Raw genomic sequence first — 54,509 nt, 5'->3', positions numbered from 1 at the left:
GCCGGCTACTACCAGCTCGCGACCGACCTCCCGGTGATGGCGCTGGGCGGATTCGGTTCGGCCGATCCCGCACCGACGCTCGGGCAGTTCCAGGCCTACGTCGCCGAGGGCCGGGTGCATTACTACGTCGAGTCAACAGGTTTGGGACTGCCCGCGATGCCGGGCCAACCCGGGCTCCCGCCGATCAAGCCGCCCGGCATGAACGGCGACTCCGAGGCCGAGCACATCAAAGACTGGGTGAAACAGCACTTCAGCAGCACAAAGGTCGACGGCGTGACGATCTACGACCTGACCGCTCCGCTCAAGTGAGGCCCGCGCTCCTCACATAGATTTGAGCCCGGCACAGCAGAGGCTGTGCCGGGCTCAGATCGTTCTCGATCAGCAGGGCGTGAACGGCAGGCAGGGGCCACGTCCCGGAGGCGGCGGCAGACCCGGGCCCGGACCGAACCCCGGACCACCCGGAGGCGGCGGCAATCCCGGACCACCCGGGCCAAACCCCGGTCCACCCGGACCACCCGGCCCGAACCCCGGACCACCCGGAGGCGGCGGCAATCCCGGACCACCCGGGCCAAACCCGGGTCCACCCGGACCACCTGGCCCAAATCCCGGTCCACCCGGACCACCTGGCCCGCAGGGCGCTCCGGGCGGACAAGGTGGAGGCGGTGCTGCCGCAGCCACCGCAGACCCGATGGTCGCTCCGCCGAACAGCGACAGTGCTAACAGGGCCGAACCGGCAGCGGCCCGACGCTTCATCGTTCGCACAATTCACTTCCTCTCATCGTCGATACGCATACACGCCGCCGAGGCGATACGTTGGGCGGCAGAGTAATCGTCACGAGATGGACTATGCGGCTGCTTGGTCTTTCCTATCCGTGAGCTGTGAATCCAGCAACGTCGGGCCGGCACCGCTCCTCCGGCACCTTCATAGCTGTGCCACAGAATCACCACAGTCGGCGCATAACGCGACTTACGAGAATCTGCCGGTGCCCAGTTCCGAGGATGCTCCGGCTGAAACATCGATGGCGGCCAGTGCGCGAGGCATGATGACGCGCGCCGACGGCAGCCCGATTAAGGTGCTCGTCGTCGATGACGAACCCGGACTGGCCGAGTTGGTGTCGATGGCGCTGCGGTACGAGGGCTGGCACGTCTCGATCGCCGCCGACGGGTCGTCGGCCATGCGCCAAGCCAATGAAAACCCACCCGACGTGGTCGTTCTGGACATCATGCTGCCGGACATCGACGGCCTGGAAGTGCTGCGAAAGCTTCGCGAAACACGGCCTGGATTGCCGTTGCTCCTGCTGACGGCCAAGGAGTCGCTCGAAGACCGCATCGCCGGACTCGCCGCGGGCGGCGACGACTACGTCACCAAGCCGTTCAGCGTCGAGGAACTCGTACTCCGGTTGCGTGCGCTCATGCGGCGCACCGGTGTTTCCGACGACACCGGGGTATCGAAACTCGTCGTCGGGGATCTCATCCTGGACGAGGACAGCCACGAAGTGTTCCGTGGCGGAGACGAAATCACCTTGACTGCGACCGAATTCGAGTTGTTGCGGTACCTGATGCACAACTCCCGACGAGTGCTGACCAAGGCGCAAATCCTCAGTCACGTGTGGAATTACGACTTCGACGGACGCTCCAACGTCATCGAGTTGTACATCTCCTACCTGCGCCGCAAGATCGACGCCGGCCGCACACCGATGATCCACACGCTCCGCGGGTCCGGATATGTCCTCAAGCCACCCCGCTGAACCTCGATCGCGGGCACGGCTTCGGCGCCCCCGCGCGTGGCCCCTGCAAACCCGCCTGCTGCTGGTCCTCGCAGGACTGCTCACCTTTGTGTGCGTCGGCATCGGCGCCGGGACGTTGCTGGCCATGAATCATTTCCTGACCGAGCAGCTGGAGCGGCAGGTATTCGACGCCGGAACACGATCGGTGGCGTTCTACAACTTCGGGCCCCCACCGTTTGTGCGCTTCGAGGGCCCCGGGCCGATGTTTCTCGACGGCCCAGGTCAGTCGGTCGGCACGGTCGGGGCTCTGGTCTCCGACAGCTCCACCTCAGAGGCGGCCGTGATCTCGGCCGACGGAGACCGACGGGAGCTGTCACCCAGAGCGTTCGAGCAGCTTTCCGGGATCGGGAAACAGACACTGGTCCATATCGATCTCGATGGTCTCGGCGCCTACAAACTCGTCAGCGTCACCGCCGACGACGGGCGCACGGTCGTCGCAGGTCTGCCGATGGCCGGCGTCACCAACACCCTGTTGTCGACGCTGGGCTTCTTCAGCGCCGTCGCGGCAACGGCCTTGATCCTGGCCACCGCCGCCGGAATCGTGATCACCCGACGCCAATTCGGGCCGCTGGCGCGAGTTGCCGCCGCCGCGCACCGGGTCGCACAGCTCGAGCTCGACCACGGTGAAATCGACCTGCCCACGCCCCTGGTACCCGTCGACCCGGACAGCGCCCGCACCGAGGTGGGACAACTGGGTTCGGCCTTCAACCAGATGCTCGACCGCATCGCCGACGCGCTGGCGGTCCGGCATGCGAGCGAGACTCGGGTACGACAATTCGTCGCCGACGCCAGCCACGAACTGCGCACACCGCTGGCATCCATTCGGGGCTACACCGAACTGGCCCGCCGCAGACTCACCGACGCCCCGGAAGACCTGGCGCACGCGATCGAACGCGTCGACGCCGAATCCAAACGGATGTCCCAGTTGGTCGAGGACATGTTGTTCTTGGCACGCATGGACGCCGGCCGCTCAATCGATTGCGAGCCGGTAGACCTGTCCCAGCTCTGCGTAGACGCCGTGAGCGATGCTCATGTGGCCGGCCCCGAGCACCGATGGTCGGTCAATGTGCCCGACGAGCCGGTACTGGTCGCCGGCGACCGCCTTCGGCTGCACCAGATGCTGGCGAACCTGCTGATGAATGCTCGGGTACACACACCAGCGGGAACGCGGGTGAACACCACCCTGTGCCGAAACGGAAATAATCAGGTGGTCCTGACGGTGACCGATAACGGACCGGGCATTCCGAAGCACCAACTACCCGAAATATTCGAGCGTTTCGCGCGCGGCGACTCGTCCCGGTCCCGACGAGCGGGGAGCACGGGGTTGGGCCTGGCCATCGTGCGGGCACTCGTCAAGGCTCACGCCGGCACCATCGAGGTTCGGAGCGCCCCGGGCGAAACCGCCTTCGCCATAACGCTTCCCGCGATCGTGGCACACTAGGTACCCCGCCGGGTGCGGCGCGTCCGTTGCACGCGCCGCACCCGCAGTATTGCTAGCGGTGGCCTGGGCCACCCGGATGCCCGAAGCCGGGACCGGGACCGGGCGGACCCGGAGGCGGCGGAGGGCACGGCTGGAACGGCGCGCACGGCGCGGGCCCCGGCCCAGGAGGCGGCGGGGGCGGCGGAGCGGCATTCGCCACCCCACTGAATCCCAACGTGGCCAATGATATTCCACCGACGATTGCGGCTCCGCCGATCAGGCGACGCGGATACGACTTCATTCTCATTCCTTTCCGTGCGCGGATGTTGATTGACACCGCTTGCACCGCAGCAACTTTGATGCTTGGCGATCTCATCACCGCAACGGGAACATTACAGTCAGCACACTATGGAGACCCTGTGCAGACACTATGCACTGAATTCGAAGGTGCTTCTATACAGGGATTTAACCATCTACCAGCAGATGATAGCTGCAACTTAGACCGCTGACAGCTAACACACATTTTGGGTGGCCAAATGACGGCGGCTCGGCCGATGCCGAGGAGCGCCTGAAGATCGTCAGGTTCTTCGGCGGGGCCTTCGAGCGTTCCCGACGCTGCGCATTGTATGGATCGAGCATGCCTTCACCTGGATCCGGCTGATGATGTGGTGCACGGAGGCGCCATCCTCGACACCGGCGACACCCACCTCCAACCCCTGCCGGTCGCCAAGGTCTACGCCCGACGAAACCGCGCCGGCATCTACCGGAGGTACCTCGACTTCGCCACCACCTGCGGCAGCGTGCACCACCAACGGATCGACACCACCGACGTCGAACACCTACGCCAGCACACCAAAACCGAAGACGGCGACAGCGTTTACGACCACTGCTACGGCTGCGTGACGACGCCGAATCCCTCAACAACTCCCTCGACCGCACCCTCTACGGCGGACGCATGACCGCCCACACCGCCACCCGTCAGCACGGGTGATGAACGGATTTGCCCTGGGCCGCAACGCAATCGCCGCCTACATCCACCAGCGGCATCACCCACCCGCAGCCTCCTGAGCACCCCAGAGGGACAGCTCTACCCCCGGGGAAGTCACACCTATCTCACCCAGCGCACCAGCCTCGTAGCCCTCACCGGAACCACGCGCAGCAGCCCCGATGCCGCCGATTCGGCGTTCGGCGTCTAGCATGAATCGTCCCTATGGGTTTTCGACACCTATTTCGATAGGTCCCACGCCCCCGTAGCTCAGGGGATAGAGCACGGCTCTCCTAAAGCCGGTGTCGCAGGTTCGAATCCTGCCGGGGGCACGTCAGGCTTGTATGACGTCGGGCAGGGTGTGCTCCCCGCCGGTGGCGTCGCCCGCGATGACCCACAGCCCCGAGTCGGTGGTCACGTAGACATCACCGCTGGCCGGATCCACCGCGACGCCGTAGACGTAACCGTCGGGCAGGCCGGCGAGCACCACGTGGTGGCTGCCGTCGATGTCGATGGCGGTCAGCTGATGCGACGTGCTCGACGTCGAATCATCCAAACTCCAGCTGGACTGGTACACCCGCCCGCTGACCGGGTCGATCGCGGCGGTACGTTCCGGCAGCCCGACGGATATCGGGATCAGGGTGTCGGGTCCGTCGACATTGGTGATCGTGAACGACCACCGGGCGCCACTGCCGGTGTAGGCCCAGTCGGTGATCTGAAGCAGGGCGCCGTTGACCGGGTTGATCAGCACCGGCTCGGTCGCGTGGCCGGGCAGCACCAGGGTTTCCGCATCGCCGTCGCCATCGCGATCGATGTCGGTGAGCCAGGTTGTGGTGCCGTCCGGGTTGAGCCGTTCCACCACGGTGGCCCAGGTGGTCAGCGCATCGCCGTAGAAGCCGTCGCTGGTCTGGTAGACGTGGCCGGCGGCGTCGATCACCACACCACCGGCCGCGTTGCCGCTGGTGTGCCAGCGCTGCAGGACGTCGCCGTCGGTCTTGTCCATGAGCGTCACGTCCACTCCGCCGGTGACGTCGGTGGTCTGATAGAGGTTGCCGGCCGCGTCGATCACCACGCCGCCCGACGCGTTGCCGGCGATCGGCTCGGCGAACTGCTGCACCGATCCGTCTGATCGGACGATCCAGATCGTCGTCTGCTCGTCGTGTGTGATGGTTTGGTACACGGTTCCGGTGTCGGGGTGGATGACGACGCCACCCGCCGCGACAAGCTCGCGATTACTGGCTCCCCCAAGGGTTTCCGAGCCGGCGGCGCTTCCGTCGGGACCGATGATGTACACCGTGGTCGTCACCTCGTCGAGGTACACCCCTTGTTCGGCGGTCAGGTAGGCGACGCCGGTATCGGCGTCGATCACGAGTTCCGTCCCCGAGGTGCCGGCAAGCGTCCGCGTCGAGGTGACGGAACCGGTTGTGGGGTCGATGATGTGCACGGTCGACGTGGTGTCCTGCACGGTCACCTGGTAGAGCGCCCCGGTGACAGGGTTGACGACGGCCCCGCCGGATGCGCTGCCCGCCAACGGTGTCGACGTGATGGTACGGGCGATGCCGTCGGGCCCGATCTCGGTGACGACGACGCCGCGCCCAGGCCCGTCGGCGACGTATTCGCTGGTCTGGTACACCACACCGCGAACCGGGTCCACCACCGCCGTGCCCCGGGGCGTGGTGCCGGTGGGCAGGGCGATCTGCGTCACCGCTCCCCCGACCGACACGCGGTAGGACACCGTCGTGACGTTGGCGCCGAACAGCGCGTTGTCCCGCGCGGCGATGCTGAACGTGTCGATGCCTTTGAACTCGGGGTCGGTCGGCGCGTAGGTGAACGTCCCATCCGCATTGGCGGTGACGGTCCCGTGCTGGGCCCCTTCCACCACCTGATAGCTGAGCTCGTCGTCGTTGAAATCCGTGAAACCCAGCGTCCCCGAGTACAACGGTTGCCCCTCGACCAGGCTGCTGCCGGTGACCGTCGGCGTGCCCGCGGTGGGCGCCTCGTTGGCGACCACCGCTTCGACCCGGCGGTACAGACCCCACAGCCCGACCAGGAGTGGATTCGGGTTGACCGGGGCGGACGGGCCCGTCGCGGTCGGGTTGTAGCCCAGGGCGCTGAGCAGTGAGACCACCAGCGTTCGGCTGACCGGGGGTGCTGCCGGTTCCGGAGCATCGAGGACCTTGACCGAAACCTTCGGCACACTGACCCGGGTGTCGACCGTCTCCAGCGTGGTGGCGGCGCCTGACACGGCTGCGGGGGCCTCGACCGTTGCAGACCGTTCGACCGCAGCGGGTGAATTGCGTTGCGATCGCCCCAGATCGGTGGGCAAAGCAATAGACGACGCCGCCGTGCCGTCCTCGACCGCGCTCCCCCGACTGCCACGGGCCGACCCGAAGGCGGCACGGCCACGCACCGAGTCGGACAGTTCCTGACGCACCTGCACCCTCGACCGGATCTGGCGGGTGACGCTTTCCGGTCGGATCTTCGCCTCGACCGCTCGATCGGCGATCCTGCCGCGGCGCACATCCGCGTCCGCATCCGACCGCTTGACCTTGGCACGTTTGGCAGGCCCGGTGGGCGACTTGGCGGGCGATGAAGTCGAGGATTCCGAGGTTCCCGCGTCCCCGGCGCCGTCGTCGGCATATGCCACGGCCGGGGCACTCGCCAGGGCCGCTCCGATCCCCAGGGCGATCACACCCGCCCCGACCCAGCCCGACGCGTCACCAGAACGTTTTGACACCTGGAGCCCCCGTTGTCAGCCACATTGACGCCAGCGTCAAAGCCGGCAGCTGAGCATACAAGGCCGAGCCCACAATCTGGCGGGCAAAACTCGCCGGTCCCCTCGCCCGCACCACGCGACCCATGCGTCTCACATCCCGGCTGGCAACACTCCGAGAGGGCATCATCGGATGTCGTTTGCCCTGGCAAATAAATTCAATACCGTTACCGGGGCGAGCCCGCTGAGAGCAAATGGGCTGCACCGTGCACTTTCAGGCGATTGTCAGGAACATCGTGAGATGGGCTAATGTTATCTACAGACGGGGGTCTTGAGCTCGAACACAGCTAACAACCCGGAGGTGAAAATGATCCGTTCGAAACTGATGACGGCTGCGGCAGTCGGGCTCGGCGCATTGGCGGTGCCGGTCGGAGTGGCAGTCGCGGGTGCAGCTCCGGCCTCGGCCGGTCCCAACATCTGCGCAACCGGGCCGTATGGCTACGTGCAGGCATGTGTCGAAGGTCCCGGCTGGGGCCGCTGGCACGGTGGCCCGCGCTGGCACGGTGGTGGTTGGCACGGCCACGGTCACGGCCACCACGACTGAGTCGACCTAGCCACGGGTAACGCCGTGGCGGGCATCCTTCCCGGATTCCCGCCACGGCGTTACGCGTTTTACCCCCTTGGGTCACTCTCTTAGTTGTAGTACCTTCGGCGACATGGAGGACGTCTGAGCTGTCAGCGCGGAAGGAGTCGACATGCAGACGGATATCGTCACCAAGTTCCTGTCCACCCTGCCCGAAGATGACGACCACCCCTATCGCACCGGGGCGTGGCGCCCACAGACCACCGAGTTCGATGCCGACGATCTGACGGTGATCGACGGTGAGATCCCCGCCGACCTCGACGGCGTCTACCTGCGCAACACCGAGAACCCGCTACATCCGGCGCTGCAGAACTACCACCCTTTCGACGGTGACGGGATGCTGCACATCGTCGGTTTTCAGGACGGAAAAGCGTTCTACCGCAACAGGTTCATCCGCACGGATGGCTTCCGGGCCGAGAATGAGGCCGGCGGACCGCTGTGGCCGGGTATCGCCGAGCCGATCGAACTCGCCAAACGCGACTACGGCTGGGGTGCGCGCACCCTGATGAAGGACGCGTCCAGCACCGACGTGACGGTGCACCGCGGCGTCGCGCTGACCAGCTTCTACCAGTGCGGTGACCTGTACCGGATCGATCCGTACACCGGCGAGGACCTGGGTAAAGAGGACTGGGCTGGAGCGTTCCCCACCGAATGGGGAGTATCCGCGCACCCCAAGGCCGACCACGCCACCGGCGAGATGCTGTTTTTCAACTACAGCAAACAGCCGCCGTACATGCACTACGGGGTGGTGGATGCCGACAACCGACTGGTGCACTACGTCGACGTCGAGTTACCCGGACCGCGGCTGCCGCACGACATGGCATACACCGAGAACTACGTGATCCTCAACGACTTTCCGCTGTTCTGGGATGCCAAGTTTCTCAGCAGCAACGTGCACCTGCCAAAGCTGCACCGCGACATGCCGTCCCGGTTCGCCGTTCTCCCCCGCCGCGGCGTGGCCGGCGACGTCAGATGGTTCGAAGCCGACACCACCTACGTCCTGCACTTCACCAACGCCTACGAAGACGGGGACGAGATCGTTCTCGACGGGTTCTTCCAGGGCCACGCCACACCGGCCCTGGCGCTCGACAAGATGCAGACCAGACTGCACCGCTGGCGGTTCAACCTCGTCACGGGCCAGACCCGCGAAGAGCAATTGTCAGACAGCATCACCGAATTCGGCATGATCAACCCCGGGTACGCCGGGCATGACTACCGCTACGCCTACGCCGCCACAGGTAAGCCGGGCTGGTTCCTGCTCGACGGACTGGTCCGCCACGATCTGCACACCGGATCCGAAGACCGCTACGCCTTCGGCGACGGGGTGTACGGCAGCGAGACCGCGATGGCGCCGCGGGTGGGCAGCCGCAGCGAAGATGACGGCTACCTCGTCACCATCACCACGGACATGAACGACGACGCGTCCTGCTGCCTGGTGTTCGATGCGGCACGGGTTCCCGACGGGCCGGTATGCAAACTAGCTCTGCCGGAACGAGTTTCCAGCGGAACCCATTCCACCTGGGCGCCGGGCGACGAACTGCGCCGATGGCTGGTACGTGACTGACACCCTGTCGCCGCCCGGCGGCATCAATGCCGTCGGACAGATGCTCAGCCTCGTCGGCGACGAGTGGACGATGTTGGTGATGCAACAGGCCCTGCTGGGCGCCACCCGCTACGGGCAATTCACAACACGACTGCCGATCTCCAATTCGGTGTTGACCCGACGACTGAGCTCCCTCATCAAAGAGGGCCTGCTGCAACGTCATCGCTATCAGGAACGGCCCCCGCGTGACGAATACCTGGTCACCGCGACCGGCCGGGCCCTGTGGCCGGTGCTGGCGTCCATCTGGGAATGGGAACTCCGCTGGGTACCCGAGCACCGCCAACCATTGCCCCCGATGCGGCACCTCGGCTGCGGCGCCGAATTCAGGCCGGTCCTGACGTGTGCCCATTGTGGCGGTCCCATCGCGACCGACGACGTGACTGCCAGGTGGGGGCCCAGCGGGGGCTGGTCGCGGTCGCTGCCCACGGTGACAAACCGCCGCCGATCCGCCGATGACCGGCGCGACTCACCATCGGGCCTGTTCCCCCAGACCATGAGCGTGCTGGGCAACCGCTGGGCGTTCGCGATCCTGGTGGCGGCGTTCACCGGCACCTCCAGGTTTTCCGGGTTCCAACGGGCGCTGGCGGCCTCACCCGCGTCGATCGCCGACCGCCTGCAGACGTTCCGGGACAACGGGATTCTGACCAAGGCCGACGGTGACCCGCACTACCGGCTGACGCCGAAGGGCGCGGCATTCCTGCCCGTTTTGGTGACCGCACTGGCCTGGGCGCAACGGTCGTTCCCCGCCGACGAAGGCCCCGCAGTGCTCCTCACGCACACCGACCACGGCCATGCCTTCTCCCCTGCGCTGCGATGCGACCAGTGCCGCGAGTTGCTCACCGGAGCCACGGTGTCCGCTGTCTGACCGGTATCGCAACGCCGCCACAGCAGTTGCTGCAGGCACTGCCAGACTCCGCCGAGAATCGGTGCCGAACACCGCGGAGGGCGTCCTGATCTCCGACGCGACACATCAGGAAAATTTCTAGCACTCCCACATGCCGAGTGCTAATATCGGCGGTGCACAGTGATTGGCTGCCCGCCAGGGTGGCGGGCTCTGAGACGTACGGGAGGTGAATTGCTGTGCTTCGTTTTGATCCGTTCAGTGACCTCGATGTGTTGACCAGGAGTTTGCTGTCAGGTGATTCAGGGTCAACGCGCACACCCCGGTTCATGCCGATGGACCTCTGCAAGATCGGCGACCACTATGTGCTGACCGCCGACCTTCCCGGTGTCGATCCGGGTTCGGTCGACGTCAACGTCGACAACGGCACGCTCACCATCTCGGCGCATCGAACCGCCCGTTCGGAAGAATCTGCGCAGTGGCTCACCAATGAGCGATTCTTCGGTAACTTCCGACGACAGTTGTCGCTCGGCGACGGGATCGATACCTCGGCGATCTCCGCCACCTACGAGAACGGTGTCCTCACCGTCACCATCCCGATGGCCGAACGTGCCAGGCCGCGCAAGATCGAAGTGGCCCACGGCACCGACCGAAAATCGATCGAACCCACCACTGTCGATGCGGACTAGTTGATCCCGCCGCGGCGGTCCAGCCTGAACGTCAGGCTGGACCGCACTGCGGGCCATTCGATGTCCAGGATCGAGTAGACGACGGTGTCCCGACGGGAACCGTCAGGCAGCAACTGATGGCTGCGCAGGACTCCGTCGAGCTTGGCACCCAACCGCTCGATCGCCGCCCGGCTGGCGAAGTTGAAGAAATGTGTGCGCAATTCCACTGCCACACAATTCAATTCGTCAAAGGCATGGCCGAGCATCAACAGCTTGGTCTCAGCGTTGACCGCGGTGTGACGCACGTCTGCGACATACCAGGTGTGCCCGACCTCCAAACGGCGGTTGGGCCCGTCCACATTCAGAAAACTCGTGGAGCCCACCAGCCGGCCGTCGCGATCGCGCACCACGAAACTCACGCCGCGGTCAGCCGCCCGCAGATCGAGCATCCGCTGCACCCACTGGGCGGCGGCACCTGGCTGCGGCGTCATCGTGTACCAGAACGACCCCAGCTCACCGTCGGCGGCCGCGGCGTCGATCTCGGGGATGTGCGCCCGGGTCAACGGTTCCAGGCGCACGCGCTGCCCGGTCAGTTCCACGGGCGTCACAAACTCGCTCACGGTCGCCGCTCCGGTGTCGACACCAACGACCACACCGAGCACAGCGCGGCCAGCACCGCCATCGCGCCACCGATGTAGAGGCCGTACCCCGCGGCCACCGGCCCTTTGACGTAGAGCGTGTAGTACCACACCGTCAATGCCACCAGGGCCACCGAAATCACCAGCCCCACAGCTGAAGCCCACCGCTGAGACAAACCGCGTCCGGCCATCGCCCCGGCCACGATCAGTCCGGCCCCGAGCAGCACGATCAGCTGCCCGGCGCCGAAGCCGGGTGGCAACGGGACGTTTCCCACCACCCCGCCGATCGCGTTGGCCCGGCCGCCGCCGTCGGCGCTGGTGGTCAGCCACGGCAACCAGGCCACGACCACCAGGACCGCAGCACACAGTGCCAGCAGCCACCCTGGACGTAGACGAACCATGACGACGAGACTATCGGGTGTGACCGAACTACCCGACTGGGCCAGACGGCTGGGTCTCGCCCCACATCCCGAAGGCGGCTGGTACCGCGAGACCTGGCGCAGCGAGCTGACGGTGAGTCAGGCCTCGCTGCCGTCGGGCTACACCGGGCCACGCAACGCCGGAACCGCGATCCTGTTCCTGCTGATGCCCGGCCAACAGTCGGCCTGGCACACGGTGCGCAGCGCCGAGCTGTGGTTCCACCACCGCGGCAGCCCCCTGGTCCTCGAGATAGGCGCGCAAAAAGACACTGCGACAAGCCTTCTGCTCGGCCCCGACATCTCCGCCGGGCAGCATCCGCAACTGGTCGTCCCGCCAGGGCATTGGCAACGGGCCAGGCCCCGCGACGACGAGCCCACCTTGGTCAGTTGCGTGGTGGTACCCGGCTTCGACTTCGCCGACTTCGCGCTCAGCCCGGCAGCGACGACAGATTGAACTCGGCCCCGGTGGGATCGGCCACCGCGGCCAACCGGCCGTACGGCGTGTCCTCGGCGGCGCGCAGCACCGACCCGCCGTTGGCGACGATCAGTTCGATGCTCTTGTCCACGTCGTCGGAGCCGAAGAACGTGCTCCAGACCGACGGGGCGCCCGCGGGGAGGAAGGCGCTGCCGTCCATCACGCCGACCAGCGCTTCGCCGTCGAAATTGGCGGTGCTGTACCGGAATTCCTCGGTGTCCGAAACCGTCTCGGTGTTCCAGCTGAACACGGTCCGGTAGAAGTCGAGCGACCGGGCGTAGTCGGTGGTGGTCAGCTGGTGGTACGTCGGTGCGCCCGCCTCGTTGAACACCGCGAAGCCGTCATGCCCACCGGGCTGCCAGATACCGAAGAAGCCGTTCGTGATATCGGTCAGCATGGCCATCCGGCCCTTGGCCGGGATGTCCATCACCCCAACGCAATTGCTTGCGCCGGCCGCGGTGGCCGCCGCCACCGTGGCGTCGGCGTCGGCGGTGTGCAGGTAGGTGGTCCAGGCATCGGGGGCGTTCCATTGCGGATCGTTGCGCATCAGGCCGGCCACCACCCGGCCGTCGACAGAGGCGGTGACGTACCCGCCGTACTCGGGACCGCTGTTCTCGAACCTCCAGCCGAACACCGTGCCGTAGAACTGCTGGGCACGCTCGGGGTCTGAAGTGCTCAAGTCGATCCAGGTGGGGGCGCCCAGCGGCGCGCTCTGACGGGTGACCACGATGGTTTCTCCTTCACGGCGATTGGTCTGTCATCAGGTCTGACCATCGCCGCGGTGAAAACTCATCGCTGCTGGTAACGCCGCCCGAGCTGCGCGCGGTGTTCGGCCGGTGAGCCGAACAACGAACGATTGAGCGCGGCCCGCTTGAGATACACGTGGACGCCGCTCTCCCAGGTGTAGCCGATGCCGCCGTGTAACTGCATGGCCTTTCCGGCCACCTCGACGGCCGCCTCGGTGGCATACGCCTTGGCCATCGCCACCGCATGCGGCCCCGGCGCACCGATGGCCGCCTCGACCAGCTGCCGGGCCACCGAGATCCGCACCAGCATGTCGGCGCAGGCGTGTTTGACGGCCTGGAATGAGCCGATCGCCCGGCCGAACTGCTGACGTACCCCGGTGTAGGACACCGTGGCGTCGAGCATGGCCTGTGCGACACCGAGGCTGTCACAGGCCACCGCGAGTGCGGCACGATCGGTGAGCCCGCGCAGCGCCGACTCGGAGTCTCCGTCGAACTGCCACACCGCCGCTTCGCCGAGCTCCACCCCCTCGACCGTCACCGTGGCCAGGCGACGGGTCTCGTCGAGCACCGGTTGCTCGGTGACCGTCACCCCGGGTGCGTCGGCCGCCACGTCGACCAGTACTGCGGTCCCGTCCGCATCGCGTGCGGGCAGCAGCAGGCGCTGCGCCCCTGCTGCGTCGGGCACAAACGTGGCCCGGCCGTGCACCCGCCAGCCCAGCCGGGTGGTGGCCAGATCGAACGGCGCCGGCTCAGCGCCCCCGGGCAGGGCGAGCGTGGCACGGACGTCACCGGTCACGACTGCCTGCAGCAGTACATCACGGGACTCGTTGGGTGGTACGGCATTCAGTGCGCCGATGGCCAGTACGGCACCGCCCAGATAGCTGGTGGTCGCCGCGGCGCGGCCCAGCTCCTCGCAGATCACCGCGACTTCGGCGAAGGTCGCCCCGGCTCCGCCGGCCTCCTCCGCTGCGTCCAGTCCGATCCACCCCGCCGAGACCAGCAGTGGCCAGTCGACGGTGTCCTTGGCCAGCAGATCGGCTGCCACCGAACGGAGTTCGGCGTGGATCTCGGAAAAATCCGGAAAGTCGCTCATCTACACCGCACTCGGTTCTCGGGGCAGACCCAGGCCACGCTCACCGATGATGGTGCGCTGAATCTCGCTGGCTCCGCCGGGGATGGTCCATTCCCAGGATCCGATGAAGTCGAGCATCCAGGCGCCCGACTCCCAGCCGCTGGAGGCCGGCTTGGTCAACACGGTGTGCGCGTTCAGGCCGCCGAGCTCCGCACCGAATCCCGTCATCCGCTGCAACAATTCGCTGTAGTACAGCTTGACTATCGAGGCGTCGGCCGGGCCGGCCTGACCGGCCTCGCTGCGTTCCACCAGATCCCGGCACAGCCCGCGCAGCCCGGTCAGCTCGATCTCGAACTGCGCCAACCGGTCTGCCACCACCGGATCGTCGACCGGGGCGGCATCGAGCAGCCACCTGAAGCCCGCATTGCCCAGCCGCTCGGCCAACTCCAGCATGGTCATGCCACGCTCGGCGCCCAGCGTGGCCTGCGCCACCTGCCAGCCCTTGTTCACCGGGCCGATCAAGTTGGCCGCGGGCACCGCCACATCGTTGAGGAAGATCTCGCAGAAGTGCGAATCCCCCACCGCGTTGCGGATCGGCCGCACATCGATACCCGGCGTGGTCATGTCCATGAGGAAATACGAGATCCCGTGCCGCTTGGGCGCTTCCGGATCGGTGCGGGCCAGTAGCAGGCACCAATCGGCGTGCAGCGCACCACTGGCCCACAGCTTCTGGCCGTTGACGACGAAGTTCTCGCCATCGGGTCTGGCCGTGGTACGCAGGGCAGCGAGGTCCGAGCCGGCCTCGGGCTCGGAGAAGCCCTGCACCCAGATCTCCCCGTCGAGGATGGCCGGCAGGTGCTTTTTGCGTTGCTCGTCGGTCCCGGCAGCGAGCAGGGTGGAAGCCGCGTGGTGAATCCCAACGAAGGCCAGCACCAGCCGCGGTGCGTCGGCCGCGGCCAGCTCCTGAAAGAGCACGATCTGCTCGGGGACACTCATGCCGCCGCCCCACTCGGCCGGCCAATGCGGGACGGCGTACCCGGCGGTGTGCAGCTGTGCGAACCAGGCCTTCTGGAAGTCCACGAACTCGTCGTCGCCGACACCGGTCTGGTTGGCGCGCCAGTCTTTCGGGACGTTCGCCGCACACCAGTCCCGGACTGTGGCCCGGAAGTCGTCCAGCCCGGTCACGAGAACAACCCGGTGAGTCCGCGCCGGCCCAGCCGCGCGGTCAGCGTGTCACGGGTCTTGGACACCCCGAACGGCAGACGACGCAACGGCTGGCTGTAGCGCGACAGCCACGACAACACCGTCTCGTCGCAGAAACCGACCGCCCCGTGCAACTGGTGGCACACCCGGAACACCACCTCGGCGGCCTCGATCGCGGCCAGCCGCAACGCCAGCGCGTCGTTGATCGCCTCGTCGGCCGGATGTGTGCCCAGGCTCCACAGCGCGTACTTGGCCAACATGTCGACACCGCTGCGTTCCACCTCGGCATCGGTCAGCTGAAACTGAACACCCTGGAATGACGACAACGTCTGGCCGAACTGCTTGCGCAAGCTGACGTGTGCGACGGTCAGGTCGATGGCCCGATCCAGCATCCCGAGCAGCGTCCACGCCGGCAACGCTAACGCCAGCGCCACGTCCGCGGCGCCCGCATCGTCGACCGCGGACAGCTCCAGCGCGGTGACGAAAGACGGACCGCAGGCACCGGTACTGCCCACAGTGCTGCGCTGTCCGTCCAATGTGACAGTGGCCCAACGGTTGTCCAACCCGTGCAGCGCGGCCTCCGGCGCATCGGAATCGATGACCACCAACCCGTCGGCGTCGAGATCGGCCGGGCGCGCCAATCGCTCGGCGACCGGATAGGGCAACGCCCAATACCCGGCGCTGCGGCACACCGCGGCCGCGGCCTCCAGCGAGTCGGCATCGGTGCGTGGCTCAAGCTCGAACACAGCCAGACCGTCCAGCACCTGCGTGACCAAGCCCGACCGGGTTTCGGGTTTGGCATCGGCCTGAGCCAGCAGCTCATCGCCACCGGCCGCCTCAAAGGCCTTGAGCGCCTGGCGCCCATACTCTTTGGCGTCGTCGCCGAGATCCAGAATCATCCCCGTCACGCCTTTCCGGCCAACATGCTGCGCGACAACAGGATGCGTTGCATCTCGATGCTGCCCGAAGACACCGTCGACGCCTGCGAGTACCGCCAGTGGTCCTCCACCTCGGCCCGGAAGTACTCACCACGGCTGTCCCCACCACGCGGCAGCGCCGCCACAATTTCCATGAGCACTTCGGCGCTCTCCTGATCCAGCCTCGTCACCGCAATCCGGTACGCGGCGGAGTCACCGGGATTCACCCGTCCGGCCGCCTGCATCGCCACCACGCGGTAGGCCATCAGCCGGGCCCGGCGGCAATGGGTGAGCATCCGGGTCCAACGGCCCCGCAACTCGGCGGGCAACTGCTCCCAGGCGTCACCGAGCACCTCGGGCGCAGCCTGCAACAGCCGCTCGCAGCGCGCATAGCGGGCGATGCCGACGCGTTCGAAGGACACCACGTCCTGCACGATCGACCAGCCCTGATCGACCGTTCCCAGCACATCGGCCTCGGTGACCTTGAGATCGTCGAAGAACACCTCGTTGAGGTGGTGCGGACCCATCATCGTGCGGATCGGGCGTACCTGGATGCCCGGCGAATCCATGGGCACCAGGAAGATCGTCATGCCCTGTTGTTTCTTCTGGGTTGCGCCTTCTCCCACTTTGGAGGTGCGGGCCAACAGGAAGATCCACTGCGCCATCGTGGCGTAGGAGGTCCAGATCTTCTGGCCGTTGACCCGCCAGCCGTCGCCCTCCCGGCGTGCGAAGGTCCGCAGCGAGGCCAGGTCGGAACCGGCCTCCGGCTCGGAAAAGCCCTGGCACCAGATCACTTCGCCGTTGGCGATCGGCGGCAGGTGCTTGCGCTGCTGCGCTTCGGTGCCGTGCCGCATGATGATCGGCCCCACCCAGTTGACGCCCATGTACTGGGCGCCGCGCGGCTCGTGGTGCGCCCACATCTCCTCGCGCACCACGGTCTGCTCCCACACCGACGCGTCGCCACCGCCGAACTCCTTGGGCCACGACATGCACAGCAAGTGCTGCTGGGCCAGGGTGCGGCAGAACTGTTGTGCCACTGCCAGATCGGCGGGGTCGTCGGTGAACGCGCCGAGAAAGTCGGCCGGCACCTGGTCCGCGATCAGGGCGCGCAGGTCACCGCGCAGCGTGTCGGCCGCCTCACCAAACTCGAAATCCACTGCAGGCCTTTCTACGCCGTCTTGCCGGTGATGCCGAACTCGGCCAGGACCTCGTCGGTGTCCGCCCCCAACTCGGGCGCGTAGCCGCCGACGTGTCCCGGGGTACGGGAAAACCAGGTCGGCACCCCGGGCATCCGCACCCGTCCGTGCGGAGTGTCGACGGTCTCGAACAACCCGACGGCATTGAGATGCTCGTTGTCGAACAGCGCGTCCGGGGTGAGCATCGGCGCCGCGGGAATCTCCAACTCCGCGAACAGATCCAGCCACTCCGCGGTGGTGCGCTCCTTGAGGGTCTGCGCCAACAACCCGTACACCGTGTCGATCTGGCGGGCCCGCTGCTCCAACGTGGCGTACTCGGGACTCTGCCACGGTGGCTGCACCCGGTCGATGAACGCGTTCCAGTGCTTGTCGTTGTAGATCAGGGCCGCGATGTGACCGTCTTTGGTCTCGTACGGCCGCCGGTTGGGCGTCACCGCCCGCGGGTACACCGCCGGCCCCAGCGGGGGATCGAACATGGCACCGTTGGCATGTTCGACCAGCATGAAGGAGGCCATCGTCTCGAACATGCTGACCTCCACCTCCTGCCCCTCGCCGGTGCGCTCCCGATGGAACAGCGCCATCGTCGTGGCATACAGCGCGGTCAGCCCGGCCACCTTGTCGGCCATGATGGTGCCGACGTAGGAGGCCTCACCGGTCAATTGCTGTTGCACCGCAGGCAAACCGCACTCGGCCTGGATGGTGTCGTCGTACGCGGGCCGATCCGCGTCGGGACCGCGCCGACCGTAGCCGTAGCAGTTGGTGTAGACGATGCCCGGGTTGATCGCGGCCACGTCGTCATAGCCGAAGCCCAGCTTGGTGATGGCCTTCGCCCGCATGGAATGAATGAACACGTCGGCATCGGCGATCAGTGCCCGCAGGGCGTCTTTGCCCTGCGGGGACCGCAGATCGAGTACGACGCTGCGTTTACCGCGATTGACGTTGACGAACACCCCGCTCATCCCGGGCGCCGGGCCCACCGAGATGTACCGGGTGTTGTCGCCGGCGGGCGTCTCCACCTTGATCACGTCGGCGCCCATGTCGGCCATGATCTGGGTGCAGTACGGCCCCATCACCATGGCGGTCAGGTCGACGACCCGAACCCCGTGCAACGGACCGGTTGTCATGAGCTGACCCCCTGGGTTGCCCGTTCGAAGCTGTAGCGGATGTGATCGGCGTGCCCATCGGGAACCACCGGGAAGATCACCGGTGCGCCGAGATCTCGAATGTTGTCCATCTGTTCCCCGACCTCCTCCACGGTCCAGGAGGGCCGGTAGACCCCCGGACTCTCGGCGATGACCGCGCGCGCCAAGCGGCCGGCGATCGCGACGAAATATTCTCCGGTGACCGAACAGGATTCATGGGCCAGCCAGCCCACTGCCGGTGCCACCAGCTCCGGCCCCATCGGCGGATACGCCGAGGTGTCCAGCCCCTCGGCCATCCTCGTCACCGCTCCCGGCACGATCGCGTTACACCGGACACCTTCGGCGGCACCTTCCAGCGCCACCACGTTGCTCAGCCCGAGGATCCCGGCCTTCGCCGCCGCGTAGTTGGCCACCTCGTGGTTGCCGTAGAGGCCACCGATCGACGAGGTCAGCACCACCCGGCCGTAGCCGGCCGCACACATCAGGGGAAACGCCGGGCGCACAACGTGAAAAGCGCCGCGCAGGTGCACGTCGAGCACGGCCTCGAAATCGTCGAGGCTCATATCCTTGAGCGGCGAGCGCCGCACCGTGCCGGCGTTGTGGATCAGGACGTCGATGCGGCCGAACTGCTCGACCGCCTTGTCGATGATCGCCTGGCCGCCTTCCGCGGTCGCCACGGAATCGGTGACGGCGACGGCTTGCCCACCGGCCGAGACGATCTCGTCGACCACCGCCTGTGCGGGCGCGGCATCGGCACCGTCTCCGGTGAGACTGCCGCCGGGATCGTTGACGACCACCTTCGCCCCGCGCGAGGCCAGCAGCAGGGCGTACTCGCGGCCCAGGCCCCGGCCGGCGCCGGTGATGACGGCGACCCGATCGTCGAATCTGAGCGTGCTCAAGCGAACGGTTCCTCGCCCTCGAGCTTGGTGCGCTGCAACAACCGGCCCGACGCCGGATCGTACGGCGTGGCCCGGTGCATCGTTCCGGTGTTGTCCCAGATCACCAGGTCGCCGACCGTCCACTTGTGCCGATAGGTGAAGTCGGGCTGGGTGGCCCAATCCCGGAGCCGCACCAGCAGTTCGGCGCTGCGGCGAAAGTCGATCGGCCCGTCGGCATCCACGATGTGCCGCGCCGTCGCACCCAGCACGAGCGATTGGCGGCCGGACTGATGCGTCCAGACCAACGGCAGTTCACGATCCCCGATCGCCATCATGTTGCGCAGCGTCTTGGTATCCGGTTCCGGGTCGTAGTAGAACAACGTGTTCCACGCCGAATGCATCACCCGCAGGTCCGCGATGTCGGCCTTGTCCTCATCGGACAGGTCGTCATAGGCGGCATAGGTGTTGCAGAACTCGGTGTCGCCCTCATCCGGGTTGCCCAACGCCACGCTCTGCAGCAGCGAAGCCAGGATCGGCACCTCGTTCATGGTGCCGTCGATGTGCCAATACAGCGAGCCTTTGAGGTAATCGGCCTGCTTGTTCACCTGGGTGTCCAGCGACACTTTGTAGAGCTTCTCCCCCTGGTGCTCAGGGGCGAAGGTGCCCAGGGTTTCGGTGAACGCGATCTGCTCGTCGTCGGTGAACCCGATCTGCGGGAACACCAGAACCCCGCGCTGCTCCAGCAGCTCGCGGATTCGCCCGGCATGGTCACCGGAGAGCAGGGTGGCCTTGTCGGCCCGGACCTCGGTGCCGATGCGCGGCTTGATGTCCCGGGTCTGCAGCGCCGTCGTGGTGGTCATGTGGTGAGCTCCAATCCGTCGAGATCGCCCTTGGCCCGCCACTGTTCGATCAACTCGTCGAAGGCGTAGAACCCCGGCGAGTAGAAATCACCCAGGAACGCGCCGTTGCGCTCCGCACCGCCACGGCCCTCGTTGTTGTAATAGCCCGGAGTGCAGGACAATTCGAACGCCGAGTTGTCGATCGCCAGTTCGCGGACCGTCGCCACCCAGGCGTCCTGACCCTGCTGGCTGGGTTCGACCGTGGTGGCGCCGCGGTTCTGCGCCTCGGCGATGATGTAGGCGATGTGGCGGGCCTGCTGTTCAAACATCGCGGTGGTGTTGGCCGAGACGCCACCCTGGATGAATCCCATGAAGAACTGGTTGGGGAATCCGCGGCTGGTCATCCCGTGCAGGGTCTTGTAGTCGTTCTGCCAGTGGTCGAACAGCGACACTCCGTCGCGGCCCACGATCCGGTCGATCGCGAACCGGCGGCTGATCTCGGTGGAGATCTCGAAGCCGCTCGCGAAGATCACGCAATCGACCTCGTACTCAACGCCGTTGGCGACGATCCCCTTCTCCGTCAGCCGCTCCACACCCTTGGACTCCGACACGTCGACCAGTGTCACGTTGGGCCGGTTGAACGTAGCCAGATAGTGCTCACTGGACGTCGGCCGCTTACACATGAACCGGTAGTAGGGCTTCAGCGCCTCGGCGGTCACCGGATCCTCGACGACCTCGGCGACGTGCCGCCGCAGCCGCTCCATGATCTTGAAATCTTCCTCTTCCCGGAACGCCATGATCTGCTCGATCGTCACTTCTGCGGGGTTCGGCGTGGCCGCGATCCGGGCGGTCAGGTTGCGTCCGAGCTCGGTCCAGAAGTCGCACACCAGGTCCGGTTCGCCGAACACCACCCCGACGAACGGCGACCAATTGTGGAAGTTGCGTTTGCGCTCTTCCTGCCACCCCGGTTGCAGCGAGGCCGCCCAAGCCGGATCGGTGGATGGGTTGGTGCGCGCGTCGACCGACGAGGGTGTGCGCTGGAAAACGAACAGCTCCTGGGCGTCCCGGCCGAGATGCGGGACGAGTTGGATGCCGGTGGCACCGGTCCCGACGAGGGCGACCCGCTTGTCGGCCAGCTTGTCCAGGTTGCCGTCGGCATTCCCGCCGGTGTAGTCGTAATCCCAACGCGCCGAGTGGAACACGTGTCCGGCGAAGTCCTTGATGCCGGGGACACCCGGCAGCTTGGGTCGGTTGTAGGAGCCTTGGGCCATCACCACGAAGCGGGCCCGGATCTCGTCACCCCGGTCGGTGCTGATCTGCCAGCGCTGCGAGGCGTCGTCCCAACGCAGTTCACGCACCTGGGTGGAGAACAGCGCACCGTCATACAACCCGAAATGCTTGCCGATGTTGCGGCAATGCTGCAAGATCTCGGCGCCGTCGGCGAACTTCTTGCTCGGCATGAAGTCGAGCTCTTCGAGCAGCGGAATGTAGCAGTAGGCGTCGTTGTCGCACTGGATTCCGGGGAACCGGTTCCAGTACCACACCCCGCCGAAGTCGCCGGCCATCTCGATGACCCGGATGCCCTCGACACCGGCCTTCTTCAGGTAGGCCCCGGCCAGCAGGCCGGCGAAACCGCCACCGAGGATGACGACGTCGGAGTCCTCAGTGATCGGATCCCGTTCGGTCACCGTGGTGTACGGGTCGACCTCGTAGAACTCGGCGAAATCGCCTTCCAGCTCCAAATACTGGTCGGCGCCCTCGGGCCGGATCCGCTTGGCCCGCTCGGCCGCGTACTTCTCCCGGATGGCGTCGATGTCGATGTCGGCCGGGGTGTCGGTGGGACCACAAGTTGTTTCCGTCATGCGTTGGCCTTTTCCGGCAGCGCCGCGGGGTGCAGCGGGGCGGGCATGTCGTGCACCGCGGGCAGCACCTCGGCGGCGAACAGTTTGGTGGACTCCATCGCCAACTCGTAGGGCATGGTGCCGAACTGCGGGACGATGGTGACCTCGCAGAACGAGCACGCCTCCTGCGCGGCCTTCAGCTTCTCGAACACCGTTTCCGGCGTGCCGATCAACAGGTTGGAGGCGTGGTATCCGGGCGGGCCGCCCTTCTTCTGGTTGCCGACCTCCGACGCCAGCACCGCGGTGGCGCTGGCCTCACGAGCGGCGTAGGCCTCGTACCCCTTGACGCCCTTGAAGTTCGACGCGTCGGCGAAGCCGTAGTGCACGTTGACGTCGCGGTTGGCCGTCCAGATCCATTCCTCGGTCTTGGCGACCTCGTCTTCGTCCTTGACGCAGTACATGAACATCACGTTCTTGGGCTGACACGGCCCAAGGCCTTCCTCGGCACGGAAGGTGTTCACCTTGCGCACCTCTTCGCCCGCATCGGTGATCGGCTTGTTGCCCACGAACAGCGGGACCATGCCGCGCCGGGACAGGATCTCCAGCGATTCCGCCGTCGAGGACGAGCTGTAGATCCGGTCGAACAGGTCGGTGCTGATCGGCTCGGGCCGCAGCGACATCTCCGGGAAGCTGAAGATCTTGCCCTCGTAGGAGAACCGCTCGCCGGAGAACGCCAGCTTGAGGATGTCCAGCGTCTCGTTGAACCGGTCGCGGCTCTCCTCACGCGGCACCCCGACGGCGGCGAACTCGCCCTTGGACACGCCACGGCCCAGACCGATCGTGGTGTAGCGGCCGTTGGAGACGATGTCGAGGTAGGCGATCTGGGTGGCCAGCCGGATCGGGTTCCACCACGGCACCACCGCGACGAAGGTGCCCAGGCTGACCCGTTCGGTGCGCCCGGCGAAATAGGTCAGGGCCTGAATCGGGTTGGGCGTCATGCCGTATGGCGTGCCGTGGTGCTCGGGGAACCAGATCCCGTCGAAGCCCAGCGGCTCGGCGAGATCGCCCAGCGCCAGCGCGGCCTGCACGCATTTGTAGTCCGGGGTGGCGGGCGGGGTGCTGAAGTCACCGGCCAGCACGCGCTCCCAGTCCTGGGAGTTCTGCGCTCCGGTACCCAAATTGACCTTCATGTTGTCTCCTTACTCGGCGATTTGTGCACGTTCAGCGGCGGTGGGCGCCGGTGGATGTGCACAAATCACTGGATGTCTCGGGGCTCTCCGGTGCCCATGTACTTGGAAAGTTGGTGGTGCAGGTTGACCGTGCTGCGTTCGCGGTAGGGGTTGGGCATTGTTCCGGGGAACCCGGCCGACTTCATGCCCTGCTGCACCGCCGCCATATTCGAGAAGTCCTGTGGCAGCACCGACAGCCAGTTCGGTGAGTCCTTCGGGGTGTAGGCCCATTCGGTCTGCGGCTCTTCACCTTTCGGGTACAGCTCGAAGACCGCGACCTCGAAGATGCACTTGTCCGGGTTGTAACTCGGATCGGGCCGGGCGCCGTAGCACAGCGCGCTGGTCAGGCCCTGCCCCACTTGGAAGTTCGGGAAGATCTGCCAGGCCGTACCGCTCTGCCCGAGGATGTCCGGCGGGATGACGGGCCAGACCACGCCACGGGCCTCGTCGTCGCGACGGGCCGAGGCCAGCCAGTGCTGCAGCACCTCGTCGGCGGGCGTGCCCTCGGGCAGTTCGTCGACCAGGCGCTTGGCGGCGTTGACCAGTGTTTGCGTGGTGGTCGCGTTGGTCTCTTCCATGGTGTAGACCTGCATCTCGGCGGTGGAGATGCGCGGATCGCCGTTGCCCAGCCGGATCTTGGACTTGGTCTCGTCCAGGCCTTTGGGCGCGTCGTAGCCGATGTTGCTGTGCTTGCCCTGCGCCTTCGCCCAGCCCTTGAACTCGCCGAATTGGTTGAACTCGGGGTGGGTGGTGAACACGTGGTAGGTCTCGTTGAAGGCCTCCAGCGCGACCTTCCAGTTGCAGTCGAAGTACAACCATTTGCGCCACTTGTAGCGCATGTTCTCCAACCCGAACGGGTCGAGGATCTTGGCCGCCGGGTGCAGATAGTCGGCCAACGACTCGCAGTGCGGATCCATGTTGATGAACAGCCACCCGCCCCAGGTGTCCACCTGCACGGGAGCCAGATGGGTGTTGCGCGGGGTGAGTGTGCCCTGCCAGTCGTCCTGCTCCCGGATGTGGGTGCAGGCGCCGTCCAGACCGTAGGTCCAGCCGTGGAATCCGCACACGAACGACTTCCGCGCCCGGCCGGTGGCATTCTTGGCGCCTTCGGGGTTGTCGATGAGTTTGCGGCCGCGGTGCATGCAGACGTTGTGGTGCGCGGCAAAGGTATCCGGGCCGGTTCGTACGACGATGATTGAGTCGTCGAGGATGTCGTACGTCAGGTAGTTGCCGACCTCGGGGATCTCCTCGACCCGGCCGACCTGCTGCCATACTTTGCGCCACAGCCGATCCCGTTCAGCGCGAGCGTAGTCCTCCGAGATGTAGGCCTCGACCGGGATGGTCATCGGCTGGGACAGGTCCTCGGCGATCTCGCCGGTCGAGCCGTCCGGTTCCGCGTCGACTTCCATCGCGGCGTCGAGATCGGTTTCGGTATGGGCCATTAGCTCCTCCTGATGGCTTCGCGGAAGGATTCGTCTTTGAGGAACAACGAGGTGTTGTCGCCGCCGAGATGGGTCCAGCGCAGGTTGAGCCCGCCGTCGACCAGGATGGTCTGGCCGGTGATGTAGGCCGACAGGTCGGAGAGCAGAAACAGGATGGCCCCGGCCTGCTCCTCCGGTGTCCCGCGCCGACCCATTGCGATCGCCCGTTGGTCACGCTCGGGGTCGGCGTCGACGTACGTGGCCGAGGCGGCGGTTTCGGTGACCCCGGGGGCCACGGCGTTGACCCGGATGCCTTCTGGGGCAAGTTCTGTGGCCATCGTCCTGGTCGCCGCGACGATCGCGGCCTTCGCCGTGCCGTAGGCGACGTGGTAGGGCGCGCTGTTCATCCCGCTGATCGAGGACACCGACACGATCGAACCGGGATTGCCCTGCGACCGGATCTCTTTCGCGACGGCCTGACTCATGAAGAACATGGTTTCCAGGTTCGCGGTGAACAATTCGCGCCAGTCGGCCCGTGACACCCGGGTGACGGGCATCCAGGTGGACGGTGCGGCGCCACCCGCGACATTGACGAGTCCGTACAGCACACCGTCAGCGCCCCGCGCCGCGTCGAGCACGGTGGCGATGCCGTCATCGGTGGCCGCGTCGGCCGCCACGGTCACCACGTTCAGGCCCTTGTCGGCCAGCGGCGCGACATGGGTGTCGAGGTTCTCCTGCGATCGACTGACCGCCACCACGGTGGCCCCGGCCTCGGCCACCATCCGCGTGACGGTGGTGCCGATCCCGCCGCCGCCGGCACCCGACACCACGACGACGCGGCCGTCCAAGTTCAGAGAACTGTCCATGCGCAACCCTTGCCGACTGATTGACTTAATTGTCCGGACAACAAATAGAGATCTTCATATTGGAGAACACTATTCCCCAGCACTTATTCACCCGTCAAGGGTCGATCTACGGTGTCAGCTGACTATTGTCTGGACTACGGCGAGTTGCTAACGTCCGAGGTCATGAGCGCCCTATCGGTAACGGATGCCAGGTACACCGCAAACCCGACGACAGCCGGGAACTGGACGCTGACGCAGGTCACCGCACCGAGCCGGCTGTTCGGCGCGAACGGGCTGCGCACCGGTCCGGACGGCCGCATCTACATCGCGCAGGTGACCGGCAGCCAGATCAGCGCCCTGGATCCGGAAACCGGCCGGCTGGACACCGTCAGCGCCAAGGGCGGGGACATCGTCGCTCCGGACGACGTGGCGTTCGACGCCGACGGCAATCTCTATGCCACCGAGGTGATGGACGGCCGGGTCAGCGTGCGCGCGGCCGACGGCACCGCCCGGGTCCTGCGCGACGATGTGCCCTCGGCCAATGGCATCACCTTCCACCAGGGCCGGCTCTTCGTCGGGGAATGCCGCGAAGGCGGCCGGCTGATGGAATTCGATCTCGCCGGCGGCGCCCCGCGCATCCTGCTGGACAACGTCCCGTCGCCCAATGCCATGGAGGTCGGCCCGGACGGGTTGCTGTACTTCCCGGTGATGGGTGCGAATGAGATCTGGCGTATCGATCCCGACGGCGGGCAGCCGGAAGTCGTCGCCACCGGTCTGGGCGTCCCGGACTCGGTCAAGTTCGACGCCGACGGCCACATCGTCTCCACCCAGGTCGCCAGCGGCCAGGTACTGCGCATCGATCCGCGTAACGGCGAGCAGACGCTGTTGGCGCAGCTGAACCCTGGTCTGGACAACTGCACCTTCGTCGACGGGCGGCTGTTCGTCTCCAACTTCACCGGGGAGATCACCGAGATCCGGTCCGGCGGCGGTGCGCAGGCGCTGCTGCCGGGCGGGTTGAACTGGCCGCTGGATCTCACGGTGGGCGCCGACGGCAGCCTGTACGTCGCCGACGGCACCTACTTCTACCGTGTCGGCCCGGACGGATCCCTGCAGACCGTCGCGATGCTGTTCTCACCCGGCTACCCGGGCTTCCTGCGCGGGGTGATCGCGTCGGGCCCAGGCGAATTCATCGTCACCACCGCCGCCGACACCGTGGCCCGATTCCGGCCGGGCGGCCCGGAAAGCTCGGCGGACGAAGTGAGCCAGGTGCTCGCCGCCGGGATCGACCAGCCCTACGGCGTGGCACTGGCACCCGACGGATCGGTGCTGGTGGTCGAACAGGGTGCCGGGCGGCTGCTGTCGGTGCGCGACGGTGCGGTCAGCGTGCTGGCCTCGGGCCTGGACACCCCGGTCGGTGTGGTGATCGGACCCGACGGGGCGCCGCTGGTCTCGGTGGCCGGCGCCGTGCTCCGGGTTCGTGGCGGGGCAACCGAACCGGTGGTCGACGGATTGCACACCCCGCACGGCCTTCTCATCCGCGATGGCGCCCTGTACATCGTCGACTCGGGCAGCAAAGAAGTTCTCGAGTACGAGTTCGCGTCGGCGGCCCGCACCGTCATCGCCACCGGACTGCCGGTCGGCCCGCCGCCCGGAGTGACCCCCAAGCCGCTCAAGGGCATGCCCCCGTTCTCCGGCCCGCAGGGGCCGTTCGCCGGCATCGCCGCGGGAGCCGATGGCACCCTCTACATCTCGGGCGACGGCGACGGCAGCGTGCTGGCGCTGCGCAGAGGCTGACGGTATGACGATCACCCCGGCCGAACACCGCTACCTACAGGTGGCGCGCACCCTGCGCAAGGAGATCGTCGACGGGGTGTACCCGGTGGGCTCGCAGCTGCCCACCGAACACGAACTGTGCGAACGCTTCGAGGTCAGCCGCTACACCGTGCGTGAGGCACTGCGGCGGCTCCGCGACGACAACCTGGTCACCTCGCGGCCGCGCGCGGGGACCACGGTGGCGCCGCGCGCGGCGACCAATACCTATGCCCAGGACGTGGTTTCGATCAACGACCTGCTGGCCTTCGCCACCGGTGCGCAGTTCACCATCGAGTCCAATGCCATGGTCACCATCGACGAGGACCTGGCGCGGCGCACCGGGCTCCCGCTCGGCGAGCAGTGGCTGGCGGTGCGCGGCTACCGCCAGGCCGAGGACGAGCCGGCGCCGGTGTGCCGCACCGAGTACTACATCAACCGCAGCTTCGCCGCCGTCGGCCGGCTGCTGCACCGGCACTCCGGCCCCATCTTCCCGCTGATCGAGGACCTGTTCGGGGTGAGCATCGTCGAGGTGCACCAAGAGATTTCCGCGATCGTCGCCTCCCCGGAACTGGCCGCCACCCTGAAGGTGGAACCCGGCAGCGCCGCCCTGCAGATGCAGCGGACCTACACCACCTCCGACGGGGAGGTCGCCCAGGTCACCATCAACACGCATCCGTCGGACCGGTTCCGGCACGCCATGACCATGCGCCGGGTCAAGGGCTGAACGCCGTGGTTCGACAGGATCCAGCCCGTACCGCCGACGCCTACGCCCGTGGGCTGTGGGTGCCGACCACCCTGGCCGACGCCCTGGCCGACGCCGCCCGTGACACCCCGGACCGGGTTCTGCTGGTTGACGGCGAAATCAGCCTGACGGCAGCCGAATTGCACGCCCGGGCCCGCACCCTGGCACACCGGCTGACCGAGTGGATGCCGCCGGGCAACGTGGTGTCGTTCATGCTGCCCAACTGGCACGAGGCCGCGATCATCTACCTGGGCGCCACCCTGGCCGGCATGGTGGTGAACCCGATCCTGCCGTCACTGCGAGACCGGGAGCTGAGCTTCATCCTCACCGACGCACAGAGCCGGGCGATCTTCATTCCCGCCCAGTTCGGTAACCACGACTACGCGGAAATGCTGGCCCGGGTCTGCGACCAACTCGATGCCCCACCGGAAGTCGTGGTGCTGCGCGGGGATCCAGGCCCGCACCGCGCCTTCGACTCGTTGGGCCAGGCCCCGGAGCGGGAACTGCCGGTACTCGACCCCGACGACATCCGGATGATCATGTACACCTCGGGCACCACCGGTCGCCCCAAAGGTGTGCTGCACAGCCACAATTCGATTCATGCCCTGATCCGTCAGTTGCGCGAGCACTGGAACGTCGACCCCGGCGACACCTTCCTGGTGCCCTCGCCGATCGCCCACATCGGCGGCTCCATCTACGCGTTCGAATGTCCGCTGCTGCTGGGCAGCACCGCGGTACTGATGCAGCGGTGGAACGCCGAGGCGGGCGTGGCCTTGATGACCAGTCACAAATGCACCCACATGGCAGGGGCCACACCGTTTCTCGAACAGCTGCTGGCCGCCGCCGAGCAGGCCGGCACCCGACTGCCCGACCTCAAGGTGTTCATCTGTGGTGGCGCCTCGGTGCCCCCGTCGCTGATCCGGCGGGCCTGCGACTATTTCGAGCGGGCCGTGGTGAGCCGGGTCTATGGTTCCACCGAAGTGCCGGTCACCACCGTCGGCTCGCTGGCCGCCGGCGATGTCGACCACGCCGCCGAGACCGACGGCCGACCCGGCATCGCCGATGTCCGTCTGGTGTCCGGTGAGATCCGCGCCCGCGGCCCACAGATGCTGCTGGGCTACCTGCATCCCGAGGACGAGACCAAATCCTTCGACGAGAACGGGTTCTTCCGCACCGGGGATCTGGGTCGATGGGTGGACGGCGACTACCTGCAGGTGACCGGGCGTGCCAAGGACCTGATCATCCGCAACGGCGAGAACATCTCCCCGAAGGAAGTCGAGGACCTCCTGGTCGGTGAACTCGGCATCACCGAAGCGGCCGTGGTGGGCCTGCCCGACGACCGCACCGGCGAACGCGCCTGCGCGGTGCTGGTGACGACCGACGGCAGGCGTCCCGACGTGGCGGAGGTGGGCCGGATACTGGCCGGGTACGGGCTGGCCCGGTTCAAAACCCCCGAACAGGTGGAGATCTGGGATGCACTGCCGAAGAACGACGCCGGGAAAGTCTTGAAACACCAGATCCGGGCAACACTCACGAAGGTGAACTGACATGCAGGTTGCGATCGTCACCGGGGCCAGCAGTGGCATCGGATTCGGCTGTGCCACAAAGCTTGCCGAGGCCGGTATGGCGGTGCTCGGCGCCGGCCGCGACACCGAACGACTCGCCGAGCTGGAACGCGCCATCGGCGATCCGGAACGCGTGCAGACCGTCGCGGTCGATCTGACCTCCGACGAGGGTCCCGCGCGGGTGGTCGAAGCGGCCGTGCAGCGCTGGGGGCACGTCGACTTCCTGATCAACAACGCCGGCATCGGCAGCCCCAAGCCCCTGCACGAGACCGACGACGAAACCCTCGATTATTTTCTCGGGATCATGCTGCGGGCACCGTTCCGGCTGGCGCGAGATGTGCTGCCGCACATGGAGCCTGGCTCGGCCATCATCAATGTCACCTCCACCTTCGCCGTCGTCGGCGGACTGCGCGGCGGTGCCTACTCGGCGGCCAAGGGCGGGCTGACCGCGCTGACCACCCACATTGCCTGCCAGTACGGCGCGCAGGGCATCCGGTGCAACGCGGTGGCCCCCGGGGTCACCGTCACGCCCATGGTGGAGCAACGGCTGGAGAACGAAGGATTCCGCAAGATGCAGACCGAGATGACCCCGCACACCCGGTTGGGCCGGGTCGAGGACATCGCCGCCACCGTGGCGTTCCTGTGCTCCGAGGGCGGCAGTTTCATCAACGGCCAGACCATCGTCGTCGACGGCGGCTGGAGTTCGACGAAGTACCTGTCCGATTTCGCGCTGAACGCCGAGTGGGTGGCCCGGTGAACGTTTTCGCGGTGCTCGACCAGGCAGCGGCCCGTCACGGTGACCGGGGCGCGGTCTTCCTGGGCGAAACCCAGCTGCACTCCTGGGCGCAGCTGCGCGAGCGGGTGCTGCGGCTGGCCACGTCGCTGAAGTCACTGGGCGACCGTGGCACCCGCATCGCCGTCGCGAGCGAGAACCGGCCCGAGATCGTCGAGCTGATGTTCGCGATCTGGGCCGCCGAATGTGTGTTCGTGCCGATCAACTACAAGCTGCATCCCCGTGAGATGGCCGACATCCTGGCCGATTCCGGTGCCACCCAGGTGTTCGCGTCGGCCAATATCGCCGGTGAACTGCGTTTGGACGTCCCGGTAGCGGTGATTGGTGGCCCGGACTACGACCGGTGGTTCGACTCTGCCCCGGCCAGTCCGCCGGCCACCGACCCGGCTGCACTGGCCTGGCTGTTCTACACCAGCGGAACCACCGGAAAATCCAAGGGCGCCATGCTGTCCCATCGCAACCTGATGGCGATGACAGTGGCGCACCTGGCCGATTTCGACGATCCGGACGAGAACTGCAGCCTGATCCACGGCGCCCCGATGTCCCACGGATCCGGGCTCTACATCCCGCCGTATGTGCTGCGCGGGGCCCGTCAGGTGATCCCGGCATCCGCCGCGTTCGAACCCGACGAATTCCTCGACCTGTGCGGCCACCACCCGGGCAGCAGCGCGTTCTTGGCCCCGACCATGGTGCAGCGGCTGATCCAGACCGGCCGCCCCCGCCCGGAGAACCTGAAAACCGTTGTCTACGGCGGCGGCCCGATGTACGTCGACAGCCTCAAGAAGGCACTGGACGCCTACGGCCCGATCTTCGTGCAGCTCTACGGGCAGGGCGAAGCGCCGATGACCATCACCGGATTGCGCCGGCACGATCATGTCGTGGCCATCGACACAGCGGACGACGCGACGCTGGGCTCGGTCGGTTATCCGCGCTCCGGGGTGGAGGTTGCCGTGCTCGGCTCCGGTGGCCTGCCCGCCGCCGTCGGCGAGATCGGTGAGATCGTCTGTCGCGGTGACGTCGTCATGTCCGGCTACTGGAACAACCCGACCGCGACCGCGGCCACCCTTAAAGACGGCTGGTTGCACACCGGCGACATGGGCTCCTTCGACGACCGCGGCTACCTCACCCTGCGCGACCGGTCCAAAGACGTGGTGATCAGCGGGGGCAGCAACATCTACCCCCGCGAGGTGGAGGAAGCCCTGCTGGAGCATCCCGATGTGGTGGAGGCCGGTGTCGTCGGCGCCCCCGACCCCGACTGGGGTGAGGTGGTGGTGGCGTTCGTCGTCGCCACGAACGGCGCCCCAGTCGACCCGGCCGCGCTTGACGCTCACCTACTGGAACGCATCGCCCGGTTCAAACGGCCCAAGCGCTACGAGTTCATCGATGCGCTGCCGAAAAACAGCTACGGCAAGGTGCTCAAGCGCGAGTTGCGAGACCGGTTGAGTTCATAGCTTCACCACATCACGCCGCGGATCAACGCGGTCGGCGGGATATCCTCGGCGGCAACCAATCCCGCCGGAGCATCACACACCCAGTCGATCGCGTTGACCACCCGTGCCGCGGTGGACACACACCCGGCGTCGGTGACGTCGAGGACGGGGTGCGAAAGACTGGTGCTCACCTCGATACGCGGCTCGCCCTCCACGATCACCATGTGCACGCCGGACTGCCCCTCGGGCGGGTACTCCCAATCCGGCGCGGCCGCGGGCGTCAACCGGGTGGTGTGCTCGACGGTGATCACCGGCTCGCCGCCACGCACGCCCTCGGCGGCGAACCGGGTACCGGCCAACTGGCCCGGCTCGACCGTCATCATCGTGCACTCGATGCGGTCGGTGGCATACCACGGCTCGAAACGGTCACGGACCTCGTCGAGTTGCACCCCGAGGCGGTCGGCGAGATTGCGTACCAGGCCGCCGAACATCGAGCTGATCACCCCGGGCTGGAACGCCAGCGGCGGGTCGTCGTCCGGGGTGGTGCCGAAACCCATGGCGGTGCCGGTGTACTCGTAATCGTCGTAGTTGCCGTAGTCGAAGATCTCCTTGATCGTCACCGACTCGGCACGAGTGACCAGGCTCAGCGCCGCATACGCCGCGGTGTCGCCGGAGTAACCCGGGTCGATGCCGTTGACGTACAGCGACGAATTCCCCGCCTTACAAGCCTCTTCCAGCGGTACCCGCAGCCAGTCGTCGGCCTGGCGCGGGGTCACCAGCCACACCATCGAGGTGCCGACGACGTTGATCCCGGCAGCCAGGAAGCGTGACATCTGCTCGATGGCCTCCATCGGCCGGGTCTCGCCCAACGCCGTGTAGACGACACAATCGGGCCCGAGAGCGATGAGCGCGTCGATGTCGTCGGTGGCGATCACGCCCGTCGGCTCACCAAGGCCGCACAGGTCGGCGGCGTCACGGCCGATCTTGTCCGGGCCGGAAGCATGAACACCCACCAGCTTCAGGTCCGGCCTGCCGATGATGGCCGCCAGCGAATGCCTGCCGACGTTGCCGGTGGAGAACTGGACCACTCTGCGCATTGTCAAGACCTGTTCCTGATCAGTAGTCGGGGATCGGCAACGGCGAGTTGTTCGACTCGATACCGCCGTCGACGTGGAAGATGGCGTTCGTCGCGTAGCAGTCCCGCGTGGACAGATACACGCACAACCTTCCGAGGTCCTCCACATCGCCGAGGCGATGCAACGGCGTCGCCTCCTTCATCTTCTCCAGCGACCCGGGTAACAAGTCAAGGCTTCCTTGTAAACCTTCGGTCGCGAACGATCCCAGCGCGATGGCGTTCACCCGGATCTTGGGCGCCAGCTCCTGCGCCATCGCGCGGGTGAGCGCCTCAAGGCCACCCTTGGCCGTGCAGTAGGCGGTCAACGCCCGGATGCCGAACCGGGCAGACCCCGAGGAGATGTTGACGATCGACCCCCGGCCGGCATCGATCATGTGCGGCGCCGTCAGCTGGCTCATGATGAACGCCGAGGTGACGCACCAGTCGAAGGTGTGCCGGAAATCCTCGTCGGTGATGTCGAGGAACCGCGCGTACGTCGAGCCGCCGACGTTGTTGATCAGGATGTCGATGCGGCCGAACCGCTCCATCGCCGTACCCACCACGCGTTCCCCGTCGCGCCGGCTCATCGCGTCGGCGACCACCGCCACGCCCTTGCCGCCCGCGGCTTCGATGTCCGCGATGGTCCCCACGATGTCGGATTCGGTTCTGGCAGTGCCGACTACGGTGGCACCCGCCTCCGCCAGCACTCGGGCAATACCTTGGCCGACGCCCTTTCCGGCACCGGTGACGATCGCGACCTGACCTTCCAGGCCGAACTGCTCCATTGCCATGCGATTCCCCCTCCGTTGAGGCAGCTGCCGAAATGGCATTCCAGCAGAGAAATGTCGAGTGGAACCCTGCTGGAATGCCATTTCGACGCGGGTGGAGTAGCCGATTGACTGCCCAGGTTGATTGACTATAGTCAGTCTGCATGAACTTGCCAACGGTGAATCTGAGGCGCGGCAGGGACCGGGCCGAGGCGGCGCGCCCCTCGCCGAGCGGGCTCGACGAACACCTGGACGCCTCGGCGCGCGCGCAGCGCCAGGCCGACAAATGGCTCATCTCCGGCAGCCTGCTCATCGGCACCGCGGCCCTCGGCATCTTCGGCCTGCCCCTCTTCCTCAGAGGCGTCTGGTTGCTCCGCAAGGCTCAGCGCGACGGGTTGTCGGTCCGACCGATGCTGGTCACGCTGATCGGCTATCTCGTCATCATCGACGCCGCGATCAACACCGTGGGCTGGGCCCTCGACGTTGCCGCGAACCACACCATCCTGGCCCGAATCCTGTTGAACGGCTGGGGCGCAATGTTCGACGCCGGCTACTTCTGGCACTACAACGAACTGTGGATCGGCGGGGCCGCCGGGCCCGGTGAGAAGGCCATGGAAGTCGGCATGATCCTCACCGTCTTCACCATGCGGATCGCCGCGGGCATCGGCTTTCTACAGATGAAGCGCTGGGGCCATCAGTGGATGATCATCACCTGCTGGATGGGGATCGTCATCTGGTGTCTCTACGTGTTCAACATGACGATGTTCGCCGACGTCCGGTTCGCCGGCGTGGTGCTGCCGGTCGTCGGGTGGTGGCTCTACGACATCTTCTACATCACCCCGTTCCTCGCGATCCCGTACCTGCATTCGGTCAACCGCGAGATCTTCTCCGACTAGTCAATGACTCCACTCATTGACTGTAATCAGTGAATGAGTTAGAAAAGAGCGGACCATGACGCCACAGACCAAGCAGTCGGCGCGCGAAGTGCGGCGGCTGCAGACGCGGGAACGGATACTCGGCGCGGCCATCGCCGAGTTCCAGGTGTCGGGCATGGCCGGAGCCGACGTCGGCGCGATCGTCAGTGCCGCGGGCGTGGCTCACGGCACCTTCTTCTTCCACTTCCCCAGCAAGGAGCACGTCCTGCTGGAATTGGAGAGTCGTGAAGAGACCCGCATGGCAACTGAATTCGCGCGCTTCCTAGACGACACCCACGACCTCGCGGCAGCACTGACCGAGCTCGTCCGCCTGGTGGGCAGCCTGGAGCAACGATTCGGGCCGCTCCTGTTCAAAGAACTTCTTGCGCTGCACTTCTCGCCGACGCGTCCCACCAAGGACGAGTGGACCGACCACCCGATGATCGTCCTGCTCGTCCGTGAGATCGAGCGCGCTCGTGGCGACGGCGAAGTGCATCCCGAGGTCGACGCCTTCTACAGCGCCGCGTTCTTCCTCCTGGGGATCTACGGCGTTCTGACCACCACCGCCAACAGCGAGCACCGCGACGCGATGCTGGCCAACTTGGTCATCACCGCACGACGAGGACTGGAGGTCCGATGAATCACCCCTTCTGTGAGGAGAACTGACGTGGCCGGCTGGATTTGGGAGATACTCCGCTATGTGGCCGCCTGGGGCGGCACCGGCTTGATCATCTGGTTCTGGTACTGGATGTTCTCCAACATCGGGACCTTCTGAGGCATGACGCAACAGGTGTCCGAACTCAGCGAAGCACACGCCATGGCGACCGAGCGCAGTTGCGCCGTCACCGCGGTGGCGCTCAGCAACCAGCGCCGTACCGGGGCCCGCCTCGTCAGCGGGCAACACCGTGGCTTCGGTCTGAGTTCCCTGCTCGACGTCGTGCACGTGCCCTACCCGCCGCGCCGCGACTGGACCCGGCGGACCCTGACATGCGGTGTGGCACTGCAGTGCTCGCCGTCCAAAGAGCGCATCGTCGGCTACCGGCTCAACGAGCTCTCGACCCGCGAGCTGGCCGCGCTGACCCTGGTGGAGTCCGGTGTCGCGCTGGGCTGGGTCGCCGAGAACTGGCCCGGACTGCTGGGCGACCTGCGAGCAGCGCTGCCAGACCTGAATCCCGCCGCCGCGGACATGGACGCCAAGGAGATGTTGAACCGGGCCGTCGCCCTGGCACGCACGTCCCAGCAGTTCTCCATCGATCCGCTGCTCGGCAACCTGCCGCGGGCGTACACCCTGCCGCAGGGTCTGTCCGACAAGCTGCGCCGCACTTTTGGGCGGCTGCCGTGGACCACGAACCAGAAGCGTTCACCAGCGCCGCACTCCTTCCCCGCCGGCGGGGAAGGCGGGGTCCGCAACTCCAACCTGCCGCCACCCAGCCGGCCTCAGGACAACGACCTCGACATCACCCCCGACCACCGACCGGGCATCCCCTACCCGGAGTGGAATGCGTGGACGAAAACTTTCATGCCGGACCACGTCGCGGTTCTCGAGCAGAAACATCCCGGCCGCGATCGTCGGCCCGGCACAGTCGCCGTCGATGTCCGGAAGTGGTTCGAGGAGAACACCCATCGGGCCATGAAGAACCGGCTGGAAGACGGCTCCGACCTCGACGTCGACCAGTACGTCAACCACTTCATCGACCTGACTACCGGTGAGGCGGTCGAGCCGCGGCTGTTCCGTGAACTGCTGCCCGCCAGCCGCGACGTGACAACCGCGCTGCTCCTCGACGGTAGCTCCTCGCTGGGCGTACACGGGGGCAGCATCTTCAAACTCGAGCTCGCCTGCGCCGACGCCCTGTCCCGCGCGATGACCTCAGCCCGGGAACGCCACGGCATCTTCACCTTCACCGGGAACACCCGCCACCGGGTGGAAGTGAGCTGCCTCAAGGACTTCGCGGAGCGCCGTTTCGTCCCGCCCGGGAGCCTGGGCCTGTCCACCGGCGGCTACACCAGACTCGGTGCCCCACTGCGGCATATGACCAGCCGCCTGCTCGCACAGCCTTCCGAGAGAAGGTTGCTCATCGTCATCGGTGACGGCCTGATATCGGACGAAGGCTACGAAGGCCGCTACGCCTGGGCCGATGCCGCCCACGCCGTGGAGGAGGCCAACGACGCCGGCGTCGCCATGTACTACGTCGGCGTCGGGCCCGTCCGGGTCGATCCGCTACCGGAAGTGTTCGGACCCAAACGGTCCCAACGCATCCGCCGAATCGAAGAACTCCCCCGCGTCCTCGCACACGTCCACCAGGAGTTGGTATCCGCATGACAACAGACATCTACTACGCCAATGCCAACGAGGTTCAACTGTTCGAGCAGGCCTTTCTCCAGCGCCTGCCGGTGATGCTCACCGGCCCGACCGGATGCGGCAAGACCCGCCTCGTCGAGCACATGGGACTGCTGCTCAGCCGCCCGGTCATCACCATCAGCTGCCACGACGACCTGACCAGCTCCGACCTGGTCGGCCGGTTCATGGTCACCGGCGGTGACGTGGTGTGGACCGACGGGCCGCTCACGCGGGCGGTCAAGGCCGGGGCGATCTGCTACCTCGACGAAGTCGTCGAGGCGCGGCACGATTCGTTGGCCGTCCTGCACTCACTCACCGACCACCGGCGCACACTGTACCTGGACCGCGCGGGAGAAGTGGTCCAGGCACCAGAGACTTTCATGCTGGTGTGCTCCTACAACCCCGCCTACCGCAGCTCCCTCAAGGAGCTCAAACCCTCCTTCCGGCAACGCTTCGTCACACTCCCGATGCGGTACCTGCCGCCCGAGCGCGAGGCAGAGGTGATCGTCACCGAGGCCGGAGTCGGGCAGCCCACCGCACAGCGGCTGGTGCAGTGCGCCACCGCGATCCGTACCGCGGACGAGGCATTCCACTTCGAACCACCCTCCACTCGGGTACTCGTCACAGCAGCGCACCTGATCGCCGCCGGGGCAACAGAACTCGAAGCCGCCGAAGCATGCGTCCTCGCCCCGCTGTCCAGCGACGGCGCCATCACCGAAGGACTACGGGAAGTGGCCGCAGCCAGTCTTGCCGACGCCGACACCTCAAGCGCCTAGGAAGGAGCAGCCACCATGGTTGATCAGAAGGAACGCAACCGCAAGAAGGCCCTCATCGTCCTACAGGTGGTCATCTACGGATACCTGTTGGCGATGTTCGGAATTCAGCTGTACATGTCGTTCACCCGGGGCTGGTGGGACCTGTGAAGGTCACCGCATCCGTCCCGGCCGAGGGCTCCCTCAATCTCGAAGAACACCACGAACAGTCCCGGCTGGCGCAGCGGCAGGCCGACAAATGGATGATCGTCGGTGCGGCCCTGATGGGTATGTGGGCACCTGGGCTCATCGGCTTTCCCATCTTCATGCGCGGCGTCTGGCTACAGCGCCAGGCGCTCCGCGCCGGGTATTCCGTCCGGCCGATGATCGTCACGCTCATCGGCTATCTCGTGCTGATCGACGGCATGCTCAACAGCCTCGGGTGGGCACTGGACCTGGTCGCCAACCACACCCTGATCAACCGGGTGTTGATGATCGGCTGGGGCGGCATGTTCGACGCCGGATACTTCTGGCACTACAACGAACTGTGGATGGGCGGCGCCGCCGGGCCGGGCGAGAAGTCCATGGTGTTCGGCATGATCCTCACCGTCTTCGCGATGCGATGTGCCGCCGCGATCGGCTTTCTGCAGATGAAGCGCTGGGGCCACCAGTGGATGATCATCACCTGCTGGATGGGTGTGCTCATCTGGTGCCTGTACGTGTTCAACATGACGATGTATGCCGATGTCCGTTACGCCGGCGTCGTGTTCCCGGTCATCGGGTGGTGGCTCTACGACATCTTCTACATCACCCCGTTCCTCGCGATCCCGTACCTGCACACGGTGAACCGCGAAATCTTCTCTGACTGAACACATTCAAGGAGCATCCATGACCACGCCCACGGAAACAACCGAAGAGAACGCCGAGGACCTTCCTCCCGGTACCACGCCCTACTACGCACGCATGCACAAGTGGATCAAGCGTGCGGTGCTGGTGTGCCTGGTCGCCCTTGTCATAGAGGGCGCGTTCACCCTGCCGTTCATGGCGGTCTACTACGGCTACCCGACCCTCAGCCTGACCGAGATCTGCAGTGAACTGCTCAAGGTTCGTTATTCTGACGACACCCTCGAATGCAAGGTCCCGTACCCGGCATTCGGGCCGTCCGAGGGGGCCGAAGGCAAGGACACCGCACAGGACGACTGGGGCATCCAGCCGGTACCCAAGTACCACCGGATCGGGTTCCGGGAACTGGTGCGCATCCACGAAGAACGCGAGGCACGTCAAGCCGCCGAGCAACAGTCGAGCCCGTAGGAGCCCCCGTGCCGGAGTCACTCGAACGCCACGCCGAGAACTGGGATCTGCGCCACCAGGACTTCAACGACAACGACTTCCTGTACGACGTCTACTCGGTGATGCGACAGCGATCACCATTCGCGCGCACCGACAAGCCATTTCTCAGCGCGACGCCGACGGGCGCGTGGGTGGCGGTGCGCTACGCGGAGTGCGTCAAGATCCTGCAGGACTGGGAGCACTTCTCCAGCAACCCGACGCCCGAGGGCGCCGAGCAACTCGCCGGGGATCTGGTGATCACCCTCGACCCGCCGCGGCAGCAGAAGTTCCGCAAGGTCCTGAACCCGTACTTCTCCCCGGCGCGGATGAAGGCGCTGCGACCCGAGATCGGCGCCGAGACCGACCGGCTCATCGACGATCTCATCGAGAACGGCTCCGGTGACCTGGCCCAGATCGCCTGGCGTCAACCTGGAATCGTGTTCTTCAAGTATCTGCTCGGCATGCCGATCGAAGACGTACCGCTGTGCGTCGAGCTGACCGACACCGCGCTCAACGGCGCCACCGAGCAGGACCGGATGAGCGCCTGGGGCGGGCTGTATCAGCACCTGCACGACGCTGTGACCGTTCGGATGGACCAGCCGCCCCGCGACGACATGATCGATGTCCTGCTGTCCGCCGAGATCGACGGAGAGAAACTGTCATTCGGCGATGTCGTGTCCAACACCATGCTCCTGGTCCAGGCCGGCCTCGAGACCACCGCCAGTGCAATGTCTTTCGCCTATCACTACCTCGCCACCAACCCGGCCGAGCGCGACCGCCTGATCGGCGATCCCGAACTCCTCACCCGTGCGGTGGAGGAGTTCATCCGGTTCGCCGGGTCGATCCACGGCATCCCCCGCACCGTGGCCAAAGAGGTGGAACTGAACGGCTGCACCTTCTCGCCGGGCGAGTCGGTCATCGTCAACTACGCCGCCGCCAACCGCGACGAACAGGAGTTCCCCGACGCGGGCCGATGCATCCTCGACCGCAGCGAGAATCGGCACCTCGGTTTCGGCGCCGGTGTGCACCGCTGTCTCGGCTCCAACCTGGCTCGACTGGAATTCCAGGTGGGCCTGGAGCGGGTGCTGTCCCGAATGCCCGACTTCACCCTCGCGGCGGGAGAACAGGCGAAGTTTCACGGCAACTCCGTCACCCGCGGATTCCGCTCGGTCCCGGTCACTTTCACACCCGGCAGCCGGTCCGAGACATGACCTACCGGGTCGTGCAGTGGACGACGGGCAACGTCGGTCGAAAGTCGGTCCACGCCATCGTCGCGAACACCGATCTCGAGCTCGTCGGCTGCTACGCCTGGGCCCCCGACAAGGTGGGCAAGGACGTCGGCGAGCTCTGCGGCATCGAACCGCTGGGCGTGGCCGCCACCGACGACATCGACGCGCTCCTGGCCCTGCAGGCGGACTGCGTCGTCTACAACCCGATGTTCGCCGACGTCGACGTGCTGGTCCGCATCCTCGGCGCCGGTATCAACGTCGTCACCACCTCCGAATTCATCAACGGAGATAACCTGGGCGACGGCCGCGATCGTGTCATCGACGCCTGCAAACAGGGCGGCTCAACGATATTCGGCAGCGGCATCAACCCGGGCTTCATCGAGTTGTTCGCGGTCGTCACCGCAGGCATCTCCGATCGCGTCGACCGGATCTCCATCCTGGAGTCGTTCGACACCACGATCTACAACTCGCCGGCCACCGAGATCCCGATGGGCTTCGGCTATCCCATCGACCACCCCGATCTGCAGGCGGTCACCGAGAAGGGATCAGGCATCTTCCGCGAAGCGGTCCAGCTCGTCGCGGGGGCTCTCGGCGTCGAACTCGACGGTATCCGGTGCGACGCCGCCTATGCCCAGACCACCGAAGACCTGGATCTACCGGGTGACTGGACCATCGCCGCCGGCTGCGTCGCCGGTATCGACGTCCGGTGGGTGGGCGCGGCAAGCGGGCGCGACGTGATCGAGATCCGCGGTGTCTGGACGAAAGGCCAGTCGCTGGAACCGGCCTGGTCGACCGCGTTCGGCTACACCGTCACCGTGGAGGGCCGGCCGACCATCAAGAGCACCTTGAGATTTGAACCTCCCGCAGACTTCGTAGCCGAAACCATCGACGACTTCATCATGCTCGGGCTGACCATCACCGCGATGCCCGCAATCACCGCGATCCCCACGGTGGTGGCCGCGCCCCCGGGCATCGCCACCTACAACGACCTGCCCCTACTACTGCCCCGAGGTGTGCTCAATGTCTGACAAGACCTACCGGATCATCCAGTGGATGACCGGCGACGTCGGCCGGGCCGGCGTGCGGCACTTCTCCGAGAGTCCGGTGTTCGACCTCGTCGGTGTCCTGGTGCACAGCCAAGACAAGGTGGGCAAGGACGCCGGTGTGATCGCGGGTATCGCACCGATCGGGGTGACCGCCACCGACGATGTCGACGCCATCATCGCGCTCGACGCCGACTGCGTGTTCTACACGCCGGTCATCATGGACGTCGACACCGTATGCCGGCTGCTGCGGTCCGGCAAGAACGTGGTCACCACCAGCGGATTCTTCCATCCCTCACCGGATTTCCGCGAGCCCGCCGAACAGATCCGAGCCGCCTGCGCCGACGGCGGGACCTCGTTCCACGGCGGTGGTATCCATCCCGGTTACGCCGGGGACATCCTGCCGCTCACCCTGGCCCGGGTGATGAGCAGGATCGACACGATCCACGTGTATGAGGTCGTCGACGTCCTGAAAGACGCCCCGATGGACCACATCGACTGGATGGGGTTCGGCAAAGACAAGGACAAATTCCTCACCGAGCCAACGATTCTGGGCCTCGGCCTGCCGTTCTTCGCCCAGTCGATGCACATGATCGCCGACGGCCTCGGCGTGACCATCGACGAGGTGACCGCCGCCGACGTCGAGGTCGCGACCGCCACCGAGGACATCCCCCACGACGAGGGCGCGATCCCGAAGGGCACCGTCGCCGCGCAGCGCCACGAATGGACCGCGTGGGTGGGCGGGCAGCCACTGATCGTCTTCCACGCGATCTATGTGACCGCCGGCCCCGACAAACTCGAACCGGCATGGGATTGGGGCGAAACCCGGTACGAGATCGTGATCGAGGGCGATCCGCCCACCGAGCTGACCCTCAAAGGTGTCCGGCAGGCCGACGGCACCATGGCCCATCCCGGCTATGACTGGACGGCGATGGGAGCCATCAACGCGATCCCCGATGTCTGCGATGCCCCGCCCGGGTGGCACAACCACCTCGATCTCGGGCTCATCCGGCCGCGGGGACTGGTCCGCCGATGACCGCCCAGCCGGCACTGCACCACGTCGTGTTCGCGGTCGCCGCGGAGCGGTCGGCCGGCATGGTGGCGCTGTTCACTGATCTCGGATTCACCTTCAACGCCGCCGAACTCACCGACCTCGGCGTCGCGGTGCATCTGGACTGGGACCGCGGTATCGAGCTGATCAGTCCGCTGCCCGGCTCGACCGCGTCGGTGGCGGCCTCGGTCAACGACTTCCTCGACCGCCACGGCGACGGGGTCTACACCGTCGTGATCCGCGTGCCGGACGCTGCGGCGGCCGAGGTCGTGTCACAACGGTACGGGTCGGAAACGCGCTTCCGTCAGGGGTTCTCGGGTGAAGGCTCCTATCTCGACGAGATCGACCTATCCGTATTGGGCTTGCCCCTGACATACCTGTCCACCAATGTGTAAGCCCAGTGTCTTCGACGCGGGTCTGCCGACCCTCGACTACTCCGTCACCGACACCCCCCAGCAGATCTATCCGCAGTTCCGGGCGGCTCAGGAAGTCGCGCCGATCGCGCTCGGCCCGATCGGGCCCGAAGTGCTGTCCTACGAGATGGCCCGCGCCGTACTGCGCGATCCTCGGTTCGGCATCCCCCAGGGCATTCACCTGTCCGCCCACGGCATCACGTCGGGTCCGTTGTGGGACAGGGTGACCCGCAGCATCCTGAACATGGAAGGCGAGGAACACCGCCGGTTGCGCAGCCTGGTCGCTCGGGCCTTCACCCCGCGTGCCACCGCGCGCATGCACGACGCGATCCACAACGTCGTCAACGAACTGCTCGACGGTATTCACGACGCCGGCCGGTGCGAGTTCGTGGCGGACGTCGCGCGGCCGTATCCGATTCCGATCATCTGCGCCCTATTCGGCGCACCGCGCGAGGACTGGCAGCAGTTCTCCTGCTGGGCCGAGGACATCTTCAAGATCGTCAGCTTCGACTGCGACCTCGTGCAGGAGGAACCGGTCGTACTGAAGGCGTGGGACGAGTTCGACGATTACATCGACGCCATGATCGCCGCCCGGCGCCGGCACCTGACCGATGATCTGCTGTCCGACCTGATCCGCATCGAAGACGGCGGCGACCGACTGGACGCCGCCGAACTGCGAATGCTGGCGTTCTCCATCCTGATCGCCGGAACCGACACCACCCGCAGCCAACTCGCTGCCTCGATGCAGGTGCTCTGCGACCACCCCGACCAATGGGCGCTGCTTCGGGAGCAGCCCGAGCTGGCCATGCGCACGGTCGAGGAAACCATGCGGCACTCGCCGTCGATGTGCAGCACCGTGCGCAGTGCCACCGCTGACGTCGAGATCGGTGAGTACAGTTTCCCGGCAGGGACATTCATCATCGTGAACACCTACGCGGCCAACCGAGATCAGTCCGTCTACGACGACCCGACGCGCTTCGACGTCACCCGTGAGGACCCGCCGCCGATCCTGACCTTCGGTGGCGGCGTGCATTACTGCCTTGGTGCGAACCTGGCGCGACTCGAACTGTCCGAGGCTCTCAAGATCCTGTCCCGACGGCTTCCGAACCCTCGGGTGGCCGGGCCGGTCCCGTGGAAGCCGTTGCTCGGTCTGAGTGGCCCGACCAGCCTGCCCCTGGAGTTCGAGCGATGACGTACAAGATCGACCCGGACATGCTGCACTCGGTGGCCGAACAGGTCGTCGGCCTGCCACTCGAAGGTGGCGAACTCATCGCGCAGACGGTCGAGAGGCTCGCCGCCGTGTATCCCGACCTGATCGACACCGGGCCGGGCCGGTGGGTGGGCAGCAAGGCCGGTGGAATCCTCGGAAAGGTCAGGTTCCTGTACTTCAGCCCCCGCGAATACGTCGTGCTCTTCGGATCTCCCACTGGGACACAGGGCTTTTCAGGTCGGTACAAGCACGTCGACATCCACAAGTTCCTGCTTGCGGGCCAGATCGACTCCTACGACCTCGAATCCGACGACACCGTGCCGTTGCCGGCGCTGCTCCCCGGCCAGCGCACCTGCCTGGAACGCGGGCATGCCCGCGGCCTGACCATCCACCCCGGATCGTGGCACCTCGAATACGGCCGCGGTGCCGTGGTGACCACGTTGCCCTTCGCGATGGTCGACACGCTGCTGGTGTCTCTGGAGCTCGAATCCGTACGGCGTTCGACGGTCGAGTTCAGCAAGCTGGTCAGCCGGCGACTTCGCCGGTGACGCGAAGCGACTAGGACGCGTAGAGCGCCTTGAACTTGTTCAGCGACTGCTGGATATCGCCCTTGAGCGCGGCAGCGACGACCATGCCGATCGGCCCGAACAGGGCGGGCCCGCCGAGGTGCACGTCGAACGACACCTTCGCGCCCTCCCCGCCGTCCACTGGGGCCGGCGTGATCTTTCCGATCAGCTTGACCTTCACCCCGCCGCGGCCGTCACCGTTCAGGGTCAGGGACTGCGGCGGCTTGTAGTTCACCAGCGTCCACTTGACCCGGTTCAGCATGCCCTTGACCTCGACGATCGAGTCGATCACCGTGCCCTTCTCCAGGATTTCGGGCAACTTCGACCGCCAGGCGCGGTGGATGCTGAGCCACTCGTCGTAACGGGACAGATCCGAGGCGTACTCCCACGCCTTCTCCGGCGGCAACGGAACATCGACGGAGACAGACAACTTAGCCATGAGTTACTGCTGTGGTTCTTCCTTGTTGATGGCGTTCTTCGCGGCGTCCTGCGCCTTGTCGACCGCGCCGGAGTACTTGCCCTGTGTCTTCTCGTCCACGATGTCGCCGGCCTTGTCGATCGCCTGTTCAACCTTGTCGGCGTTCTTCGACAGAAGGTCCTTGGCCTTGTCCAGGAATCCCATCAGGCCACCCTATCGCCGTGCCAGCTATCTCCACAACCGTCGCTTCTCACCCAGCAGCATGCCCTGCACCCACCACAACCCCTCGATCAGCGCGGCCCCAACCAGGCCTATGCCCAACGCGATCGCGGTGACCTTGAGATTCGACGGGTCGAGCATGAACAGGCGCTGCGCCAGTGGCAAACTGAAAATCAGCACATAGGCCGACGCCGACAGCGCGACCAGCACCACCCGCCACCACTCGTAGGGCCGAGCCACCACGGACAACACCCACAGCGAGGACACCAACAGCGTGATCAATGCCGCCGTGGAAGCCTGGGTCTGCTCGACCGCGCCGGCTTCCCGGCCCTGGTAAGCCACCAGGTACGAGATGAACGTGACGGTGCCGACCACCACGCCCGACGGCAGCGCCGCCGTCATCACCCGCCGCACGAACCCCGAGTGCGCCCGTTCGGTGTTGGGGGCCAGCGACAGGATGAAGGCCGGAATACCGATCGTGAACCAGGCCGCGATCGTGACGTGGATCGGCTGGAACGGGAACAGCAGCGGATCGGTGCCGAACCACTTGGACGACAGCCCCGCCAGCGCCACCAAGATGGCCAGCAGCACCGAGTAGACGGTCTTGGTCAGGAACAGGTTCGAGACCCGTTCGATATTGCCGATCACCCGCCGGCCCTCGCCGACCACATACGGCAGAGTCGCGAACCTGTTGTCCAGCAACACGATCTGCGCTACGGCGCGCGAAGCCGAACTGCCCGAGCCCATCGCCACCCCGATGTCGGCATCTTTGAGGGCCAGCACGTCGTTGACGCCGTCACCGGTCATGGCCACGGTGTGCCCACGCGACTGCAGAGCGTGCACCATTGCCCGCTTCTGGTCCGGGCGCACCCGGCCGAACGTGGTGCATTCGTCCAGATCATCGGCCAGTCGCTGGGGGTCGTCGGGCAGCTTCCTGGCATCCATGGTCTCGCCGTGCAGACCCAGCTTACCCGCCACCGCGCCCACCGACACTGCGTTGTCGCCCGAGATCACCTTGACCGAAACATGCTGGGAAGCAAAGTAATCGAGAGTATCGGCGGCGTCGGGGCGAATCCGCTGCTCCAACACCACCAGCGCGACGGGTGTGACGGTGCCGGGAGCCTGCGGCGCGTCGACGGACAGGTCGGAAGAGCCGATCAACAGCACCCGCAACCCCTGGGCACCGATCTGCTCGGCCTGTTCGGCCACCGATGAGGCCGGGTCCAGCAAGACGTCGGGGGCACCGATCACCCAGTTGCCGTGCTCGCCGTAGGACACCCCACTCCACTTGGTGGCGGACTTGAACGGTGCCGTCGCGGTGGCGGCCCAGCCTGGCGGCGCGTCGAACGCCTCGGCGATGGCCAGCATGCTGGCGTTGGGCCGCGGGTCGTCGGCGGCCAACTGGGCCAGCGCCTTCGACACCATGTCCGTCGGGCTGCCGTCGCACGCCTTGAGATCGCTGACCCGCATACCGTTTTCGGTCAGGGTGCCGGTCTTGTCGGCACACACCACATCGACCCGGGCCAGGCCTTCGATCGCGGGCAGCTCGTTGACCAGGCACTGCCGCCGGCCCAGCCGCACCACCCCGACCGCGAATGCGACGGAGGTCATCAGCACCAGACCTTCGGGCACCATCGGCACCAACGCACCCACCATGCGCAGCACCGGTTCGTGCCAGACGGCATCGGTGGTGAAAATCTGACTCATGATGATGCGCAACGACTCTCGCCACCCGCTGTCGTTGTCGACGATGTCGCCGAAGGTCTGCTTCAGCGACTCCAGCATCCGCGGATCGGTGGTGAACAGCTGGGTGTAGATGGTGAGCAGACCGGCCGGCACCAGCAGGTAGGTGATGAACTGCAGGATCCGGTTGATGCCGTTGCGCAGTTCGGATTTCACCAGGGTGAACTTGGAGGCCTCGGCCGCGAGCTTGGCGGCGTACGCCTCATGCCCCACCTTGGTGGCCCGGTAGGCGCCGGAGCCGGCCACCACGAAACTGCCCGACATCACGGTGTCGCCCACGTCTTTGGCGATCGGGTCGGCCTCGCCGGTCAGCAGCGACTCGTCGACCTCAAGATTGGATTCCTCGATGATCTCGCCGTCGACCACAATCTGGTCTCCGGGCCCGAGCTCGATGATGTCGTCGAGCACCACCTCGGCGGGCAGCACTGCGCGAGCGCCGGATTGCCGCCGCACGGTGGGCTTGGCCTGCCCGACGATCGCCAGCTTGTCCAGCGTCCGCTTGGCCCGCACCTCCTGGATGATGCCGATCGCGCTGTTGGCGATGATCAGCAGGCCGAATGCGCCGTTGATCAGCGAACCGGTGGACAGCACGATCAGGAACAGCACACCCAGGATCGCGTTGATGCGGGTGAACACGTTGGCGCGGACGATCTCGGCGACGCTGCGCGCCGCCCGCGTCGGGACGTCGTTGCTCTTGCCCTCGGCGACCCGCTGCGCCACCTCCACATCGGTGAGACCGGTGACCGTGATCGTCGTCATGGGCGCAAGTTTGCCACCCGAGCGCGCTCAGAACTCCCACCACGGATCGAGCGCCGCCGAATCGGCGTCCACCCGCTGCCCCGGCCGTGGCACCGCGATCTGCACACCGGCCGGGTCTGCTGCCGACAGCAGGCGTCGCACCGGCTCGGCCCACGGGTGCGGCGCCAACCGGAACGTCGCCCAGTGCACCGGCACCAGCAGCCCGGAATCGGTGACGTCCAGATGCGCGCGCACCGCCTCCTCGGGATTCATGTGAATGTCGGGCCAAGCCGGGTGGTACGCCCCGACCGGGAGCAGGGTCAAATCGAAAGGGCCGTGCTCCGAACCGATTTCGGAAAAACTCTTGGTGTAACCGGTATCGCCACCGAAGAACGCCCGATGCTGCGGCCCGATGAAAGCCCACGACGCCCACAGCGTGGTGTCCCGCCGGAACAGCCGCCCGGAGAAATGCCGGGCCGGCGTGCACACCAGAGTCAGCTCGCCGATCCGGTGGCTCTCATTCCAGTCCAATTCGATGATCCGGTCTTCGGGAACCCGCCACTTGCGCAGATGCGCCCCGATCCCCAACGGCACCACAAACGGCGCCCGCTGCGTGCGGACCAACCCCAGGACCGTCTCGACGTCGAGGTGGTCGTAGTGGTCGTGGCTGATCACCACGGCGTCGACGGCGGGCAGCGCGTCCAGCCGCAGCGGCGGCTCGTGCAGCCGCTGCGGGCCCACCACCCGCGACGGTGAGCAGCGGTTGCTCCACACCGGGTCGGTCAGCACCCGGTAACCGTCGAGCTCCACCAGGGCAGTGGAGTGGCCGTACCAGGACACCGCGCACGGTCCCGCCGCGCCGACGTCTCTGGACGGCTCGGCCAGCGGGATCGGCCCGGCCGGTCGGCTGGCCGTATTCCGGCCCAGCATCTCAGTGATCAGCATCCGCCACTCCTCGCGGCCCATGCTGATGCCGGGCGAGGCCGGCTCGATGTTGACGAACACCCCGTCGGCGTACTGCAGGGAGCGCTGAGCCACCGGCCGGATATCCCGGGGCAGGGCGCCCACCGCGGCATAGCTTCCGTTCAGCGCGCGCACCAACCATCCACCGGCCAACAACGACGCTGACCTGGTCCCGACCCGCAGCGCAGCGCGCAGCACGTCAGGCCCCGGTGAAGTTGGGCGGCCGCTTCTCGACCCGCGCCACCTGCGCCTCGATCACATCCGGGCTGGCCCACGCCTTGTCGAACAGCTCCTTGTGGGCGGGCCAGGGCTCCTCGTAGGCACCGTCGTCGTTGAGCACACGCTTGGCGTGCTGCAGGGCCAGCGGGGCGAAACCGGCGATCTCACCGGCCCACTTCTGCGCATCGGCCAGGGTGCCCAGCCGGTTGGCCATGCCGGTCTGCAGCGCCGTGTCTGCAGACAACTTCTCCGCGCCGAGCAGCATGCCGCGAGCCCGCCCGTAGCCGACCAACGACGTCAACCGGCGGATGCTCCAGTTGTCCAAGGCCAAGCCATATTTCGCGACCGGGAACTGGAAGTAGGCGTCGGGATCGACCACCCGAAGATCGCAGATCATGGCCAGGATCACACCCGCGCCGATCGCCGGGCCGTTGATCGCACCGATCACCGGCACCGGCGTGGCATCGATCGCCAGGTTCAGCGCCAGCGCCTTGTCGGGCAGTTCAGCGGCGAACGCATCGCCGGACAGGTCGGCACCGGCGCTGAACACCGTGCCGGCCCCGGTCAGCACGATGGCCCGGACATCCTCGGCCGCGGCGTTCTCCACCGCCACCCGCAGGCTGTCGACAAGCTCGCAGTTCAGCGCGTTGCGCCGCTCCTCGCGTTGCAGTTCCAGGGTCAGGACATTGCCGTCTCTGGTGACACCAATCATGTGCGCCAGCCTATATAGGCTCGTGGCGTGAGTCGGATCGGCGCCCGCGCGCTTCGCGATGCAGTGCTCGACGAGGGTTCGTTCCACAGCTGGGACGGCCCTCCCCTCGAGGTCGCCACCAGCGCCGACTACCGGCGCGAACTGGCCGAAGCCGCTACGAAGACCGGGCTGGACGAATCGGTGCTCACCGGCGAGGGCACCATCTTCGGCCGCCGCGTCGCGTTGGTGGCCTGCGAGTTCGACTTCCTGGCCGGCTCGATCGGGGTGGCCGCCGCCGAGCGGATCACCGCCGCGGTGACGAGAGCCACCGCCGAGGGCCTGCCACTGCTCGCCTCACCCAGCTCCGGCGGCACCCGCATGCAGGAAGGCACCGTGGCGTTTCTGCAGATGGTCAAGATCGCCGCGGCCGTCGAGCTGCACAAACAGGCCCACCTGCCCTATCTGGTGTACCTGCGCCATCCCACCACCGGCGGGGTGTTCGCGTCGTGGGGGTCGCTGGGACACGTGACGGCCGCCGAGCCCGGCGCCCTGATCGGCTTCCTGGGCCCGCGGGTGTACGAGCACCTGTACGGCGAGCCGTTCCCGTCGGGCGTGCAGACCGCCGAGAACCTGCACTCGCACGGCGTCATCGACGGGGTGGTGCCGCTGGCGCTGCTGCGCGACACACTCAACCGCACCCTGCGGGTGGTCCTGGACCCGCCAGGTCCGCCGCCCGCACCTTTGGCGGCCGAGACGCCGCCCGACGTGCCGGCCTGGGAATCGGTGCAGGCCTCGCGCCGGCCGGACCGTCCCGGGGTCGGCTATCTGCTGCGCCACGGGGCCACCGACCGCGTGCTGCTGTCCGGAACCGAGCGAGGTGAAGCCGCCACGACCCTGCTGGCGCTGGCCCGCTTCGGCGGACAGCCCGCCGTGGTGGTGGGCCAGCGTCGCATCGTCGGTGGCCTGGTCGGGCCCGGCGCCCTGCGGGAGGCCCGGCGCGGCATGGCCTTGGCGGCCGGACTCCAGCTGCCGCTGGTGCTGGTGATCGACACCCCGGGGCCGGCCCTGTCGATCGAGGCCGAGCAGGGCGGGCTGGCCGGCGAGATCGCCAACTGCCTGGCCGAACTTGTCACTTTGGACACGCCCACAGTGTCGGTGCTGATGGGTCAGGGCAGCGGCGGCCCAGCCCTGGCCATGGTGCCCGCCGACCGGGTACTCGTCGCCGCCAACGGCTGGCTGGCCCCGCTGCCGCCGGAGGGCGCCAGCGCGATCGTCTACCGCGACACCTCACATGCGGCGGAACTGGCTGCCGCGCAGGGCGTTCGGTCCGTGGACCTGCTGCGCCACGGCATCGCCGACGCGATCGTGCCCGAACACCCCGACGCCGCCGACGAACCGCGGGCCTTCACCGAGCGGCTGTCGAACGCCATTGCGGGCGAGCTGTCTACGTTGCGTGCCGTGCCCGGCGGGCAGCGACTGCAGACCCGGCTGGAGCGCTACCGGCGGATCGGGCTGGGCTGAGTTTGTCGGTCACACCTCGATCGGCGGATGCAATCGATCCATGGTGTACTGCCGGTTTCGTCTGGCCGCCCACGAACTCGCCGCCAGCGAGGCGGCCAACACCCCGGCCAGCACCGCGATCGCGATCCACAGCCGCGAATCGATCCCACCCACGATCAATTGGCGAAGCCCATTGACCGCGTAGGTCATCGGATCGACCGGGTGCAGGATCTGGAACGGTTTGGCCGTGGTCTCCACCGGATAGATGCCACCCGCCGACACCAGTTGCAGCATCAGGAACGCCAGCGTCACCACCCGGCCCACCGACACCCCGAACAACGCGTTGAAGGCCTGGATCAGGGCCAGGAACGTGCCCGCCACCAACACCAAGAACGCCACCACGGCCAACGGGTACTTGGCCTGCAACCCCACCCCGAAGTGCACCACCGCATACATCACCGCCACCTGGCAGACCACGATCAGCGAGGCCGGCCAGTAGGAGGCCAGCACCACCCGCAGCGCCCCCAGCCCGTTGACAACCGGACGGGACTGCAACGGCTGCAACAACATCCAGATGATCAGCGCACCGATGAACAAGGCCAGCGGAAGGAAGAACGGCGCGAAACCGGTGCCGAACGTGGCGGCCGGGTTGTGCGTCTGGATGTCCAGCGCCACCGGGGACGCCAAGGTGCGGGCCACCTCGGTGCGCTGCTGCGGGGTCCACGACGGGACCTGGGTCGAGCCCTGCTTGAGCGCGGTCGCCAGCTGCTGATTACCGGCCTGGAGTTTCTCGGTTCCGGCGGCGAGTTCGCTTGCTCCGCTGGAGAGTTGGTGCCCACCGTTGGCCAGCTGGACCAGCCCGCTGTTGAGAGCCTTGGCTCCGGTGTTGAGCTGGTGGGCACCGTCGCGCAATTTGACGACGTCGGCGCGCAACCCACCGGTGAGCGCCCGGTTGATGAACACCCGCAGCTTGCTGTTCGGATCACCCAGCTCGTTCTCCAGCTGGGCGGCGTTGTCGCGCAGGCGGGTCAGGCCCTCATCGGTGGTGGGGTCCAGCCCGCGAGCCTGCAGCAGCCGTTGCGCACCCGCCAGGAACTCGCCGGTGTCACGCACGGCGGGGTCGGGATTGTTACGCAGGAAGCCGACCGCCTGGTCCACGATCGCGGCGGCCTGAGCCTGGTCGATGTTGAGCGCCGCGATCCGGTCCGTGGTCGACCGCACGGCACCGGACAGCCGTTGGGCGGCCAGGCCGACCTCGTTCGGATCCAGACCGAGGCCACTGACCCGGTCCAACACGGTGAGCAGTGGATCGGTGGCGGTGTCGACCGCCGTCGACAACTGCCTGGTGCCGGCGGCCAACTGCGCCGACCCGTCACGCGCGGTCACCAGTCCCGCGGTGAGCGCGTCGGCGCCGGTGGACAGCCGGTGCGCGCCGTCGTTGGCCGCCGCACTGCCGGTGGCCAACTGCTGCGCCCCATCGGCCGCCTTGACCAGGCCGGCCCCGGCGTCGGTCAGCCCGGTCAACACGGTCCCGACAGTGCGTTCGCCGATCTTGGCGTTGATCTGATTTATCACCTCGCGGGCGGCGTTCTGGCCGATGATCGAGCCCAGGTAGTTGTTGGCGTCGTTGAACGTGAAGCGCACGTTGGCCTGGTGCGGCGCCCCACCGGCCGGGGACGAGATGCTGGTGCTGAAATCCTCCGGCAGCGTGATCGAGAAGTAATACTTGCCGTCGGCCACCCCATCGGCCGCTTCTTGCGCCGAAACCCGGTGCAGCTGAAGCTGACCCGAGTCCACCAGGGCATCGGCAACCTCATCACCGGCCTTGATCTGCTGACCTTCGGCGACGGTGCCCCGGTCCTCGTTGACCAGCGCCACCGGAACCTTGTCCACCTCGCCGAACGGATTCCAGAACGCCCACAGGTACATGGCGCCGTACAACAGTGGCAGCAGGATCACCGTCACCAGGGCGATGCGCGGCATCGTGCCGCGAGAGAAGCGTTTCAGATCGGTACCCAACGACATTCCGGCCAGCACGACTACTTGCCCCCTTTCTGCGCGCCGGCCAGCTCGGCCAGCGTGGTGTTGGGCACTTCTATTTGAGCCCGTACAGCCGAGGCCAAGTGTTCGGGCACCCCGTTGACCGTCGCGGTGATCACTGTCTGCTTCTCCCCCAACGCGATGAGACGCCCCAGCACTACGTCGCGGTTGCGGTCATCAGTGAGGTGGTCGAGGTGGCCGACCACCAGCAGCGGTCGAATCGCGGTGTTGGCCAGCGCGATCCGCAGCAGAAACTGATCGAGTTCGGTGAGCCCGTCGAAGTATGACGTCAGCTTCGGCAGCGGCAGCTCACCGAACACCGGACCGCACATGGCCGCCAGGTCGTCCTCGTCGGAACGACCGACAAGCGTGTACCACGGTGCGTCCCAACGACGTTGCTCGGTAACCAGATCGCGCACCGTCACCGACTCCGACACCGTGTCGAGCTCATCGATCCCGGCCAGTGCTGCAGTCTTGAAGATCTCCGTGGCCCGGGTGCGGCCGAACACGGTCAACTGCCCGCGTGCAGTTCTCATGCGTCCGGCCAAGGTCATCAGCAGCGCCGTGCGACCGGTACCGGCAGGTGCGGACAACACCGTGACCCCGCCCTCGTCGATGTCGAGGTCGACGGGCCCGTACACCGGACCCCACGGCCCGTGCATCGCGATCCCGCGTGCGGTAATGGCCGGCGGCTTCTGCTCGTCCCCGTCGGCGTCAGGCTCGAGACTTTGCTCAGGCATGGGGCAATCACAACACAGGGCACCGAGCCGCGCCCAGAAAACCGAGCGCTGATGAGTGCGATACGCCAATACCGCGGCGGCGATGAGAACTTCGAGTAGCGCCAACACCGTTGCCATCGCCATGGTCGTCGTCACGATCTGCACCGGCGCGGCTCCGGCGTGGTGATGGGCCGGCACAGGTATGTGCAGAGCGATCATCGCGAGGTTCATGAGCGCGACCGCACACCAAGCCCCCAGCGTTCCCCGCGACCATAGGTCCCGCGCGCAGTACAGGCAGGCGACCAGCATCGCGACCATCGCCACCGCCATGGCGGCACTGCCCACGTGAGTCAGCAGCACCCCGTGCAACGCTGCCGAGCACACGGCGAGCAGCGCACACGCCCGCCGCCCGAGCACCGCCGACGCGCGCCCAACCGGCATGCCTCAATGCTCGCAGGAATCGGCCGCCCACACATGCCGAAACACTGGTCCACCAGCAAGACCACCGGAACTGTTACCGGTGTCCTGATGCAGATCTGTCACCGATGTCTTGAGAGATCGGCCACTTTTGTCGGTGCCCGATGACATAATCAAACACATGTGGCGCTCCTAGTGTTCTAGTGGGCGCCTTTTCGCTGTTCAGCAGCGGCTTGTGTTGAGGTTCAAGTGG

Annotated in this window: 52 protein-coding genes and 1 tRNA gene; 29 read left to right on the top strand and 24 right to left on the bottom strand. The window is 66.5% G+C overall.

Annotated features, from left to right (window positions below):
• From FR943_RS06035 to FR943_RS06015, 5 genes are all read left to right on the top strand, one after another.
• Window positions 1-309: mannosyltransferase YkcB-related protein (locus FR943_RS06035; protein WP_504970596.1), on the top strand; the 309-nt coding region annotated here is incomplete at its 5' end.
• A gap of 734 nt (window positions 310-1,043) precedes the next feature.
• Window positions 1,044-1,748 (top strand): response regulator transcription factor, encoded by a 705-nt coding sequence (locus FR943_RS06030; RefSeq protein ID WP_217155451.1) that lies wholly within the window; start codon window positions 1,044-1,046, stop codon window positions 1,746-1,748.
• Window positions 1,726-3,228 (top strand): sensor histidine kinase, encoded by a 1,503-nt coding sequence (locus tag FR943_RS06025; RefSeq protein ID WP_217155446.1) that lies wholly within the window; start codon window positions 1,726-1,728, stop codon window positions 3,226-3,228. The genes FR943_RS06030 and FR943_RS06025 overlap by 23 nt, the downstream gene beginning before the upstream one ends.
• A gap of 605 nt (window positions 3,229-3,833) precedes the next feature.
• Window positions 3,834-4,166: a hypothetical protein gene (locus tag FR943_RS06020; protein ID WP_246584871.1), complete on the top strand. Its 333-nt coding sequence runs from the start codon at window positions 3,834-3,836 to the stop codon at window positions 4,164-4,166.
• A gap of 285 nt (window positions 4,167-4,451) precedes the next feature.
• Window positions 4,452-4,524: transfer RNA gene (locus FR943_RS06015), tRNA-Arg, on the top strand.
• A 2-nt stretch (window positions 4,525-4,526) separates the two neighbouring features.
• Here FR943_RS06015 and FR943_RS06010 read toward each other — a convergent pair.
• Window positions 4,527-6,929: a cadherin-like domain-containing protein gene (locus FR943_RS06010; RefSeq protein ID WP_217155445.1), complete on the bottom strand. Its 2,403-nt coding sequence runs from the start codon at window positions 6,927-6,929 to the stop codon at window positions 4,527-4,529.
• Window positions 6,930-7,272: 343 nt separating this feature from the next.
• On the opposite strand from FR943_RS06010, the gene FR943_RS06005 reads away from it, so the two are divergent.
• The 4 genes from FR943_RS06005 (at window position 7,273) to FR943_RS05990 (ending at window position 10,681) form a co-directional block, all read left to right on the top strand.
• Window positions 7,273-7,509 (top strand): hypothetical protein, encoded by a 237-nt coding sequence (locus tag FR943_RS06005; protein WP_217155444.1) that lies wholly within the window; start codon window positions 7,273-7,275, stop codon window positions 7,507-7,509.
• Window positions 7,510-7,660: 151 nt separating this feature from the next.
• Window positions 7,661-9,112 carry a carotenoid oxygenase family protein gene (locus tag FR943_RS06000; protein WP_217155443.1) on the top strand — a complete coding sequence of 484 codons (1,452 nt, stop codon included), beginning with the start codon at window positions 7,661-7,663 and terminating at the stop codon, window positions 9,110-9,112.
• 40 nt (window positions 9,113-9,152) lie between these two features.
• Entirely contained in the window at window positions 9,153-10,016 is an 864-nt protein-coding gene (locus tag FR943_RS05995) for a winged helix-turn-helix transcriptional regulator (protein ID WP_217155450.1), read from the top strand.
• Window positions 10,017-10,231: 215 nt separating this feature from the next.
• Window positions 10,232-10,681, top strand: coding sequence for an Hsp20/alpha crystallin family protein (locus tag FR943_RS05990; RefSeq protein ID WP_217155442.1), 450 nt, complete (start codon window positions 10,232-10,234; stop codon window positions 10,679-10,681).
• On the opposite strand, the gene FR943_RS05985 is transcribed toward FR943_RS05990, so the two are convergent.
• Entirely contained in the window at window positions 10,678-11,280 is a 603-nt protein-coding gene (locus tag FR943_RS05985; protein WP_217155441.1) for a GNAT family N-acetyltransferase, read from the bottom strand. The two genes, FR943_RS05990 and FR943_RS05985, sit on opposite strands and share 4 nt — an antisense overlap.
• Entirely contained in the window at window positions 11,277-11,699 is a 423-nt protein-coding gene (locus FR943_RS05980) for a hypothetical protein (protein ID WP_217155440.1), read from the bottom strand. Before FR943_RS05980 ends, FR943_RS05985 begins: the two co-directional genes overlap by 4 nt.
• 19 nt (window positions 11,700-11,718) lie before the next feature.
• On the opposite strand from FR943_RS05980, the gene FR943_RS05975 reads away from it, so the two are divergent.
• Window positions 11,719-12,171, top strand: a complete 453-nt coding sequence (locus FR943_RS05975; RefSeq protein WP_217155439.1) for a cupin domain-containing protein — start codon at window positions 11,719-11,721, stop codon at window positions 12,169-12,171.
• Here the strand turns inward: FR943_RS05975 and FR943_RS05970 are convergent.
• The 12 genes from FR943_RS05970 to FR943_RS05915 form a co-directional block, all read right to left on the bottom strand.
• Window positions 12,146-12,919, bottom strand: a complete 774-nt coding sequence (locus FR943_RS05970; RefSeq protein WP_217155438.1) for a VOC family protein — start codon at window positions 12,917-12,919, stop codon at window positions 12,146-12,148. The genes FR943_RS05975 and FR943_RS05970 overlap by 26 nt on opposite strands.
• A 62-nt stretch (window positions 12,920-12,981) precedes the next feature.
• Window positions 12,982-14,031 carry an acyl-CoA dehydrogenase family protein gene (locus tag FR943_RS05965; protein WP_217155437.1) on the bottom strand — a complete coding sequence of 350 codons (1,050 nt, stop codon included), beginning with the start codon at window positions 14,029-14,031 and terminating at the stop codon, window positions 12,982-12,984.
• Window positions 14,032-15,195, bottom strand: coding sequence for an acyl-CoA dehydrogenase family protein (locus FR943_RS05960; protein ID WP_217155436.1), 1,164 nt, complete (start codon window positions 15,193-15,195; stop codon window positions 14,032-14,034). It lies immediately after the preceding gene.
• Window positions 15,192-16,112, bottom strand: a complete 921-nt coding sequence (locus FR943_RS05955) for an acyl-CoA dehydrogenase family protein (RefSeq protein ID WP_217155435.1) — start codon at window positions 16,110-16,112, stop codon at window positions 15,192-15,194. Before FR943_RS05955 ends, FR943_RS05960 begins: the two co-directional genes overlap by 4 nt.
• 5 nt (window positions 16,113-16,117) lie before the next feature.
• Window positions 16,118-17,287, bottom strand: coding sequence for an acyl-CoA dehydrogenase family protein (locus tag FR943_RS05950; RefSeq protein ID WP_217155434.1), 1,170 nt, complete (start codon window positions 17,285-17,287; stop codon window positions 16,118-16,120).
• Window positions 17,288-17,298: 11 nt separating this feature from the next.
• Window positions 17,299-18,450, bottom strand: a complete 1,152-nt coding sequence (locus FR943_RS05945) for a CaiB/BaiF CoA transferase family protein (protein ID WP_217155433.1) — start codon at window positions 18,448-18,450, stop codon at window positions 17,299-17,301.
• Complete coding sequence (locus FR943_RS05940; RefSeq protein ID WP_217155432.1) at window positions 18,447-19,367, bottom strand: SDR family NAD(P)-dependent oxidoreductase; 921 nt, start codon at window positions 19,365-19,367, stop codon at window positions 18,447-18,449. Before FR943_RS05940 ends, FR943_RS05945 begins: the two co-directional genes overlap by 4 nt.
• Entirely contained in the window at window positions 19,364-20,206 is an 843-nt protein-coding gene (locus tag FR943_RS05935; RefSeq protein WP_217155431.1) for a TauD/TfdA dioxygenase family protein, read from the bottom strand. The genes FR943_RS05940 and FR943_RS05935 overlap by 4 nt, the downstream gene beginning before the upstream one ends.
• Window positions 20,203-22,047, bottom strand: coding sequence for a flavin-containing monooxygenase (locus FR943_RS05930; protein WP_217155430.1), 1,845 nt, complete (start codon window positions 22,045-22,047; stop codon window positions 20,203-20,205). The genes FR943_RS05935 and FR943_RS05930 overlap by 4 nt, the downstream gene beginning before the upstream one ends.
• Window positions 22,044-23,216 (bottom strand): LLM class flavin-dependent oxidoreductase, encoded by a 1,173-nt coding sequence (locus FR943_RS05925; protein ID WP_217155429.1) that lies wholly within the window; start codon window positions 23,214-23,216, stop codon window positions 22,044-22,046. Before FR943_RS05925 ends, FR943_RS05930 begins: the two co-directional genes overlap by 4 nt.
• Before the next feature lie 65 nt (window positions 23,217-23,281).
• Entirely contained in the window at window positions 23,282-24,697 is a 1,416-nt protein-coding gene (locus FR943_RS05920) for an aromatic ring-hydroxylating oxygenase subunit alpha (RefSeq protein WP_217155428.1), read from the bottom strand.
• The gene (locus FR943_RS05915) at window positions 24,697-25,542 is read right to left on the bottom strand and encodes an SDR family NAD(P)-dependent oxidoreductase (RefSeq protein WP_217155427.1); all 846 of its coding nucleotides are present in this window, start codon (window positions 25,540-25,542) and stop codon (window positions 24,697-24,699) included. The genes FR943_RS05920 and FR943_RS05915 overlap by 1 nt, the downstream gene beginning before the upstream one ends.
• A 162-nt stretch (window positions 25,543-25,704) precedes the next feature.
• On the opposite strand from FR943_RS05915, the gene FR943_RS05910 reads away from it, so the two are divergent.
• Genes FR943_RS05910 through FR943_RS05890 form a run of 5 tightly spaced genes read left to right on the top strand, consistent with a single transcriptional unit; the run spans window position 25,705 to window position 31,884 of the window.
• Window positions 25,705-27,315 (top strand): SMP-30/gluconolactonase/LRE family protein, encoded by a 1,611-nt coding sequence (locus FR943_RS05910; protein WP_217155426.1) that lies wholly within the window; start codon window positions 25,705-25,707, stop codon window positions 27,313-27,315.
• Between the two features lie 4 nt (window positions 27,316-27,319).
• Window positions 27,320-28,057 carry a GntR family transcriptional regulator gene (locus tag FR943_RS05905; RefSeq protein ID WP_217155425.1) on the top strand — a complete coding sequence of 246 codons (738 nt, stop codon included), beginning with the start codon at window positions 27,320-27,322 and terminating at the stop codon, window positions 28,055-28,057.
• The gene (locus FR943_RS05900; protein ID WP_218045352.1) at window positions 28,054-29,622 is read left to right on the top strand and encodes an AMP-binding protein; all 1,569 of its coding nucleotides are present in this window, start codon (window positions 28,054-28,056) and stop codon (window positions 29,620-29,622) included. Before FR943_RS05905 ends, FR943_RS05900 begins: the two co-directional genes overlap by 4 nt.
• 1 nt (window position 29,623) lies before the next feature.
• Window positions 29,624-30,397: an SDR family NAD(P)-dependent oxidoreductase gene (locus tag FR943_RS05895; protein ID WP_217155424.1), complete on the top strand. Its 774-nt coding sequence runs from the start codon at window positions 29,624-29,626 to the stop codon at window positions 30,395-30,397.
• Complete coding sequence (locus FR943_RS05890; protein ID WP_217155423.1) at window positions 30,394-31,884, top strand: acyl-CoA synthetase; 1,491 nt, start codon at window positions 30,394-30,396, stop codon at window positions 31,882-31,884. Before FR943_RS05895 ends, FR943_RS05890 begins: the two co-directional genes overlap by 4 nt.
• A 2-nt stretch (window positions 31,885-31,886) precedes the next feature.
• On the opposite strand, the gene FR943_RS05885 is transcribed toward FR943_RS05890, so the two are convergent.
• Together FR943_RS05885 and FR943_RS05880 are read right to left on the bottom strand one after the other, a co-directional pair.
• On the bottom strand, window positions 31,887-32,960 hold the full coding sequence (locus FR943_RS05885; RefSeq protein WP_217155422.1) for an NAD(P)H-dependent amine dehydrogenase family protein: 1,074 nt from the start codon (window positions 32,958-32,960) through the stop codon (window positions 31,887-31,889).
• Window positions 32,961-32,979: 19 nt separating this feature from the next.
• A complete protein-coding gene (locus FR943_RS05880; protein ID WP_217155421.1) occupies window positions 32,980-33,768 on the bottom strand; it encodes an SDR family NAD(P)-dependent oxidoreductase in 789 nt (262 codons plus the stop codon).
• Between the two features lie 140 nt (window positions 33,769-33,908).
• Between FR943_RS05880 and FR943_RS05875 the strand changes: the two genes are divergently transcribed.
• From FR943_RS05875 to FR943_RS05820, 13 genes are all read left to right on the top strand, one after another.
• Window positions 33,909-34,640 (top strand): hypothetical protein, encoded by a 732-nt coding sequence (locus FR943_RS05875; RefSeq protein WP_217155420.1) that lies wholly within the window; start codon window positions 33,909-33,911, stop codon window positions 34,638-34,640.
• A gap of 55 nt (window positions 34,641-34,695) precedes the next feature.
• Window positions 34,696-35,298: a TetR/AcrR family transcriptional regulator gene (locus FR943_RS05870; RefSeq protein ID WP_217155419.1), complete on the top strand. Its 603-nt coding sequence runs from the start codon at window positions 34,696-34,698 to the stop codon at window positions 35,296-35,298.
• 150 nt (window positions 35,299-35,448) lie between these two features.
• Window positions 35,449-36,978, top strand: coding sequence for a nitric oxide reductase activation protein NorD (locus FR943_RS05865; protein ID WP_217155448.1), 1,530 nt, complete (start codon window positions 35,449-35,451; stop codon window positions 36,976-36,978).
• Window positions 36,975-37,772 carry a CbbQ/NirQ/NorQ/GpvN family protein gene (locus tag FR943_RS05860; RefSeq protein WP_217155418.1) on the top strand — a complete coding sequence of 266 codons (798 nt, stop codon included), beginning with the start codon at window positions 36,975-36,977 and terminating at the stop codon, window positions 37,770-37,772. Before FR943_RS05865 ends, FR943_RS05860 begins: the two co-directional genes overlap by 4 nt.
• A gap of 15 nt (window positions 37,773-37,787) precedes the next feature.
• On the top strand, window positions 37,788-37,919 hold the full coding sequence (locus FR943_RS26610; protein ID WP_275957429.1) for a hypothetical protein: 132 nt from the start codon (window positions 37,788-37,790) through the stop codon (window positions 37,917-37,919).
• Window positions 37,916-38,617 carry a hypothetical protein gene (locus FR943_RS05855; protein WP_217155417.1) on the top strand — a complete coding sequence of 234 codons (702 nt, stop codon included), beginning with the start codon at window positions 37,916-37,918 and terminating at the stop codon, window positions 38,615-38,617. Before FR943_RS26610 ends, FR943_RS05855 begins: the two co-directional genes overlap by 4 nt.
• Window positions 38,618-38,636: 19 nt before the next feature.
• Window positions 38,637-39,059, top strand: a complete 423-nt coding sequence (locus FR943_RS05850; RefSeq protein WP_217155416.1) for a hypothetical protein — start codon at window positions 38,637-38,639, stop codon at window positions 39,057-39,059.
• An 8-nt stretch (window positions 39,060-39,067) separates the two neighbouring features.
• On the top strand, window positions 39,068-40,288 hold the full coding sequence (locus FR943_RS05845; protein WP_217155415.1) for a cytochrome P450: 1,221 nt from the start codon (window positions 39,068-39,070) through the stop codon (window positions 40,286-40,288).
• Complete coding sequence (locus tag FR943_RS05840) at window positions 40,285-41,334, top strand: NAD(P)H-dependent amine dehydrogenase family protein (protein WP_217155414.1); 1,050 nt, start codon at window positions 40,285-40,287, stop codon at window positions 41,332-41,334. Before FR943_RS05845 ends, FR943_RS05840 begins: the two co-directional genes overlap by 4 nt.
• The gene (locus FR943_RS05835; RefSeq protein ID WP_217155413.1) at window positions 41,327-42,385 is read left to right on the top strand and encodes an NAD(P)H-dependent amine dehydrogenase family protein; all 1,059 of its coding nucleotides are present in this window, start codon (window positions 41,327-41,329) and stop codon (window positions 42,383-42,385) included. Before FR943_RS05840 ends, FR943_RS05835 begins: the two co-directional genes overlap by 8 nt.
• Window positions 42,382-42,795: a VOC family protein gene (locus tag FR943_RS05830; RefSeq protein WP_217155412.1), complete on the top strand. Its 414-nt coding sequence runs from the start codon at window positions 42,382-42,384 to the stop codon at window positions 42,793-42,795. The genes FR943_RS05835 and FR943_RS05830 overlap by 4 nt, the downstream gene beginning before the upstream one ends.
• Window positions 42,788-44,005 (top strand): cytochrome P450, encoded by a 1,218-nt coding sequence (locus tag FR943_RS05825; RefSeq protein ID WP_217155411.1) that lies wholly within the window; start codon window positions 42,788-42,790, stop codon window positions 44,003-44,005. Before FR943_RS05830 ends, FR943_RS05825 begins: the two co-directional genes overlap by 8 nt.
• Window positions 44,002-44,571 carry an isomerase gene (locus tag FR943_RS05820; protein WP_217155410.1) on the top strand — a complete coding sequence of 190 codons (570 nt, stop codon included), beginning with the start codon at window positions 44,002-44,004 and terminating at the stop codon, window positions 44,569-44,571. Before FR943_RS05825 ends, FR943_RS05820 begins: the two co-directional genes overlap by 4 nt.
• A 10-nt stretch (window positions 44,572-44,581) precedes the next feature.
• Here FR943_RS05820 and FR943_RS05815 read toward each other — a convergent pair whose 3' ends face one another.
• From FR943_RS05815 to FR943_RS05795, 5 genes are read right to left on the bottom strand one after another with little or no spacing between them, the layout of a single operon-like run.
• Window positions 44,582-45,028 carry a type II toxin-antitoxin system Rv0910 family toxin gene (locus tag FR943_RS05815; RefSeq protein WP_217155409.1) on the bottom strand — a complete coding sequence of 149 codons (447 nt, stop codon included), beginning with the start codon at window positions 45,026-45,028 and terminating at the stop codon, window positions 44,582-44,584.
• A 3-nt stretch (window positions 45,029-45,031) separates the two neighbouring features.
• Window positions 45,032-45,211, bottom strand: coding sequence for an antitoxin (locus FR943_RS05810; protein WP_217155408.1), 180 nt, complete (start codon window positions 45,209-45,211; stop codon window positions 45,032-45,034).
• 24 nt (window positions 45,212-45,235) lie between these two features.
• Window positions 45,236-47,728 (bottom strand): HAD-IC family P-type ATPase, encoded by a 2,493-nt coding sequence (locus FR943_RS05805; protein ID WP_217155407.1) that lies wholly within the window; start codon window positions 47,726-47,728, stop codon window positions 45,236-45,238.
• 27 nt (window positions 47,729-47,755) lie between these two features.
• Entirely contained in the window at window positions 47,756-48,868 is a 1,113-nt protein-coding gene (locus FR943_RS05800) for an MBL fold metallo-hydrolase (RefSeq protein WP_217155406.1), read from the bottom strand.
• Between the two features lies 1 nt (window position 48,869).
• The gene (locus FR943_RS05795) at window positions 48,870-49,601 is read right to left on the bottom strand and encodes an enoyl-CoA hydratase (protein WP_217155405.1); all 732 of its coding nucleotides are present in this window, start codon (window positions 49,599-49,601) and stop codon (window positions 48,870-48,872) included.
• Window positions 49,602-49,628: 27 nt separating this feature from the next.
• Between FR943_RS05795 and FR943_RS05790 the strand changes: the two genes are divergently transcribed.
• Window positions 49,629-51,101: an acetyl-coenzyme A carboxylase carboxyl transferase subunits beta/alpha gene (locus tag FR943_RS05790; protein WP_217155404.1), complete on the top strand. Its 1,473-nt coding sequence runs from the start codon at window positions 49,629-49,631 to the stop codon at window positions 51,099-51,101.
• A gap of 9 nt (window positions 51,102-51,110) precedes the next feature.
• On the opposite strand, the gene FR943_RS05785 is transcribed toward FR943_RS05790, so the two are convergent.
• Window positions 51,111-53,105 carry a YhgE/Pip domain-containing protein gene (locus tag FR943_RS05785; RefSeq protein ID WP_217155403.1) on the bottom strand — a complete coding sequence of 665 codons (1,995 nt, stop codon included), beginning with the start codon at window positions 53,103-53,105 and terminating at the stop codon, window positions 51,111-51,113.
• Window positions 53,106-53,119: 14 nt separating this feature from the next.
• Window positions 53,120-53,860, bottom strand: coding sequence for a hypothetical protein (locus FR943_RS05780; RefSeq protein WP_217155447.1), 741 nt, complete (start codon window positions 53,858-53,860; stop codon window positions 53,120-53,122).
• Between the last annotated feature and the right edge of the window lie 649 nt (window positions 53,861-54,509).

It is taken from the genome of [Mycobacterium] fortunisiensis, assembly GCF_019050325.1.
Taxonomy (GTDB): domain Bacteria; phylum Actinomycetota; class Actinomycetes; order Mycobacteriales; family Mycobacteriaceae; genus Mycobacterium; species Mycobacterium fortunisiensis.
This window is presented reverse-complemented; position numbering and strand designations above follow the sequence as displayed.

Excerpts from the sequence above, each read along its gene's own strand:
- FR943_RS06005 (WP_217155444.1), top strand. The coding sequence starts at position 7,273 with ATGATCCGTTCGAAACTGATGACGGCTGCGGCAGTCGGGCTCGGCGCA.
- FR943_RS05995 (WP_217155450.1), top strand. The coding sequence starts at position 9,153 with ATGCTCAGCCTCGTCGGCGACGAGTGGACGATGTTGGTGATGCAACAG.
- FR943_RS05810 (WP_217155408.1), bottom strand. The coding sequence starts at position 45,211 with ATGGGATTCCTGGACAAGGCCAAGGACCTTCTGTCGAAGAACGCCGAC.
- FR943_RS05835 (WP_217155413.1), top strand. The coding sequence starts at position 41,327 with ATGTCTGACAAGACCTACCGGATCATCCAGTGGATGACCGGCGACGTC.
- FR943_RS05815 (WP_217155409.1), bottom strand. The coding sequence starts at position 45,028 with ATGGCTAAGTTGTCTGTCTCCGTCGATGTTCCGTTGCCGCCGGAGAAG.
- FR943_RS05870 (WP_217155419.1), top strand. The coding sequence starts at position 34,696 with ATGACGCCACAGACCAAGCAGTCGGCGCGCGAAGTGCGGCGGCTGCAG.
- FR943_RS05875 (WP_217155420.1), top strand. The coding sequence starts at position 33,909 with ATGAACTTGCCAACGGTGAATCTGAGGCGCGGCAGGGACCGGGCCGAG.
- FR943_RS05795 (WP_217155405.1), bottom strand. The coding sequence starts at position 49,601 with ATGATTGGTGTCACCAGAGACGGCAATGTCCTGACCCTGGAACTGCAA.
- FR943_RS05830 (WP_217155412.1), top strand. The coding sequence starts at position 42,382 with ATGACCGCCCAGCCGGCACTGCACCACGTCGTGTTCGCGGTCGCCGCG.
- FR943_RS05935 (WP_217155431.1), bottom strand. The coding sequence starts at position 20,206 with ATGACCACCACGACGGCGCTGCAGACCCGGGACATCAAGCCGCGCATC.
- FR943_RS05915 (WP_217155427.1), bottom strand. The coding sequence starts at position 25,542 with ATGGACAGTTCTCTGAACTTGGACGGCCGCGTCGTCGTGGTGTCGGGT.
- FR943_RS05880 (WP_217155421.1), bottom strand. The coding sequence starts at position 33,768 with ATGGCAATGGAGCAGTTCGGCCTGGAAGGTCAGGTCGCGATCGTCACC.
- FR943_RS05945 (WP_217155433.1), bottom strand. The coding sequence starts at position 18,450 with ATGACAACCGGTCCGTTGCACGGGGTTCGGGTCGTCGACCTGACCGCC.
- FR943_RS05905 (WP_217155425.1), top strand. The coding sequence starts at position 27,320 with ATGACGATCACCCCGGCCGAACACCGCTACCTACAGGTGGCGCGCACC.
- FR943_RS05895 (WP_217155424.1), top strand. The coding sequence starts at position 29,624 with ATGCAGGTTGCGATCGTCACCGGGGCCAGCAGTGGCATCGGATTCGGC.
- FR943_RS06030 (WP_217155451.1), top strand. The coding sequence starts at position 1,044 with ATGACGCGCGCCGACGGCAGCCCGATTAAGGTGCTCGTCGTCGATGAC.
- FR943_RS05780 (WP_217155447.1), bottom strand. The coding sequence starts at position 53,860 with ATGCCTGAGCAAAGTCTCGAGCCTGACGCCGACGGGGACGAGCAGAAG.
- FR943_RS05925 (WP_217155429.1), bottom strand. The coding sequence starts at position 23,216 with ATGAAGGTCAATTTGGGTACCGGAGCGCAGAACTCCCAGGACTGGGAG.
- FR943_RS05885 (WP_217155422.1), bottom strand. The coding sequence starts at position 32,960 with ATGCGCAGAGTGGTCCAGTTCTCCACCGGCAACGTCGGCAGGCATTCG.
- FR943_RS05920 (WP_217155428.1), bottom strand. The coding sequence starts at position 24,697 with ATGGCCCATACCGAAACCGATCTCGACGCCGCGATGGAAGTCGACGCG.
- FR943_RS05785 (WP_217155403.1), bottom strand. The coding sequence starts at position 53,105 with ATGTCGTTGGGTACCGATCTGAAACGCTTCTCTCGCGGCACGATGCCG.
- FR943_RS05955 (WP_217155435.1), bottom strand. The coding sequence starts at position 16,112 with ATGATTCTGGATCTCGGCGACGACGCCAAAGAGTATGGGCGCCAGGCG.
- FR943_RS05820 (WP_217155410.1), top strand. The coding sequence starts at position 44,002 with ATGACGTACAAGATCGACCCGGACATGCTGCACTCGGTGGCCGAACAG.
- FR943_RS06000 (WP_217155443.1), top strand. The coding sequence starts at position 7,661 with ATGCAGACGGATATCGTCACCAAGTTCCTGTCCACCCTGCCCGAAGAT.
- FR943_RS06020 (WP_246584871.1), top strand. The coding sequence starts at position 3,834 with ATGGATCGAGCATGCCTTCACCTGGATCCGGCTGATGATGTGGTGCAC.
- FR943_RS05910 (WP_217155426.1), top strand. The coding sequence starts at position 25,705 with ATGAGCGCCCTATCGGTAACGGATGCCAGGTACACCGCAAACCCGACG.
- FR943_RS05860 (WP_217155418.1), top strand. The coding sequence starts at position 36,975 with ATGACAACAGACATCTACTACGCCAATGCCAACGAGGTTCAACTGTTC.
- FR943_RS05980 (WP_217155440.1), bottom strand. The coding sequence starts at position 11,699 with ATGGTTCGTCTACGTCCAGGGTGGCTGCTGGCACTGTGTGCTGCGGTC.
- FR943_RS26610 (WP_275957429.1), top strand. The coding sequence starts at position 37,788 with ATGGTTGATCAGAAGGAACGCAACCGCAAGAAGGCCCTCATCGTCCTA.
- FR943_RS05965 (WP_217155437.1), bottom strand. The coding sequence starts at position 14,031 with ATGAGCGACTTTCCGGATTTTTCCGAGATCCACGCCGAACTCCGTTCG.
- FR943_RS05930 (WP_217155430.1), bottom strand. The coding sequence starts at position 22,047 with ATGACGGAAACAACTTGTGGTCCCACCGACACCCCGGCCGACATCGAC.
- FR943_RS05805 (WP_217155407.1), bottom strand. The coding sequence starts at position 47,728 with ATGACGACGATCACGGTCACCGGTCTCACCGATGTGGAGGTGGCGCAG.
- FR943_RS06025 (WP_217155446.1), top strand. The coding sequence starts at position 1,726 with ATGTCCTCAAGCCACCCCGCTGAACCTCGATCGCGGGCACGGCTTCGG.
- FR943_RS05850 (WP_217155416.1), top strand. The coding sequence starts at position 38,637 with ATGACCACGCCCACGGAAACAACCGAAGAGAACGCCGAGGACCTTCCT.
- FR943_RS05840 (WP_217155414.1), top strand. The coding sequence starts at position 40,285 with ATGACCTACCGGGTCGTGCAGTGGACGACGGGCAACGTCGGTCGAAAG.
- FR943_RS05825 (WP_217155411.1), top strand. The coding sequence starts at position 42,788 with ATGTGTAAGCCCAGTGTCTTCGACGCGGGTCTGCCGACCCTCGACTAC.